The following is a 56263-nucleotide window of genomic DNA, read 5'->3' as shown; positions in this document are numbered from 1 at the left end:
TCCGCTCACCCCCAGGCACAGCTCGAAGCGCAGCGCCGGGTCGTCGCGCAGGAGGCGGACGGTCCTCAGCAGGTGCTCGCGGTCGACCTGGAAGGTGAGTTCGCCGCGGTCGACCACGGTCTTCTCGATCACCTCGGCCGGGTCCAGGCCCTGCTCCTCCAGGGCGCCCTCCAGCTCGTCGGCGACCTCGTCGAACCAACCGCCGTACGGGCGTTCGCTCGGACCGGGCAGCACGATCGGGGCCGCCAGACCGCCGAACCCGGAGGTGTCGCCGCTGCCCTTCGCGCCGAACATGCCCTGGCGGCGGCCGACCACCTCGACCGGGATCTCGCGGACCGGCTGCTCGCGGCGGGTCTCGGGTACCTGCTCGTTCATCGCAGCTCCCCCCGCATCTCGCTGATCGGGGTGGCCTGCAGGGCGAGCGCCTCGCCGAGCTCCTCGGCCCTGCGACGGTTCACGCCCAGCGGCTCGTGCTGGATCTTGTCGTGCAGCTTCAGGATCGCGTCCATCAGCATCTCCGGACGGGGCGGACACCCGGGCAGGTAGATGTCCACCGGGACGATGTGGTCGACGCCCTGCACGATCGCGTAGTTGTTGAACATCCCGCCGGAGGAGGCGCAGACGCCCATCGAGATCACCCACTTGGGGTTGGGCATCTGGTCGTACACCTGGCGCAGCACCGGTGCCATCTTCTGGCTCACCCGGCCCGCCACGATCATCAGATCGGCCTGCCGGGGGGAGCCCCGGAAGACCTCCATGCCGAACCGGGCCAGGTCGTAGCGGCCGGCCCCGGTGGTCATCATCTCGATCGCACAGCAGGCCAGACCGAAGGTGGCCGGGAAGAGTGACGCCTTGCGCACCCAGCCGGCGGCCGTCTCCACGGTCGTGAGCAGAAAGCCGCTCGGCAGCTTCTCCTCGATTCCCATCAGATCCCTCTCAATGCCCTCAAGTCCTCTGGTATGTCCGGCCCGTTCGGGCTTGTCCGCTCGTTCACAAGGGCGGCGGCCACCCCGCGCTCAGTCCGCTCAGTCCCGCTCCGGGAGTCGGTCGGCCCCGCCGGGCTCAGTCCCACTCCAGGCCGCCACGGCGCCAGACGTAGGCGTACGCGACGAAGACGGTGGCGATGAAGAGCAGCATCTCGACCAAGCCGAAGATCCCCAGGGCGTCGAAGGTCACCGCCCAGGGGTAGAGGAAGACGATCTCGATGTCGAAGACGATGAAGAGCATCGCCGTCAGGTAGTACTTGATCGGGAACCGACCGCCGCCCACGGGCTGCGGGGTCGGCTCGATGCCGCACTCGTACGCCTCCAACTTGGCCCGGTTGTAGCGCTTGGGGCCGGTGAGTGAGGCCATCACGACGGAGCCGACCGCGAACGCCGCCGCGATGGCACCGAGTACGAGGATCGGCGCGTAGGCATTCATAGCCCCCGCTCCCTCCGTCCAGTCGTCCTTGACTGCAGATCGGAACCGGCGGGTCACGCTCAGGTGAACCCGCCTTCCGGTTCCCGGGATCCACCTCATGTGAGGCAGTTCACAAAGCCTGGAACGAGCGCATCCTATGCCCGTCGGCTTGTGATCTGCGACACGCAGTTCACCGCGATCTTTGTGATCTACGACACCATGTGAATGGTGGCGAATGTGAACATGCCCAGATTTGTCAACGCAAAGGAGTCAAATGATCACAACCAGTCGCATTTACTTGTGAAGCGGCTGGTCAGGGGCGTGTTCCTATATCAACTATGCGTCGAACCAGGCAAATTTCCGGGCGTCATGTTGACGTGTTATTGCAGCTCACTCGCAGGGGTGGCGGGGGCCCGAACGCTCGCTTGACCCTTCGTTCACAAGCGCGCGAGGTCGGCGTCGGACGGGGTTTTCTCTGCTCTGGCACGCGTGCTCGCGGGCACGCCGGAGGAAGGGGAGGGCGGGGTCGGGGCTGGGGGCCCGGTTACCGGTTGCCGGCTGCCTGCTCCCACACCCAGGCCGCGATGCCCACCCGGTTACGGGCACCGAGCTTGCGCTGGATGCTGGCGAGGTGGTTCTTCACCGTTCCCGGTGAGATGAACAGCCCCGCGCCGATCTCGGCGTTGGTCGCCCCGTCCGCCACCTGCTCGGCGATCTCCCGCTCCCGCGCGGTCAGTTCCTCCGTCGGTGCGGCTGTCAGCGACCCCGCCGCTGCCGCGCCCGCGCCCGCGCCCGCGCCCGACCCAGCCTTCGGCTCCGTCCCGGGAAGCGCCATGTGCCGCAGGAGCCGAACGGTGACCTGGGGGCTGATCAACGCGTCCCCGGCCACCGCCGCCCGGATCGCCTCGATCAGCAGCACCGGCCCCGAGCGCTTCAACAGGAACCCGGCCGCACCGTGCCGCAGCGCCGTGTGCACGTATTCGTCCAGGTCAAAGGTGGTCACCACGATCACCTTGCACTGGCCGGACAGTTGCCGGGTGACCTCCAGGCCGTCGAGCTTCGGCATCCGGATGTCCGCGAGCACCACGTCCGGCCGCAGCCTCCTCGCCTCTGCCACCGCCGCGGCACCGTCCGCCGCCTCGGCCACCACCGTCATGTCCGGCTGCGCGTCCAGGATCATCCGGAACGCACTGCGGACGTCCGCCTGGTCGTCCGCGATCAGGATCCGGACCGACCCCGTGCCGCTACCCATCCCTGTACCTCCCCCGTGCCGACCCGTGTCGGCCTCTGTGATCGTTCCGACCCGGACCGCGGTGGCCTGGGCCGGCGCTGTCCAGGCTGCCCCTACGGCCGGGTCACTGCCGCCCGACGGCGACCGCCTCCAGCGGCAGCACCGCCGTCACCCGCCAGCCTTCCCGCTCGTACGGACCGGCTTCCAGCGAGCCGCCGAGTGCCTCCACCCGGGCCGCGAGCCCCGGGAGCCCGCTCCCGCCGCCCCGGCGCGGACGCCCGCCGGGGGCCGGCGCCCCGCCGTCGTTGGTCACGGTCAACTCCAGCCGCCCGCCGCTGCAACGGGCCCGGACCTCGACCGTCCGCGCTGCCGGGGCGTGCCGACGGACGTTGGTCAGGGACTCGACCGCGATCCGGTGGACGGTGCCCTCCACCTCGCGCGGCACCGGCCCCTCCGGCAGCTCCAACCGGACTTCGGCACCACCCGCGGCGGTGAACTGCTCGGCCACCCGGACGAGTTCGGCGAGGCCGGGCTGCGGACTGCGGCCGCCCGCCTCCTCGCTGCGCAGCAGCTGTACGGTCCGGTCCAGCGAGGCCAGGGCCCGCTGCCCGGCCTGCTCTATCCGCTCGAACAGCTCGGCCGACCGCGCCGGGTCGACGGAGGCCAGGTACGCCCCGGCCTGGGCCTGGGCCACCATGCCGCTGACGTCGTGCGCCACGAAGTCGTGCAGGTCGTGGGCCAGTTCGAGGCGCTGGGCACGCCTGGCCTCGGCCACCGCGCGGGCCCGGCCGTCGTCCAGACCCCGCAGGTAGAGCCCGATCAGCACGGTCGGCAGGGACAACATCGATCCGAACCCGAAGAGCGTGAGCGCGTCGACGGGCCCGTCGAACCGGGACGGCCAGAGCGCGACCGCCCCGCACGCCGTCCAGGCCGCCGCCGCGACCCGGGGGCCGTCCCCGGCGCGCAGGCTGAGGACCACCGCCAGCAGCAGGGCCGCCAGTTCGACGAGACCGACCAGCCCGGTCCAGCGGTCCGCCTCCGTCCAGGGGCCGGCGAACCGGACGGCGACCGAGACCCCCGCCGACACCGCGCCGAGCACGGTCGTCACGGCAGCCGGCCCGCGGCGCCCGCGGACCGTCCAGGCCGGCAGCAGCAGGGCCGGGACAACCAGCGACAGGATCTGAGTCATCGTCACCGCCTCTCTTCGACTGCTGTCACATTACGACGCGGTCCGGGCGGTCCGCCTGTGCCGATCGGCATATTTCGCACGCCGGTTGAGCAGCAGGAACAGCCCGATCGGCACTGCCGTGAACCCCTCGCGGACCTCCAGTCTTGAGTCATCGCACCGGCCGAGGGGCCGGACCGGAAGGGAGTCCACGATGTCCAGGCTCATGATCAACGCCCGCACCACCGCCCACCGCCCCCACGCGGTCGGCACGGCTGGTGCGGCCGTCCCGGACGTCCCGCCCGCAGCGCGCTGGGCCGAGCTCGCCGCCAAGGCCGCGGCCCTGAGCACCGTCCCCTCGGGGGTGTGGCGGATCGTCTTCGGCTTCGGCGTCCCGGTCGGCTTCACCGGCGCCACGGCCGCGGCCTACAACGAGCACCAGCCGGGGTGGGGCACCGTCTACTGCGTGGTGCTGAGCGCCCTGACGGAGGCGCTGGCCTTCCTGACCCTCGGCCTGGTCCGGCCCTGGGGGCGGGTGGTTCCGCGGTGGATCCCGCTGATCGGCGGCCGCCGGGTCCGCCCGCTCGCCGCGATCGTCCCGGCGCTGCTGGGCTCGGCGATACTCGCCGTCCTCGGGATGGAAGGGCTGTTCGGCCGCTGGGCCGCGAACCTGGCCGAGCCGGATTCGCCGCGCGGCCTCGCCGCCCTGGTGATGACCGCCGCCTACGCACCCCTGGTGCTCTGGGGCCCGCTGCTGGGCGCGGTCACCGTCGACTACGCCCGGCGGACGCTGTGGCGGCGCCGGTGACCACGACGACGGATCACGCCGGGGTCGGCTCGCGCCCCTGCTCCCCGGCCCCCGCAGCCACAGCCACCTCGGCGCCCGTCCCGTCCCCGTCCCCGGCCGGGCGCGCTACGGGGGCGGTACGACGGCCCCACTCCGTCGCGACCAGCACCAGGGCTCCGCCGAGCAGGGCGAGCGGGCCCATGCGGTTCCCGGCCACGGTGATGCCGAAGACGGCGGCCCACAGCGGCTCGGTGCCGAGCAGCAGGCTCACTCGCGAGGGGGAGGTGGCCCGCACCGCCCACATCTGGACGAAGAAGGCGAACAGCGTGCAGAACAAGGACAGATGCAGCAGCCAGGCCCACTGGCCGGCCCCGTACGAGCGGGCGACGGTCCACGGCGCCGGTCCCACGGACAGCGCGACGACGGCGAACACACCGGTGGCCGTCGCGAGTTGGACCCACGTCACAGCAAGCATGTCGGTGTCGCGGAGCGCCCGGGTGCGGGCCATGGCGAGGACGTACGCGGAGCGGACGAGGGCGGCACCCAGCACCAGCAGGTCACCGAGCGAGGGAGCACGCAGCCCGCCGTCACCGGTGAGCAGGACGACACCGAGGACGGCCAGTCCGGCGGCCGCCAGGAAGGCCCGCGGTGGCGCGGTCCGGCCGAGGGCGCTCTCGCCGAGCGGGGTGAGCACCATCGCGAGGCTGATGATCAGCCCGGCGTTGGTCGCGGAGGTGTGCACGGCGCCGTAGGTCTCCAGCAGGAAGATCCCGCTGAGCACCAGCCCCAGTGCCGCGCCGCCGAGCCACTCGGCACGGCGGAGCCTCCGCAGGGCCCGCCAGGCGACCGCTCCGAGCAGCGGCAGCACCAGCCCGAAGCGCAGGACGAGCATCGCCACGACCGTTCCGGGCTCGGCCACCCGCTGGACGGCGAGGAAGCTCGACCCCCACACCACCGCCACCAGCAGCACCGGAAGATCACGAAGGGCCGTCGAGGACGAGCCCTTGGACAGGGAGGCAGGCATGGCGAGGATCCCTCCGAGCGAACGGAACCGACGGGCGCGAGGACCGTACGGCGTCGGACGGACCCAGGAGCCGGGCGGAAGGCCCGGCGACGAACGGGGGACAGCGTGGAGCGAGGGGGCGCCATCCTCGCGCACCGGACGGCGGATGATCAATGCCGTTCCGGACACCGGATGGTCCGCATTCCCCGGCTGGCCCGGCCGGTCCACGCGGTCCGCACGGTCCGCGCACCGCCCTCGGTCGGCCCGGCCCTTCCCGTCCTCCCGGTCCACTCCGTACGCCCGGCCCCCGCCGGGCGCCGCTCCCCGGCCGGGCGCCCCGCACGGAACGCCCTCGCCGTCAGGCGTCGAGCAGACCGTTCGCCGTGGCGATCGCCTCGATGTCGGCTGGCGTCCCGGACATGATGACGCGGACGTGCTCGGTGACGAGTTCGACCGGCCAGTCCCACCAGGCGGCGCGGAGCAGGCGTTCGATGTCGGCGTCGTCGAAGCGTCGGCGGATCGGCCGGGCCGGGTTGCCGCCGACGACGGTGTAGGGCTCGACGTCGGCGGTGACCACCGCACCGGCCGCGACGATGGCGCCGTCGCCGATCCGGACACCGGGCAGGACGGTGGCCCCGTACCCGAACCAGACGTCGTTGCCGATCACGGTGTCGCCCCGGGTGGGCAGGCCCGTGACGATGTCGAGGGTCCGCTCGGTCCAGCTGCCGCCGAACATGGTGAACGGGAACGTGGAAACGCCGATGTCCGGGTGGGCGGCACCGGCCATCAGGAAGCGGGTCCCGGTGGCGATCGCACAGTACTTGCCGATCACCAGCCGCTCCGGACCGTACGCGTAGAGGACGTTGCGCTCCTCGAAGCGGGTGGCGCCGTCGGGGTCGTCGAAGTAGGTGTACTCGCCGACCTCGATCCGCGGGTCGGTGACGAGCGATCGCAACAGCACGACCCTGTCGTGGCCGGCGAGCGGGTGGAGCACGGTGGGATCGGGGATGGCGGTGGTGGTCACACGGACTCCTCTCGTAATGCGACGCGAGTCGCATTACGATGAGCATCGCACGATCGCCACCCCACAGCAAGCACTAATGCGACTGGAGTCGACTTTGAACGGAGCAAGTCACCACGGGCAGCCGCCCCGCACCCCCACCCCACGCCCGGGCGGCCGCAGCGCACGGGTCCGGGCGGAGGTGGTCGCCGCCACGCTCGCCGAAGTCACCGCGAAGGGCTACGACGGCCTGACCGTCGAGGCGGTCGCCACCCGCTCCGGCGTCCACAAGGCGACCCTCTACCGGAGGTGGGGCGGCGTGGACGGCCTGGTCGCCGACGCCCTGACCGCCTCCGCCGACCAGCCCTGGCCCCTACCCGACACCGGGGACCTGCAGCAGGACCTCCGCCGGATCACCCGGGAGGTGTTCGACGTCTTCACCGACCCCGAGCTGGGCGCCACGCCGACCGCGCTGATCTCCGCCGCCCAGCGCTCCGACGCAGGCGCGGCCGCCCTGCGCGCCTTCTTCGCCGCCCGCCACCGACAGGCCGCCGAGGTAGCCGAACGAGCGGTCGCACGCGGCGAGTTGCCCGCCGGAACGGACGGCGCCGAGGTGGTCCGCGCCGCCACGGCCCCGCTCTACTTCCGCCTGTTCGTCTCGGGCGAACCATTGGACGCCCGCACCGCCGAGCGGGCCGCCGACGCCGCCGCCCTCGCCGGCCGCGCCGGGCTCTTCACCCCCACCGAGAGCGCCACCGCCGCACCGGAGGAAACATCCGCCTCGCAGGAAGCAGCCGCACCAGAAGCAGGACCGGCAACATAGGCAAGACCGGCAAGTCCCGTAACACCGGGAAACATGCGCAACACCGACACCACCAACACCGCACCGCCGACACCACCGACAGCACGGACAGCACCGACACCGCACCGCCGACAGCACCGACCACGGCGAAGTCGGCAGCCCCGGCCGACTCCCCTCCCCCGCAGCTCGCCTGACCGCCCCTCACGGCTCCGGGGCCCGGGGAGTCACGGCCGTCGCGCCCCCTATCGCATCCCCACCCGGCCGTGGATGATGCCTCCATGACAATCCAGCCGTCCACCACCCCCCGGAAGGCCCGTCACGTGAAGCGCACGCACTGGGCGCTGGTCGCCGCCGCCACCGTCCTCCCGCTCGTGGCGAGCACCGGCACCGCCGTCGCGGACACCTCCGCCGCCGCAGCCGCCGGCACCACCGCTGCCTGCACCTACACACCGGCCGTGCCGGCCGACAACTTCAAGGGAATCCCGGTCTTCGACGCCAAGAAGGCGGCCCGGCCCTACCGCGCGACGCTGCGGACCAGCCAGGGCGCGATCACCTTCGAGGCACTGACCGACAAGGCGCCCTGCACCACCTTCTCGTTCCGCTTCCTCGCCGAGCACGACTACTTCGACCGCAGCCACTGCCACCGCCTCACCACCCAGCGGATCTACGTCCTGCAGTGCGGCGACCCGACCGGGACGGGCAGCGGCGGGCCCGGTTACTCCTTCCCGGACGAGAACCTGACCGGCGCCACCTACCCGGCCGGCACGGTGGCCATGGCCAACGCCGGTCCGAACACCAACGGCAGCCAGTTCTTCTTCGTCTGGAAGGACACCAAGCTCTCCCCCGCCTACACCCCGTTCGGCCGGGTCACGGCGGGCCTGGACGTCCTGCAGAAGATCGCCGCCGGCGGCGAGGACGACCAGAACAACCCCGGCGACGGTTTTCCCAACCTGCCCGTGAACATCCGCAACGTGAAGATCGGCACCCGCTGACCGACCGGACCGGGCCGCCCGGACCCTCGAACCCCTGAACCGCCCAGCCTCGGGCCGTTCTCGGCTCGTCCGGGCCGCCCCCGACCCACCGGCCGCCCGCCGCGCCGCTCCCGTACGGTGGCAGCACCAACCACACCACAGGGGAGCAGCACCGCATGGACAGCCGGATCTGGGAGAGCGTCGACCACCTGGTCGCATGGCTGGACGAGCAGAGCACGCAGTCGCCCCGGGAGGAGCGCCTGCTGCGGATCCTCAAGCTCTCCGAGGAGGTCGGCGAGGTCGGCGCCGCCGTGATCGGCGCCACCGGCCAGAACCCGCGCAAGGGGGTGACCCACAGCTGGGAGGACGTCCAGCACGAGCTCTGCGACGTCGTCTTCGCCGCCCTCGTCGCGCTGCGGACGCTCACACCCGACGCGGCCCGGGTCTTCGCCGACCGGCTGGCCTACGTCGAACAGCGCTCCGCCGCCTCCCGGCGCCCGGTCGCCACGGCCCCGGAGGCGGCGCCGGAGCAGCCCACCGACGCCCAGGCCGAGCCCACCGCGTCCCCGGCCGAGCCCACCGGTTCCCGGGAACCCGAGGGCTCCCGGGACCAGCCCGCGGCCTCCCCGGACTAGGCGTTCGGCGCGACCCGGGCGAGCCCGTTGATGACGCGGTCCATCGCGTCGCCGCCCTGCGGGTCGGTCAGGTTGGCGAGCAGCTTGAGGGTGAAGCGCATCAGCATCGGGTGGGTGAGGCCGCGCTGGGTGGCGATCTGCATCACCTTCGGGTTGCCGATGAGCTTCACGAAGGCACGGCCCAGTGTGTAGTAACCGCCGTACACGTCCTTGAGGACGCGCGGGTAGGCCTGGAGGGCGCGCTCCCGGCCGCCGTCGGTGACCCGGGCGAGGGCCTGCACGATGACCCCGGCGGCGATCTGGCCGGATTCCATCGCGTAGGCGATGCCCTCGCCGTTGAACGGGTTGACCATGCCGCCCGCGTCGCCGACGAGCAGCAGACCGCGGGTGTAGTGCGGCTGCCGGTTGAAGGCCATCGGCAGCGCGGCACCGCGGATCGGCTCGGTCATGTTCTCGGGGGTGTAGCCCCACTCCTTCGGCATGTTCGCGCACCAGGCCTTGAGCACCTCGCGCCAGTCCAGCTCGCCGAAGGCCGGTGAGGAGTTGAGGATGCCGAGGCCCACGTTGGAGGTGCCGTCGCCCATGCCGAAGACCCAGCCGTAGCCGGGCAGCAGCTTGCGCTCGCCGGCCCGGGTGTCCCACAGCTCCAGCCACGACTCCAGGTAGTCGTCGTCGTGCCGCGGCGAGGTGAAGTACGTGCGGTAGGCGACGCCCATCGGGCGGTCCTCGCGCCGGTGCAGGCCCATGGCGAGCGAGAGCCGGGTCGAGTTGCCGTCGGCGGCGACCACCAGCGGGGCGCGGAAGGTGACCGGCCGCTTCTCGTCGCCGAGCTTGGCGGTGACGCCGACGATCCGGCCGGTGCGCTCGTCCAGGACCGGCCCGCTGACGTTGCAGCGCTCGTAGAGCCGTGCGCCGGCCTTCTCGGCCTGACGGGCCAGCAGCTCGTCGAAGTCGGCGCGCTTGCGGACCAGGCCGTAGTCCGGGAAGGAGGACAGCTCGGGCCAGTCCAGCTCCAGCCGGACGCCGCCGCCGATGATGCGCAGGCCCTTGTTGTGCAGCCAGCCGTTCTCGGTGGAGACGTCGATGCCCATGTCCACCAGCTGCTTGGTGGCGCGGGGGGTGAGGCCGTCGCCGCAGACCTTCTCGCGCGGGAAGGCGGTCTTCTCCAGCAGCAGCACGTCCAGCCCGGCCTGGGCCAGGTAGTACGCGGTGGTCGAACCGGCCGGGCCCGCGCCGACCACGATGACGTCGGCCGTGCTCTCCACCGGGCTGTCCGGCTTCGTCAGATCGGCTGCGGTCTCGGACACGTGGACACACTCCTGGAGCTGCGGCGGGGGACGGCGGCTTTTGTCTCCGGCAGTCTAGTTCCGCTCACGCCGCCGGAAGCGCCCGCGCCCCCGCCACACCCGCCGCCTCCACACCCGCCGCCTCACCCGCCGGCGGGCACCGAAGCGACGATCCGAAGCGACGGCCCGAAGCCGACGGTCCGAAGCGACGATCCGAAGCCGACGGTCCGACAGTGGCGGACTACGCGGTCTTGTACGCCCGGTGCAGCGCGACGATCCCGCCGGTCAGGTTCCGCCAGGCGACCTTCGACCAGCCGCCCTCCTGCAGCTTGGCGGCCAGCCCGGCCTGGTCCGGCCAGACCCGGATGGACTCGGCGAGGTAGACGTACGCCTCCGGGTTGCTGCTGACGGCCGTGGCGACCGGCGGCAGCGCGCGCATCAGGTACTCGGTGTAGACCGTCCGGAACGGCGTCCAGGTCGGCGTGGAGAACTCGCAGATCACCAGCTTGCCGCCGGGCTTGGTGACCCGCAGCATCTCGCGCAGCGCCGCGTCGGTGTCCTGGACGTTGCGCAGCGCGAAGGAGATCGTCACCGAGTCGAAGGTGTCGTCCGCGAACGGCAGCCGGGTGGCGTCCCCGGCGGTGAGCGCCAGCTCGGGGTGGCGGGCCTTGCCCTCGGTGAGCATGCCGACCGAGAAGTCGCACGGGACGACCTGGGCCCCGGCTTCGACGAAGGGCAGCGAGGAGGTGCCGGTACCGGCACCGAGGTCGAGCACGAGGTCCCCCGGTCCGGCGGCCACCGCCTCGGCCACCGCCCGCCGCCAGGCGCGGGCCTGGCCGAGGGAGAGCACGTCGTTGGTGCGGTCGTACTTGGCCGCGACGTCGTCGAACATGGCGGCGACTTCGTGCGGCTGCTTGTCCAGAGAGGCTCGGGTCACGCCCCCATTGTTCACCCTCGCACGGACACCCCGACCAACGGGGCGCACCGACGGGCCGTACCGACGGGTCACCCCGCCCGGCGCGGCGCCCTCAGTGCTGCCCGCGCCGCCCGCCCGCACGCCGCTTCCGCCGGGAGCGCTTGCCGTGCGTGATCGCGGGCATCCCGTCCGCCAGTGCCTCCGTCGCCAGGGCGAGGTTGGCGGCCAGCCGCCCCTGCCCGGCGCGGATCGCGACGGCCTTCCGGTGCCGCCAGATGCGCAGCACGCAGACCGCGAAGAGCACCACGGCGACCGGCACGCTGAACCGGGCGAGGCCCACCCCGACCGGCTGCGGGTAGGTGTCGCCGCAGATCCGCACCGCGCCCGCGTCGTCGGCCGCGTGCTCCAGGCAGATCGAGTCACCGACCTTGGCGCCGTCGGCGAGCGGCAGCGCGGCCGCGGTGTGCGACTGCCCGCCCACCCGGTAGCTGACGGCGCTGTAGGTGCCGCCGCCGGTGGGGAGCTGGGTGACGACGCCCTCGACTCTCACCGGGTGCGCCTCGATCCGGTCGGCCTGGTCGGCCTGACGCCAACCGAGCAGGCACATGCCGACGGCCAGCACGGCGCTGAGCACGGCGGCGAGGTACCAACCACGGCCCAACCGCGGGGCGCGCGGCGGGGGAACGATCGCGGTTCGCATGGTTCCTGTCCTGGCTTGCCTTCGGGACCGGGGACGCGGCCCCGCCACCCGCGGGCACGGGCGGTGGTGTGGTGAGGGTACGGAGTGAGCTGTCCGGGATCGTATCCGCTGGCGGGCCCTCAGGTCACGGCGAAGGGACAATCACCCCCGGCCACCGGCACCGGAGTTCGAGTGCACACGAAGGAAGTCCCGTGCACGGCAAGGGAATCGGTCTACTGACGAGTACGTCACACCGGCGCTGCCGATCCCGGCCCGTCCGACGCCGTTCGTCCACCGTTCGTCCGCCGCTCCCCGGCCGGTCCGCACCGGCCCGCACCGGCCCGCAGCGGCCCCGCTCAGCGCCGGCGGTACACCAACCGCCCGCCCAGCACCGTGGCCAGGCACCCGCCCGCCGCCGGCTCGGCGAGCCCGTCCCCCGCGGCCGCGAACACCGCGAAGTCGGCCCGGTCGCCGACCGCCACCCGCCCGTGCACGGCCTGCGCGAAGGGCAGCACGGCGAGCGGGTCCAACGGCCCCGCACCCTCCTCCCCCGAAGCCCCCGCCGAGACCGGCGAGCCCGAAGCCCCAGCCAGCCCCACCAGCCCCGACCGCGCCACCGCCGTCCGCACCGACGCCCGTTCGAACGGCCCGGCCACCGCCGTCACCCCGAACCCGAGCATCCGCTGCAGCCCGCGCCGCGCACTCGCCCCGCACCGCGTCTCGTCCGTTGATCCGGCGAGCCCGTCCGCCACCGGCTCGACGCCGATCTCCTCCCGCGGATCCGGGTGGTACGCCCGCTCCAGCAGCCAGTGCCCGTAGGGGTTGCGCAGCCCGGGCGCGAGCACCGCCGAGCCCCAGTCCCGCACCCGCGCGCCCGGGTGCGCCGCCGCCAGCTCCGGGTACGGCCCGACCGCCTCGACGCGCTCGCCACGCACCACCACCGCCCCGTCCGGGAAGGACGGGGCGGTCGGATCGGCCGGGTCGGGCAGCACGAGGGCCGCCCGGTGCAGGGTCAGCACGGTTGCGGGGAGGGCCTCAGTTGTCCAGGATCTTCAGCTCGGGGTGCGCGGTGCCGCCCTCGATCGCCGTGGAGGCGATGTGCGAGGCGACCCGCGGGTCGACCGGGTCGTCGGCCGGGTCCTCCAGCACCCGCAGGTGCTCGTACGTGGTGGAGCGCTGCGCCGGGACGCGGTCGGCGGCCCGGATCAGGTGGATCAGCTCGGTGAGGTTGGAGCGGTGCTTGGCGCCGGCCGCCGAGACGACGTTCTCCTCCAGCATGACCGAGCCGAGGTCGTCCGCGCCGTAGTGCAGCGACAGCTGGCCCGCCTCCTTGCCGGTGGTCAGCCAGGAGCCCTGGATGTGGGCGACGTTGTCGAGGAACAGGCGGGCGATGGCGATCATCCGCAGGTACTCGAAGACGGTCGCCTGGGTCGACCCCTTCAGGTGGTTGTTCTGCGGCTGGTAGGTGTACGGGATGAAGGCCCGGAAGCCGCCGGTGCGGTCCTGCACGTCGCGGATCATCCGCAGGTGCTCGATCCGCTCGGCGTTGGTCTCGCCGGTGCCCATCAGCATGGTGGAGGTGGACTCGACGCCGAGGCCGTGCGCGACCTCCATGATCTCCAGCCAGCGCTCGCCGGACTCCTTCAGCGGGGCGATCGCCTTGCGCGGACGCTCCGGCAGCAGCTCGGCGCCGGCGCCGGCGAAGGAGTCCAGGCCCGCCTTGTTGATCCGGGCGATCGCCTCCTCGATGGAGACGCCCGAGATCCGGGACATGTGCTCGACCTCGGAGGCGCCCAGCGAGTGGATCACCAGCTGCGGGAAGTCGGCCTTGATCGCCGAGAACGCGCGCTCGTAGTACTCCACGCCGTAGTCCGGGTGGTGGCCGCCCTGGAACATGATCTGGGTGCCGCCCAGCTCGACGGTCTCGGCGCAGCGGCGCAGGATCTCGTCGAGCTCGCGGGACCAGCCCTTGTCGCTCTTCGGTGGCACGTAGAACGCGCAGAACTTGCACGCCGTCACGCAGACGTTGGTGTAGTTGATGTTCCGCTCGATGATGTACGTCGCGATGTGCTCGGTACCGGCGTAGCGGCGGCGGCGCACCGCGTCGGCGGCGGAGCCGAGCGCGTGCAGCGGCGCGGAGCGGTAGAGCTCCAGCGCCTCCTCCGGAGTGATCCGGCCGCCGGCGGCGGCCCGGTCGAGCACGGCCTGCAGGTCGGTGCTGGACGCATCGAGGGTGGTCGCTGCGAGCTCGGTCACCTGGCGGCCTTCTCTCTCTCAAGTGCTACTCGGGTACGGCCGAACCAGCCTACGCCAGGCCTTTCGGGCACTTTCAGCCCGCCGCCCCGTTCACCCGGCGCATCGTCCCGGTCGGGTTCCCACCCGGCGGATCCGCGGAGGTGAACCGGATCGTCCCGTCGGCCTGCAGGGTGAGCGTTTCGGCGTTGGCGCCGCCGGTGCAGGCGCCGGGCAGCGAGGAGCGGACCAGCCGGGACCGGAACACCAGCCGGGTGTCGGAGACGGAGGTGAGCGTCCAGCTGCCCTCGCAGCTGATCGGGATCAGTCCGGTGACGGCGTTGCGGCTGGTGGTGGTCTCCTGACCGATCGCCGCCGGACGGACGGTCAGCGTGGTGGTGCCGCCTGGCAGGCCCTTGTCGGTGACCATGTCCCCGCTCCAGGTGCCCAGGAACGCGGCCGGCACCGCGTTGGGGCCGCCCGTCGAGGGCGCCGCGCCGGTCAGGGAGGCCGCGGGCGTCGCGGGGTTCGAGGCCGTGGCGGAGGCGGACGGGGCCGCTGACGGGAGCGCTGACGGCGAGTCCGTCCCGCCCGGGCCGGTGGACGGGACCGGCAGCGGTCCTGCGGCCGGGGCCACCGGATCGTCGTCCCGGTGCGACCACTCGTACAGCCCGTACCCGGAGCCCCCGAGCGCCGCGGCCACCAGCACCGCCACCGCCGCGAGCCCGGCCGGCCGCCGCCACCACGACGTACCGGCCGTGCCCGGCGCCTCACGCTCCCCCGATCCCGACCCCGAACCCGCCCGCGGCCCCGACCTCGAACCCGACCCCGCCGTCGGCGCCCCCGGCAGCCGGTCGCCCCTGGGCACGTAGGTCGGCGTCGGCATCGCCACCGACCCGGCCCCGGCCTCGGCCCCGCCCGCCGCCCCGGACTCGTCCTCCAGGTCCAGCAGCTCCACCGCGCTGCGCCCCACCCCCGCCGCCAGCTCCGGCGGCAGGAAGCCCCACAGCCGGGCGGCGCCCTGGCGGTCCGGGTCCAGCCGGGCGGCGAGGTGCTGCGGGGTGGGCCGGGCGGCCGGGTCCTTGGCCAGGCAGTCGAGGACGACCGCCCGCAGCCGCTCGGGCAGTCCGGCGACGTCGGGCTCCTCGTGCAGCACCCGGTAGAGCAGGACGGCCGCGCTGACCCCCTCCCCGAAGGGGTGCACTCCGGTGGCGGCGTAGGCCAGTACGGCGCCGAGCGCGAAGACGTCCCCGGCCGGCCCGACGGGCTGCCCGGCCGCCTGTTCGGGTGACATGAAGCCCGGCGAACCGACCACATGACCCGAACGGGTGAAGCCGCTGGTCGCGTCCAGTGCCCTGGCGATGCCGAAGTCGATCAGCCGCGGCCCGTCCAGGGTCAGCAGCACGTTGGACGGTTTGACGTCGCGGTGCACCAGGTCGAGCCCGTGCACGTGGGCGAGCGCCCCGGCGAGCCCGACGCCGAGGGCGCGGACGGCCGGTTCGGGCAGCGGCCCGTACTGCTGGACGGCGGCGGTGAGCGAGGGCCCGGCCACGTAGCCGGTGGCGACCCAGGGCCGCTCGCCCTCGGTGTCGGCGTCCAGGACCGGCGCGGTCCAGGTGCCGCCGACCCGCCGGGCGGCGGCCACCTCGTGCCGGAACCGGGCGCGGAACTCGGCGTCGTCCGCCAGCTCCGGGCGCACCACCTTCACGGCGACGGTGCGTCCGCCGGCCGTCCGGCCGAGGTAGACCCGGCCCATCCCGCCCGAGCCGAGCCGCCGCAGCAGCCGGTAGGCGCCCACCTGACGCGGGTCGTCCGACCCCAGTGCCCGCATGGCCCCGCACGCTCCCCTCGCACCGGCTCGCGCGGCACCGGGCGGGTTTGCCCGGCCGCGAAAGCCGCTTCCGGAGCGCCTCCCGCGGGCCACCCGCCGGACGCGCCTCGGGGCAGACCGTACCGGGCCGGGCCGTGCCGGATCAGCCCCGACGACGCGATCGGTGCGAAGGGTTCACGGACCGACCGGCAGCGCGGCCGGCTCCAGCAACCGCACCGCCACGTCCGGCGCGAAGCCGCTGTCGTGCGCGACCCGCCGGGCGAACTCGGCGACCCCGGCCAGCTGCCGCTCGCCGAGCGAGAAGTCGAGCGCCTCGCTGAAGTAGCGCTCCAGCACGTCCGCCCCGAAGGCCTCCCAGCGGGCGGCCTGCTCGGCGACCTTGGCGGCCTCCACCAGCGAGAGGTCGCGGGACTCCAGGAAGGCGCGGTGCACGGCCGCGGTCAGCTCCGGGCAGCGCTCGGCGAACTCGCGGCGCACGGCCCAGACCGCGAAGACGAACGGCAGGCCGGTCCACTCCTTCCACATCTCGCCGAGGTCGTGGACGGTCAGCCCGAGGTCGGCGGCCTGCCCGAGGTAGGCGCGCAGCGCCGGGTCGCCGATCAGGACGGCGGCGTCGGCCTCGGCGAGCATCGCGCTGAGGTCCGGCGGGCAGCTGAAGTAGTCGGGGCGCACGCCCTCGCGCTCCTCCAGGAGCAGCCGGGCGAGCCGGACCGAGGTGCGGCTGGTGGAGCCGAGGGCGACGCGGCGGCCGTCGAGGTCGGCGAGCGGCACCTTGCTCACGATCAGGCAGGACATCACCGGGCCGTCGCTGCCGACCGCGATGTCGGGCAGGACGAGCAGGTCGTCGGCGTTGCGCAGGTACTCCACGCAGGTGATCGGACCGATGTCCAGGGCACCCTCGACGAGCCGGTCGCTCAGCTTCTCCGGGGTGTCCTTGGTGAGGTCCAGATCGAGCAGATTGCCCGTCCTGGCGAGCCCCCAGTAGAGGGGAACGCAGTTCAGGAACTGAATATGGCCGACCCTGGGCCTGAGCGGGGGGTTCTCTCCGACCGGGGTGTTCTGGGGCTCCCGCGTTTGCGCGTCCGGTGTTTGTGCGTCCGGTGCTGCCACTGCGCCGCTCCCTTGCTGTTCGTGCGCCTCCCCGCAGCGTATGCCCGCCGTTCACAGCGGCTCGCACCGGCCACCCGACACGCCCTCACACGCCCCCAACGCCCCTTTCTGCGCCCGCTCCCGGCCTTACGACACGCGCCTTCCGCGCCGCAAGCGACCTCTGGTCGTCACAGCGGCCGCATGCTAGCGTTGCCCTCAGTTGCAGTTTGATTCCCCTTGCAGTACTTGAAGCCTGCGGAGCATGTAACCGCGGGCTTTTTGTAGTTTTTCAGCAATATCGAAAAACTTCGGACTCGTCCGGAGGCAGGGCGATCAGCGCAGCGGACCGGGGGCCACACGGTGTGGTCCCCGACACGCCTCGCAAGGAGAACGGCATGGCCACGGGAACCGTCAAGTGGTTCAACGCTGAGAAGGGCTTCGGCTTCATCGCCCAGGAGGGCGGCGGCCCGGACGTCTTCGTTCACTACTCCGCCATCAACGCGAACGGCTTCCGTTCGCTGGAGGAGAACCAGGCGGTCACCTTCGACGTCACCCAGGGCCCGAAGGGTCCGCAGGCGGAGAACGTCACCGCCGTCTGACCATCCTCTGATGATCTGATCGCTCGGGACCCCGACGGGTCCACCGGCGGCTCCCGACAGCCGTCACCATGAGCACAAGAGCAGTACCCAAGGGGGCCCGCCCGTCGGCGGGCCCCCTGCCTTTTCGAGCGGGGCTCGAAGAGGAGCGGAGAACGCGGAAGGGCCCTCCCCCGGTGATGGGGGAGGGCCCTTCCGCGTAGGTCGACGCGGGTCGGGGTCGACGCGGGTCGGGGTCGCCGGGATCAGGCGGCGGCAGGGCTCGCGACGGCACCCGCGGGGGCGCCCGCCGGGGCGTCCTCGCCGTACAGGTCGCCCGAGGGGTTGTTGTACGCGGCCACGTCGAGGATCTTCTCCCGCGCGGCCACCACGACCGGCACCAGGACCTGACCGGCGACGTTGGTCGCGGTGCGCATCATGTCCAGGATCGGGTCGATGGCGAGCAGCAGGCCGACGCCCTCCAGCGGCAGGCCCAGGGTGGACAGGGTGAGCGTCAGCATGACGATCGCACCGGTGAGGCCCGCGGTGGCGGCCGAGCCGACCACCGAGACGAAGGCGATCAGGATGTAGTCCTTGATGCCGAGGTCGATGTTGTAGACCTGGGCGACGAAGATCGCGGCGATCGCCGGGTAGATCGCGGCGCAGCCGTCCATCTTGGTGGTGGCGCCGAACGGCACCGAGAAGGAGGCGTACTCGCTCGGGACGCCGAGGCGCTCGGTGACGCGACGGGTGACCGGCAGGGTGCCGACCGAGGATCGCGAGACGAAGGCCAGCTGGATCGCGGGCCAGGCGCCCTTGAAGAAGTGCAGCGGGTTGAGGCCGGCGGCGAAGCGCAGCAGCAGCGAGTAGACGACGAACAGGACCAGCGCGCAGCCGACGTAGATGTCGAGGGTCAGCGTGGCGAAGGGCTTGAGCAGGTCCCAGCCGTACTTGGCGACGGACTTGCCGATCAGGCCGAGGGTGCCGAGCGGGGAGAGCCGGATGACCCACCACAGCGCGGTCTGGGTCAGCTCCAGCACGGACTCGCTGAGCTTGAGGACCGGCTCGGCCTTGGCGCCGAGCTTGATGACCGCCGCGCCGACCACGACCGCCATGAAGACGATCTGCAGCACGTTCACCTTGGCGAAGGCGTCGACGATGTTGGTCGGGAAGATCCCGGTCAGGAAGTCGATCCAGGTGCCCTTGGAGTCGAGCGCCTTGAGGCCCTCGGTCTTCAGGTTGGTGCCCCGGCCGGGGTTGGTCAGCAGGCCCAGGCCCAGGCCGATGCCGACCGCGATCAGCGAGGTGACCATGAACCAGAGCAGCGTGCGGGTGGCGAGTCGGGCCGCGTTGGTGACGTTGCGCAGGTTGGCGACGCTCACCACGATCGCGGTGAACACCAGCGGCGGCACGGCCAGCTTGAGCAGCTGGACGAAGATCTTGCCGATCGTCTCCAGGGTGGTGGCCAGCCAGGAGATGTCGGCGGCGCGGGCCAGGTAGCCGAGACCGACGCCGAGCACCAGGCCGGCGACGATCTGCACCCAGAACGGTGTCTTGCGGATACGGGCGAGCACGGACGGCGACGAGGTCGCCTCGGGCGCTGTGGACATGGGGGTGCGACTCCGGGGGAGGGCGTGGCTGAACGGTGAGGTGTGGGGCGGAGCGGGCGGCACGGCGCGGGGCCGGACGGAAGGGGTCGGGGCCCCCGGTCAGGGGCGTGCCGCCGACGTACAGCTCAGGGCAGTACAGCGCATGGCGCGACAACGGCGCGGGCTGTCCACAGCACCGGTCAGAGCGCACGGGCGGGCGGCGCCGGGCAGGAGGCCCGGTCCGTGCGTCCGCAGTGCGTCTGAGGCTGACATGGCCGATACGTTAGCAGTAAAGGTTTGAGATGTTCAAAGTACTTGTTTGAGATCGTCCGAAACCCCTCCCTGCCTTGCTGTCGAGGTCCGGACACGAACGACGCTGACGCCCCATCAGTCCGGACCGACGGTCCGATTGACCGGCAAGCAGTTATACGTATAACCTTGACGGCGTCCCCGCCCCCGCCTGCCCAGACCGGAGAAGACGCCGATGGGCTACCTCGCCCTGCTCCGCGCCCCGCACGTGACCCGCCTGCTCCTCGGCACCCTGCTCGGCCGCCTGCCCGCCGGCATGACCGCCCTGGTGATCGCCCTCGCCCTGCGCGAGGCCGGCGCGCCGTACGGGCGGATCGGGCTGGCCACCGCCGCGTACGCGATCTCGGCGGCCGTCGGCGGGCCGGTGCTCGGCCGGATCGTGGACCGCACCGGGCAGCCGCGCATCCTGCTCGCCTCGGCCGTGGTGGCCGGCGGCGGATACGCCCTGCTCGCCCTCGCCCCCGGCTCCGCGCTCGCCGCACCGGTCGGCGCCGCGGTCGCCGGCCTCGCCATGCCCCCGCTGGAGCCCTGCCTGCGCTCGCTCTGGCCGGACGTCGTCGAGGCCGAGCAGCTCGACACCGCCTACGCCTTCGACTCCGCCTCCCAGCAGATCCTCTACGTCGCCGGGCCGCTGGCCGTCGCCGGGATCGCCGGCCTGTTCAGCCCGGTCGTCGCGCTCTGGGTGGCCGCCGGACTGGGCCTGGCCGGCGCCCTGATCGTGGCCACCACCGCACCCGCCAGGGCCTGGCGCGCCCCGGTCCGCGAGCACTCCGCCGGACTGCTCGGACCGCTGCGCTCCCCCGGCCTGGTGCTGCTGCTGGTCGGGCTGGCCGGGGCCGGCTGGGCCGTCGGCGCGCAGAACGTGCTGTTCATCGCCTACGCCGAACGCCACACCGGCGCGCTGCCGGGCGGCGCGGGCACCCTGCTGGCGCTGGCGGCGCTCGGCGGACTGCTCGGCGCGCTCGCCTACGGCGCGGTCAAGTGGCGGCACACCACCGCCACCCGCACCTGGGTGATGGCGCTCGCGATGGCCGCCAGCTACCTGCCGCTGATCGCCCTGCCCGGGCCGTACCCGATGGCCGCACTGGCCTTCCTCTCCGGGATCATGCTGGCGCCCCTGCTCGCGGCGGCGTTCGTGCTGGTCGCCGAGCTGGCGCCGACCGGCACCGTCACCGAGGCCTTCGCCTGGCTGGTCACGCTGTTCGCCACCGGCAACTCGCTCGGCTACGCCGTCTCCGGCAGCCTCGCCGAGAGCTCGCTGCAGTCGGTCGCGCTGTGCGCGGCGGGCGGGATCGCCCTCGGCGGGCTGCTGCTGTTCGGCTCCCGGCGCTGGTTCCACCCGGCGCCGGTCGTACCGGGCGCGGCCCGGCCCGTCCCGGTGGGCTGAGCCCACCCCACGAACGACTGCGCCCACCGGTGGTCTGGCCGGTGGGCGCAGTCCTCTCCCCGTCCGGTCCGACCGGGCGAACCTCCGGGACCGGGGCGCTACGCCGAGGCCGTGGAGGCCCGCAGCACCAGCGAGGTGGCCAGCGGCGCGACCGGCTCCACCCGCTCCCCGCGCAACAGGCCCGCCAGTGCGGCGGCGCCCGCCCGGCCCAGCTCCTCGCCGGGCAGGTCGACGGTGGTCAGCGGCGGGGCGAGCAGCGCGGCCACCGGGACGTTGTCCATGCCGACCACGGACACGTCCTCCGGCACCCGCAGCCCCAGCTCGGCGGCGGCCTGGTAGACCCCGGAGGCGACCACGTCGTCGTCGCAGATCACCGCGCGCGGCCGGTCCGACCGCGCCAGCAGCCGGTCCGCCACGGTCCGCGCGGCCCGGTGCCCCTCGTTCAGGCTCACGCCCAACTCCACGACGTCCAGGCCGAGTTCCCGCACCGCCCGCTCGAAGGCGGCCTGTCGCACCCGGAAGGTGTACGCGGAGTGGGTGGAGCGCAGCCGGCCGATCCGGCGGTGGCCGAGCGCGGCCAGGTGCTCGACGGCGGCGCGCATCCCGCCGGCCACGTCGAGCTCGACGGTCGGGCGGGTGCGGTCGGTGCCCGGGTCGGCGTCCAGGAAGACGGCGGGGGTGTCGGCGGGCAGCTCACCGAGCTGGCTGTCGTCCGGGGAGCAGATCAGCAGGCCGTCGAAGCGCCCGGCGGTGGCGGCCTCGGCGAGGGTGGCGCTGCCCCAGCCGGAACTCACCACGACGGCCAGGCCGTTGCGGCCGGCCTCCTGGTGGACGCCGTCCAGCACCCGGCCGAAGAACGGGCCCTGGAGGTTCGGCACGGCGAGCAGGATCATCCCGCTGCGGCCCAGCCGCAGCTGCCGGCCGGCCGCCTGCGGACGGTAGCCGAGGCTGCGGGCGGCCTCCCGGACCCGTTGCCGGGTGGCCTCGGAAACCCGCCGCCCGGCCTCGGCACCGGAGAAGACCAGCGACACGGTGGCCTGGGAGACCCCGGCGAGCCGGGCCACGTCCCGCCCGGTGGGCCGGCGCACGGGGGCCGGCCAGGTCCCGAGCTCGTTCTCGGCGGACGACGAGTCGGGCGACGAACCGGACGACAAGTCGGACGACGACTTGGGCGACGAGCCGGACGGCTGCGCGGACGGCTCGGACTGCAGCTCGACCGGCTGCTCGGACGGCACGGGATCCGGGGTGGCGGGCACGGCGGCTGCGGCGGCGGCTCGGCGGTCGGGGGTGGGGCCGGGGTCAGTTCTGCCCGGCGGTCGCCGCGCGGGCGGCGTCGTCGGCGGCGTCCTCCTCGGCGTTCTGCGCGGCGATCCGGTCGGCGGTACGGCTGCGGATCCCGGTGACCTTGCCGCTGATCTGGGCGGACATCTCGTCACGCTGCTTGCTCAGCAGGGCGTAGCTGAGCGGCGCGGAGGCGATCGCGGCCAGCAGGAAGAGGAAGATCACGCCCGCCTCGCCGCTGACCGGAATGATCTGGAAGTGCCCGAGCAGCAGGGCCACCAGCAGGCACCCGAGGAAGATGCTGACCCGCATGGAGGTGTAGCGGAGCGTGGCGTGCGACTTTCCCGGGCCGTTGCTGCTCACTGGAACACATCCTTCTCGTTGTGCGGGGCGGGCCGGCGGGGCGGCCGGCGGGGTCGGGGCGGTCCTCCAGTCAAGCATGCCTGACGCCCGGCGCGGCCGGGGCCCCTCCTGCCCGGTGCCGGACGGGAGGGCGGGCCGCCCGCCGCGGCCGGCCGCCGCCGCCGCCCGGGGACCGGGATCAGCGCAGATCGAGCCACATCGTGATGTCGTCGCGGTCGTCCCCGGGGGCGACCCGGATCGCGGCCGGCACCCGACCGACCTCGCGGTAGCCGCTGCGGGCGTAGAACTGCTCCAGTCCCAGGCCGCCGCGCGCGGTGAGCCGCAGCGACTGCAGGCCCCACTCCCTGGCGACCCGCTCGGCCTCGGCGAGCAACTCGGCGCCGTGGCCCCGGCCCTGGCAGTCGGGGTGCACCATGACCCGCTTGAGCATCCGCCAGTGCTCCATCGGGCCGAAGCGCATCGACGCGAAGAACAGCACGCCCACCAGCCGGCCGGTGTCGGCGTCGTGCGCGGCCAGCAGCCGGTCCGGACCGTCCGGGCCGACCCCGTCGAACTGGTGGTCGGCGGTGTCCCACACCTCCTCCTCGGTGACCGGCGCCACGAAGCCGACCGCGCCGCCGGCGTTGGTCACGTCGGTCCAGAGGCGGACGATCTCCGTCCGCAGGTCGGGGTCGAGCTTGGGATCCAGCGTGAAGGTGAGCGCCATGGAGCGGAGCCTAGACCTCCGCGGTGACAGCCTTCCCGCCGACACCGGCAGCCCCGCCGGCACCGCCAGCCCTGGCAGCACCTGCAGCACCGCCGGCACCGGTCGTGCCCGGCCGGTCGGTCCGCCCGGTCCGCAGCGCCAGGCAGAGCCCGACCGCGACCGCGCACAGCCCGCCGGCGCCGTACCAGGTCAGGTCGTAGTTGCCGAGCGCGTCGCGGGCCAGGCCCGCCAGCCCGGCGACGACGGCCGCACCGATCTGGTGGGCGGCCAGGACCCAGCCGAAGACGATCGGGGCGTCCTCGCCGAAGTGCCGGCGGCACAGCGCGACGGTCGGCGGCACGGTGGCGACCCAGTCCAGGCCGTAGAAGACCACGAAGGCCAGGATCGGCGGGTGCAGCGAGCCGGCCAGCAGCTGCGGCAGCAGGAGCAGGGAGAGGCCGCGCAGCCCGTAGTAGACCGTCAGCAGCACCCGGGAGTCGAGCCGGTCGGTGAGCCAGCCGCTGAAGACGGTGCCGACCACGTCGAAGACGCCGATCAGGGCGAGCAGGCTCGCCGCGGTGGTGACCGGCATGCCGTGGTCGTGCGCGGCCGGGATGAAGTGGGTGCCGACCAGGCCGGCGGTGGTGGCGCCGCAGATCGCGAAGGAGCCGGCCAGCAGCCAGAAGGCCCGGGTGCGGGCGGCGGAGCGCAGCACCCGCAGCGAGCGGGCCAGCGCGCGGGTGTCACCGACGGGCGGGGCCGGCGGCTCCTCGGTGGCGCCGTAAGGGAGCAGGCCGACGTCGGCGGGCCGCTCGCGCATCAGCAGCAGGACCGGGACGGCGACGGCACTGGCGGCGAGCGAGACCACGACCACGGCCGAGCGCCAGCCGTGCTGTTCGACCAGCCAGGCGCCGACCGGCAGGAAGACCAGGTTCCCGGCCGCGCCGGCGGCGGTCAGCACGCCGGTGACCAGGCCCTGGCGCGCCCGGAACCAGCGACCGGTGATGGTGGTGGCGAAGGCGCCGGCCATCGAGCCGCTGCCGAGGCCGACCAGCACGCCCCAGCAGAGCACCAGTTGCCAGGGCTCGCGCATCAGCATGGTGAGCCCGGAGCCGACCGAGATGGTCAGCAGCGCGCAGACCACCACGAGGCGCACCCCGAACCGGTCCATCAGGGCGGCGGCGAACGGGGCGGTGAGGCCGTAGAGGGTCAGGTTGACGGAGGTGGCGCTGGAGATGGTCCCGAGCGACCAGCCGAACTCGTTGTGCAGGGCGTCCATCATCAGGCTCGGGGTGGAGCGGAAGCCGGCCGAGCCGAGCAGGACGAGCAGGGAGACGCCGGCCACCACCCAGGCGTAGTGCACCCGGGGGCGCCCGGCCTGCGCGGCCCGTTCGGGGCCGGCCGGCCGTGCGGCAGCCGGATCGGGAACGGTCGGGCCGGAATCGGCCGGGTCGGACATGGTCGGACCGGAGTCGGCCGGGCCGGGAACGCTCGGACCGGAGTCGGCCGGATCGGGGAGGGGCGTGGTGGGGGCGAGGGCGCTGCGTTCGGTCACGCGACGAGTGTTCCGGGCCGCCGCGCCCCGGACGAGTGGCCTGAATGACAGCTTTCGCAAGGATCGGGCCACGACCCGGCGTACGCTGTCCCGGACCCACCGACAGCCGAGGGGACCTCATGGCGCACCTGGTCGCGGTACTCGCCCTGGAGGGCGTGATCGCCTTCGAACTCGGCATCCCGGCCCGCATCTTCGGCGGCGCCAAGGACCCGGCCGGACGGCCCTTCTACGAGGTGGCCACCTGCACCCTGGACGGGCGGCCGGTCGCCACCAGCGCCGACTTCCGGGTCGCCGTCGACCACGGTCCCGAGCTCCTGGAACGGGCCGACACGGTGGTGATCCCGGCCTCCGCCGACTCCAGCCCGGCGGTCGCCGACGCCTGCTTCACCCCCGCACTGGCCGCCGCGCTGGCCCGGATCCGGCCCGGCACCCGGCTGATGTCGATCTGCACCGGCTCGTTCATCCTGGCCGCCGCCGGCTTGCTGGACGGCCGCCCGGCCACCACCCACTGGCGCTACACCGACCGCTTCGCCCGGCTGTTCCCCGCGGTGCGGCTCGACCCGGACGTGCTCTACACCGACGACGGCGACATCCTCACCTCCGGCGGGGTCGCCGCCGGGGTGGACCTCTGCCTGCACGTGGTGCGCCGCGACCACGGCAGCGCGGTGGCCAACGCGGTGGCCCGCAACTGCCTGGTGCCGCCGTGGCGCGAGGGCGGCCAGAAGCAGTACGTGGAAGCCCCGAGCCCGGTGGACGCCGGCGACCACGGCACCACCGCGGTGCGCGCCTGGGCGCTGGAGCACCTGGACCGGCCGCTCACCCTGCGCCTCCTCGCCGACCGGGCGGGCATGAGCGTACGGACCTTCACCCGGCGGTTCCGCGAGGAGACCGGCGCCAGCCCCGGCCAGTGGATCACCACCCAGCGCACCGAGCGCGCCCGCCAGCTGCTGGAACGCACCGATCTGACGATCGACCAGGTCGCCCGGGAATCCGGTTTCGGCACCGCCGCCTCGTTGCGGCTGCAACTGCGCGGCCGCCTCGACGTGGCGCCCAGCGCCTACCGGCGCACCTTCCGCGCCGCCCCCCGGTAGTCCGCGGGCAGGCCCGCCCGGCGGACTCGTCGACGGATCCGCCGACGACAGCACGGGCAAGGCACGGGCAACGCACGGGCAAGGTCCCGGAACCGGCCCCGGTGGTGGCCGGATTCCGCCGCTCCACGGAGACGCAGTGGATGGCGGCAGGCCGCGCGCACCCCGAGCACGGCACGGCGCACCGCCATCCAACCGCGACGCGCGGGCCCTGAACCCGCGCCGCGGCCTCCGCACTCGCCGAGGAACGGTCCGCGACCGGCAGTCCGCGGCCCCCCTCGCTGACACGATCCCCCTGGACAGCGGCACCGCGGCGGTGGACGGACGAACCCCTCGGCGTCCCCTCGCGTCGGAGAGCCGCACCCAAGCGTGATCAGTCGGATACGTCACGTCAATGGGTAGTCGGAAATTCGGAATGGTTGCGTCACCTTTCGGCCGGTGATCGCCACGGCGCCGCGGCCACCGGGAAAGCCGCTATTGCGCCAAAGCCGCCCAGTCCACGTCGGCCAGCGGATCGGCCGGCCGGGCGTCGGCACCGATCTCGCACCAGACCCGCTTGCCCGAGCCGTCCGGGTACCAGCCCCAGCGCTCGCAGAGCAGCTCGACCAGCTCCAGGCCGCGCCCGTTGGTCGCATCCTCGTCGGCCCCGGCGTGCCGCGGGGCGGGGGCGGCCTGGCTCGCGTCGGCGACCTCCACCCGCAGCGGGGCGACCGACCCGCTCGCCTCCCGCGGCTCCTCCTCGGTCATCGGCAGGCAGAGCCGCAGTACCGCCGGGCAGCCGGTGTGCACCACGGCGTTGGTCACCAGCTCCGAGACCACCAGCACCACCGTCTCGGCCATCGGCGCGTCCGGGTCCACCCCGTGGTTCAGCAGCCGCGAGCGCACCCACCGACGGGCCCGGCCGACCTCGGCGGGGTCCGCCTGCACCGCAAGCTGTACCTGAAGAACCTGCACCGCTCCACCACCCGCACTCGCAGTTCGGCCTAAGTCCCGATCGGGCCGGATCGACCGGCCGGCGGGCCCTCGCACTCCGCCCGGCGCCACCCGGGCCGCACCCGGGCGACCGCCCGGTCCGTCCACCCGCGCCCACTCGTCCGCGCCGACTCGTCGGTCGCGCACCGGCCGCGACACGAATACGCCTCAGGATGAGCGGGCCGACGGACCGCAGCAAGCGCTTCGGGCATATTCCGGCGATCGGGGGACAGGGCAGTGCATACTGTCCCGCTCACTCTCACGAGCCTCGTACCGGCGCTCGTCCGGCCCGGGCCGAACCGCCGGTCCCAGCGGGCGCGTCCGGCTGCTCGCGCGGATCCGGCGCGGGTCGTCGGCCACGCCCTGGTCCGGAACCTACCGCCGGACACCCCCGGTGCCCCGCCCGCCACTCGCGAACCACCCGTGCGACATATGTCCAGCAGGTCTCGAACAGCGGCATCGGCGGACGGTCCCACGAACGGACCGTCGCACCATGTGACCATCCCCGCCCGATCGACGGTCCACGCCCGGCCGACGGTCCACCCGGGCCGACGGTCCACGGCGATCCGGCGAACCGGCGATCCGCGAGGACCGGTTCCGTTCTTGCCGGATTCCGTCCACTGCGGACCGGCCGCAAGATACCGTTGGGTAAGCCAGCGACCCCGGGCAGGAGGGTGGTTCCCGATGGCCACCCCGGAGCGGCCCCCGCGCTGGGACGAGCAGCTGCAACGCCGCCTCGCGCGCGGCGAGGAGACGGCGCTCGGCGAACTCTACGACCAGCTCGCGCCGATGGTGCACGGTCTGGCCGGACGGATACTGGCCGACCAGGCCGCCGCCGCCCAGCTGACCCGGGAGATCTTCGCCCACGTCTGGGAGCACCCCGAGGACTTCGACCCCGCCGAGGGCACCCTGCGCTCCTGGCTCGGCGCCCTCACCCACCGCCGCGCCGTCGAACGGCTGCGGGCGCGGCGGGCCGCCGAGCACGGACCGGGCGGCGACCTCCGGGGCGCCGAGGCGGAGATCCGCGCCGTGGCCACCGCCGCGCGCATCCAGTACGTGGTCGACTCCCTGCCCCAACCCCTGCGTGAGACCATCGCGGTGACGTACTACGACGGCCGCACCTACCGGGAGACGGCCCGGCTGCTCGGCATCAGCGAGCAGGCCGCCAAGCAGCGGATGCGGCTCGGACTGGAGCTGCTGGCCACCGAACTGGCCGAGGAGCGCGCCCGCCAGGACGAAGCCGGGGACGGGGAGACGTGAGCAGCACTGAGGAGCAGCACGACGCCCTGCGCTCGCTGCTCGGCGCCTGGGCCCTCGGTGCCTGTCCGACCCGCGACGCCGCCGACCTGGAACAGCACCTGCGCGGCTGCCCGGAGTGCGCCGAGGAGGGTGCCCGACTGCGCGACGCGGCCGGCTGGCTCTCCCTGGACGAGCCGCTGGACCAGCCCGGCTCGCTGCGCCAGCAGGTGCTCGACTGGTGCCTGGCCCGCCGACCGGCCGAACTGCCCGTCCCCGCCTGGGGCATGCCGTACACCGCGGAGACCGCCAAGCTCGACGCGCTGCTGCGCGACCTCGGCCCGGAGGAGTGGCAGGAGGTGGCCGAACTGCCGTGGCACGGCGGCACCGAGCGGCTGCGCCCGGCCGAGGTGCTCTCCCGACTGACCGCGGTGGACGGCTTCCTGGCGCTCGCCCTCGGCCTGCCCGACCCGGTGCCCGCCGCCCCGGGCGCCCCCGCACCGGGCGCCGCCGCCGCGGCCACCGGACGACGGGTGCCGCCGCAGGACCCGGCCGGGCCGCCCGCGGCGCCGCGCGTCCCGCCGCAGGGCGGCCGGTACGCCGCGATCACCGCGCGCACCGCCCGGCTGCTCGGCGACCAGGGCGCCCTGCCCCCGCAGTCGGTGCGCTCCCGGTGGCGGCGGCAGACCCACGACCTGGTGCGCAGCGCCGCGCTCGCCCCGCAGGGCAACACCCCGGTCGACTACGGCTGCGCGGTGCTGCCGCTGCGCGACGCCTTCGTGGACCGCGCCCTGGAGTGCTACGTGCACGGCGAGGACGTGGCCCGCGCGGTCGCCTACCCGTACGACCCGCCAGCGCCGCAGCACCTGCGGCAGATGGTGGAGTTGGTGGTCCGGCTGCTCCCCCGGGCGCTGGCCGGCCTGCGCGCCGCCCGTCCCGAGCACGCCGGGGCGCCGGCCGCGCGGGACGGCGGGCACCCGGCCGCCCGTCGGCTGCGGCTGGTGGTCGACGGCCCGGCGAGCGGCGAGTGGCTGGTCCCGTTGGACCCCGCCGACGGCACGGGCGGCAGCGGCAGCCCGGACGCGGGGCCGCCCGGCGGGGAGCCGGTGGCGTCGATGGTGCTGGACGGCCTGGAGCTCTGCCTGCTGGCCGCCGCGCACCGTGACCCGGACCGGCTGCCGGTCGGCGAGCACGGTGACCGGGCCGCGGTGCGCGAGGTGCTGCACGCGCTCCCGCTGCTGTCCCGGCCCTGAGGCTCAGGCGAAGACGACGGTACGGGCGCCGTCGAGCAGGACCCGGTGCTCGCTGTGCCACTTCACCGCGCGGGCCAGCGCCTGGCACTCGACGTCCCGGCCGAGCGCGACCAGCTGGTCCGGGCTGACGTCGTGGGTGACCCGGGCCACCTCCTGCTCGATGATCGGGCCCTCGTCCAGGTCGGCCGTGACGTAGTGCGCGGTGGCGCCGATCAGCTTCACCCCGCGGGCGTGCGCCTGGTGGTACGGCTTGGCGCCCTTGAAGCTCGGCAGGAAGGAGTGGTGGATGTTGATCACGCGGCCGGACAGCTCGGTGCACAGCTGGTCGGAGAGCACCTGCATGTAGCGGGCCAGCACGACCAGTTCGACCTGCTCCTCGGCGACCAGGTCGAGCAGCCGCTGCTCGGCCTGCTCCTTGGTGTCCTTGGTGACCGGGATGTGGTGGAACGGGATCCCGTAGCCCTCGGTCAGGTCCTGCAGGTCGGTGTGGTTGGAGACCACCGCGACGATCTCCACCGGCAGCGCGCCGATCCGGGTGCGGTACAGCAGGTCGTTCAGGCAGTGCCCGAACTTGCTGACCATGAGGATGATCCGCATCCGCTCCTCGGTCGGGTGGAGCTGCCAGTCCATCCCGAAGGAGGCGCCGATCGCGGCGAAGCTGGCCCGCAGCTTGTCGGCGGTGACCGGCTCGGGGGCGGAGAAGTGCACCCGCATGAAGAAGAGTCCGCTGTCGGCGTCCCCGAACTGCTGGCTGTCGATGATGTTGCAGCCGGTCATGAAGAGGTAGCTGGAGACAGCGTGGACGATGCCCTGCTTGTCGGGGCAGGACAGCGTGAGGACGTACTGGGCGCCGGCCGGCTGCTGTTCCACGTGGGGGTATCCCGTTCTGAGTTCGTGGCGTGCGGTGGACGGTCCAGCGTGTCACATCCTGGACAGCCGCCGCCCCGCTGCCCGTACTGCGGGACGGCTCCGTCCGACCGGGGCCGCCGCCCCCGCGGGTCAGACCTGGGTGAGGATGCGCAGCACGTCCAGCGACTTGGGCGCCGCGTCCGGGTCGTCCCCGTCGCCCACGGCCAGCAGCACGTGCGCCTCGCGGGCGGCCCGGACGGTCTCCGGCCACCCGGGGTGGCCGAGGTAGGCGGAGGCCGGGGCGTCCGCACCCACCTCGTGCAGCATCTGCACCGCGCGCAGCACCGCGACGTCGACCAGCGCGGCCTCGGCCGGATCCCGGAAGATCGTGCCCACGTACTTCTCGGCGGACCAGCGGTCCAGCCAGGTGTCCTCGACCAGCCGGTAGACGGCGTCGGTCACGTCCCCGTAGCCCTCCCGGCCGGCCAGCCAGGCCTCCTGCTGGAAACCGGGGTCGGACAGCATGTGCAGCGCCGAGCGCAGTCGGGCTCGCCAGCGCCACCAGGGCAGGTCGTTGAGCGGCATGCCGCCCATGGTGCTGGAGCGGTGCCCCGGACGAGAAGGGTTTCGGGCGGACCGGTGCGAAGAATCTGTGCTGGCGGACATGGTCAACGATCGTACGTTCCTCGTCCGTTCGTACTCCACTCCGGAATCTACACGCGTACTCCACCGGATTTCAGCCTTCGTTTTCCGATCGTTCACACTTCGGCCCTCTCGGCTTGTGGCACCGGGGCTTGGCTGATTCCGGTGCGCCGGAGTGCGCCCCAGAGAGGGAAGACCGATGACCAGCCGAAGGGACTCGTTCCAGGCCCGTCCGCCGATCGGGCGGCGCCGCCGCCGACGTCCGATCGCCGCCGCCGCGACAGCTGCGGCGCTGCTCCCCGCCCTCTTCTCGGCCTCCGCGTGCGGCGGACCGGCCGATGCCTCCAGCGGCGGCGGCGGCGAGCTGACCGTGATGACGTGGGCCCCGTCCGGGACCGGCTCCGCCGACCGGCCGGGCATGACCGCGCTCGCCTCCGCGATCGGCCAGGACGTCAACATCAAGGGCGGGCTGAACGGCCGCCGGCTGCGGGTGATCACCTGCAACGAGCACAACTCCGTCGACGGCGCCCGCGCCTGCGCCCAGCAGGCGGTGGACGCCAAGGTCGTCGCCGTGATCGGCTCCTACAGCCAGTGGGGCGAGGCCTTCATGCCGGTGCTGGAGCGCGCCGGCATCCCGCTGATCGGCGGGTACGGGCTCTCCCAGCCGGAGTTCTCCAGCCCGCTGTCCTACCCGGTGGACGGCGGCATGCCGGCCCTGATCGCGGGCAGCGGCCGCCAGCTGGTGGACGCCGGGTGCAAGAGCGTGGCCCTGGTCCGCCCGGACACCCCGGCCGGCGACAACCTGATCGGCTACCTGGGCACCGCGCTGCGGCCCGCCGGGCTGCGGTTACTGGACGTCAAGGCGCCCGAGCAGTCCTCCGACTACACCCAGGTCGCCCGCAAGGCGATCGGCAAGGACGAGCCGGGCAACTGCATCACCAGCGCGCTGACCGCCGAGCCGACCGGCAACCTGCTGGACTCCTACCGGCGGCTGAACCCGAAGAACACCCGGATCGCCTCGGTGATCGGCAGCGTGCAGCAGTCGGTGGTCGACTCCACCGGCGGCGACTCCGGACCGCTCAGCGGCGCCTACGTCACCAGCTGGTACCCGCCGGAGTCGGCGAAGATCTGGGACGGGCTGCGCGCGGTGGTGCGCGCGGACACCACCGGCGGCAGCACCATCGACGTCTCCGACCCCGGGGTGCAGACCACCTGGGTCGCGTACGAGGTGTTCCGGACGGTGGCGCAGAAGCTGTCGGAGGCCGGCAAGCCGGTCACCCCGAAGTCGATCACCGGGCTGCTGGACGCCGGCGAGGGCATCGACACCGGGATCACCCCGCCGCTGAACTGGGGCACCACGAGCATGCTGCCCAGCACGGCGTCGCCCCGGCTGGTGAACACCTGGGTCACGTACCAGGTGGTCAGGAACGGGCGGATGACCCTGCAGCAGCCGGGCTTCGTGGACGTCCGCTGGGTGCTCGCCGGGGGCCGTCCGCCGGCGTGACGCGCGACGGGGCGGGCCGACCCCGGCCCGCCTCCACCCGTCGCCCGCCCGCGCCCGTCGGCCGCCCGGGCCCGTCGGCCCCGGCTACAGGTCGCCGTCGCTGCGCGACGGCAGGCCGGTCTGGCCGGCGATCGTGTTCCAGAGCGTGGAGGCCTGCTTCTTCGCGTTGGTCGCGGTGCCGCTGGCCTGGACGGCGTTCTTGTAGTGCTGGTTGTCCTGCTTCTTCGCGTCGCAGGAGGCCTGCGCGTCCTGCGCCCACGCCGCGTACTCGTCGTCGGCCTGGGCCGAGGCGGCCCAGGCCGCGTTCAGCTGCTCGACCAGCTGCTGGCCGCCGGGCAGCTTGTCCGTCTTCAGCTGGCCCAGCTTGGTCTGCAGCTCGCGGCGCTTGCCGGCCGCGGCGGTGAGGGCCTGCTGGGAGTCGGGCAGCTTGTCGCACTTCTGCACCGAGGCGACCGCGGAGACCACCGAGCTGCGGCTGTCGCTCGCGGTGCCCAGCAGGTCCGACAGCGGCTGCGCCTGCGCCTTGACGTCCGGGTCGACGGCGGTGCCGGAGCCGCTCGCGCTCGCCGTGGCGGGGGCCGTGCCGGCGGTGGTCGCGGCCACCGGGGTGGCCTTCCCGCCGCCCTTGGTGTCATCGCCGCCGCTCATCAGGACGGCGACCAGGATGCCGGCCGCCGCGCAGCCCGCCACCACCCCGCCGATGATCAGCTTGTTGGACGGGCGACCGCCGCGGACGGACCCGCCGCCCTGGGTCGCGTCGAAGCCCTGCCCGCGGTCCGGGGCGTAGCCCTGGTTGTAGTCCTGCGCCGGGTAGGCCGGCTGGGGGTGCGCGACGGGGCTCGCGACCGGCGGGTACCCGTAGCCGGGCGCGGACTGCTGCTGCGGGAAGCCAGGCTGGGTCTGCGGCGCGGGGTAGCCGCCCCCCTGCGGATCACCGACCGGGTACGGCGGCAGGTACTGGGTCTCCGGGGCCGGGTCGCCCTGCGGGACGCCGTACCCGGGCTGCGGCGCACCCCACGGCGCGCCCGGCGCGGGCATCGCCTGGCCCGGCATGGACTGGCCGGGCATGGACTGGCCCGGCATCGGCTGGCCCGGCATGGGCTGGGCGGGCACGGCCTGGGTCGGCAGCGCGTGCGCGCCCTCGCCGAGGTACTCCGGCTGCCCGGACGGCTGCCCCACCGGCGGCACCGCCGAGTGCCCCTGCGGCTGTCCCGGCTGACCCTGGAACTGCGGCTGACCCTGGAACTGCGGCTGGCCCGGCTGGCCCTGCGGCTGGCCGGGCTCGGGGCGGAACAGGTCGTCCAGGTTGAAATCACCCGAGTTGGGGTACGAGCGGCGCTGACTCAACGCGATTCCTCACCTGTGCAGGACCGCGCGCTGACGGCGGACCACATCTCGTCGGTTCTTGGGAGCATCACAGTTCCTTGGACGTCGCGCCCACGCTACCGGTTCGCCTCACCGGGTGACCACGTGGGCGGGACATCCGTCACGCTCCCTGCACAGACGGTACGGGTCCGCCGCTGGTCAGGCCGCCTCCGCGTCCGCTCTGGCGTGGAACTCCCGGACCACCCGCTGCTCCCGGTAGGGCTCCAGCCGGCGCCGGAACTCGTCCAGGTACTCCACGCCCCGGTTGGAGCGCAGCCCGCTCAGCAGCCGGACGGCCTGGGTGCCCGTCTCGCAGGCGCGTTCCAGGTCCCGCTGCTGCAGCTGGGCGGTGGCCAGCAGCACCAGGTCCACCGCGCGGCGCCGGACGCGGGTCGGCGGGTGCAGGTCGAGCGCCCGGCGGGCGTAGTGCTCGGCCTGGCCGGCCTGCTCCAGGTCCCGGTGGCAGTGGGCCAGCTCGTCCGCGAGGTAGGCGTCGTCGAAGTGGACGATCCAGTCCGGGTCGTCCTCCGGGCGGCGCTTCTCCATCATCTCCAGCGCTCTGGCCGACACCGCCTCGCAGGAGCGGGCGTCGCCGAGCAGGGCGTGGCCGCGGGCCTCGGCGGCGTAGAACATCGCCATCGCCGTCGGGGTGGCCACCGACCGGGCGCCCTCCTGTGCGGCCCGGGCGAGTTGGGCGATCTCCCGAGGGTTGCCGAGGGTGGCCGCCAGGTGGCTCATCGAGGCGGCCAGCACGTAGCCGCCGTAGCCGCGGTCGTCGGCCGCCTGGGCGAGCCGGAGCGCCTGGATGTAGTAGCGCTGGGCCAGCCCCGGCTGCCCGGTGTCCACCGCCATGTAGCCGGCCAGCTCGGTCAACCGGGCCACCGCGGCGAAGAGTTGGCGGCCGGTCTCCTCCCGGTAGGCGCCGCCGAGCAGGCCGGAGACCACCGAGTTGAGGTAGTGCACCACCACCGGGCGCACGTGCCCGCTGCCGAAGCGGTGGTCCAGGTCGACCAGCATCGCGGTGGTCGCCTTGATCGCGGCCACGTCGGTCGGGCCGACCCGGGGACCGCCGGCGCGCGCCACCACCGGGTCCGGCGGGGTGATCAGCCAGTCCCGGCTGGGCTCCACCAGCGCGGAGGCGGCGACCGTCGCCCCGGTGAGGAAGTCCCGCCGGCCGACGTCGCTGCGCCAGAGCTCGCAGACCTGCTCCAGGGCGGCGCCCAGCGTCGGGGCGAACTGCAGCCCGATGCCCGAGCTGAGGTTCTTGCCGTCCGCCATGCCGATCTCCTCGACCGACACGCTACGGCCGAGCTTGCGGCCCAGGGCCTCGGCGATCACCGCCGGGGCCTGCCCGCGCGGCTGCTGACCGCGCAGCCAGCGGGCGACGGAGGTCTTGTCGTACCGCAGGTCCAGACCGTGCTCGGCACCGCAGAGGTTGACCCTCCGGGCCAGGCCGGCGTTGGAGCAGCTGGCCTCCTGGATCAGTTGCTGCAGACGCTCGTTGGGCTGTCGTGCGACGAGTGGTCTCGCGGCCATTGGGCTTCGCCTCCCCACACCCTCCGGTCCCGGCCGGCGGGCGACGATTCTGCTGATCTGTTGCCGACTGTCCGACCGTCCAAGGAATCTGACACCAGGTTAGCGATCAGCAACGCCAGCGGGATACCCACGGTGACGATCCGCACCCCCCTTGCGCCCTGGGAAATGCTCCCGTGCGCCCCCGCTGCGCCCGCCTTCGGCCGCCCCAACTCGGTCGAGTAACCGGAACGGGTGACATTGCCGGGATGCACCCAACCGGGCACCTCCGGGCCGTAACCAGGCTCACACACGGTAGTTGAGCAGCGTGTGGAAGACATCCCCGACGCCTCCGGCCAGGACGAGAACGCCGGCCTGCCCCCGCTGCTCATCGAAGCCGTCGGCTACGCCGAGAACCGCCACTGGGAGGTCGCTCCGGGCGCCTGGCTGATCGACGGCGACGGGCCCGCCCGCTGCTCCTGCGGCGACCTGCGCTGCACGCTGCCGGGCGCCCACCCGCTGGACGCGGACTGGGCCCGCAAGGCGAGCGCGGGGCCGGGGGCGGTGCGGCGCTGGTGGACCGAGCGACCCCAGGCCTCGATCCTGCTGCCGACCGGGCGCTCCTTCGACGTCCTGGACGTGCCGGAGACGGCCGGCTGCCTGGCGCTGGCCCGGATGGAGCGGATGGACCTCCAGCTCGGCCCGGTGGCGGTGCTGCCCGCCGCGCCCGGGCGGATCGGCCGCCGGCTGCACTTCCTGGTGCTGCCCGGGGTCGCGGCCAAGCTCCCGGAGATGCTCCGCAAGCTCGGCTGGCCGCCCGGCCGGCTGGACCTGGTCGCCCGCGGCGAGGGGGACTGGACGGTCGCCCCGCCGTCCCGGATCGGCTCCACCGGGTACGCCCAGTGGGCCCGCTCCCCCTCCGCGCTCAACCGCTGGCTGCCCGACGCCGCCGAGCTGATCAGCCCGCTCGCGTACGCCTGCGGACGCGAGGCGCCCGCCCACCGCGCCGCCCCGGCCGCCCAGCCGGCGGCGGTGGGCTGAGCGGGGCCTCCCCCGCCGGTTCACCCTCCCCTGCACGGCCGCCCTACGCCGATCGGGCGAGGGCGTGCACTGCGCGACACCACGCGCGCCAGTGACGGGCCTTGCCTCCCACCGGAGGCGGGGCCCGTCATACGCATGTCCGGATAAGGCTTCCGTCTACCCGCTGGTCAACCGCAGAAGCCCCTCGTACGAGTGACAGCGCTCAAGGATTGCCATGATCGGCCGAGGGGAGGAATTGCGGTGAGGGGGCGCCGGAGGGTCGCTCGGACGGGGAAGCCGGGCGAGGCGCCGGAGGGGAGCCGGGAGGGAGCAGGGAGGGACGGGAGGGAGCGGAGGGGACGGGAGGGAACAGGGAGGGACGGGGAGGACGAGCAGGGCCCGCTGCACGGAACGCAGCGGGCCCTGGTCGTCGTACCGAACGGTGGGGCATCGGGCCGGGCGGTGGAGCCCCGGTCCGGGCGGTGGAACCTCAGGCCTGGGCGACGAAGACGTGCTGGGCGATGTCCTTGCCCAGCTCCGCCGCGTTCTCGCCGCTGCCGACCAGCACGCCGCCGACCACGCCCGCGTTCACCTTGACCGTGGAGCCCGGCCGGACGCCCGCCCGGCGCAGCGTGCTCATCAGCGCACTGTCGGTCTGGATCGGCTCGCCGATCCGGCGGACCACGACGTCGGCACCGGTGTCGCCCGGCTTGACGCTGTCCAGCGGGACGAGACCGGCGTCGAAGCCCTCGCCCTCGGCCTTGGCGTCACCCAGCTCGTCCAGGCCCGGAATGGGGTTGCCGTACGGGGACTGGGTCGGGTGGCCGAGCATGGCGAGCACCTTGCGCTCGACCGTCTCGCTCATCACGTGCTCCCAGCGGCAGGCCTCCTCGTGCACCTGCTCCCACTCCAGCCCGATCACGTCGACGAGCAGGCACTCGGCGATGCGGTGCTTGCGCATGACGCGCACCGCCAGCCGCCGGCCCTCCTCGGTGAGTTCGAGGTGACGGTCCCCGGCGACCTGCAGCAGACCGTCGCGCTCCATCCGGCCGACCGTCTGGCTGACCGTGGGCCCGCTCTGTTCCAGGCGCTCCGCGATCCGGGCGCGCATCGGGACGATGCCCTCCTCCTCCAGCTCCAGGATGGTGCGAAGGTACATCTCAGTGGTGTCGATCAGCCCAGACATCGCCGCTGGCTCCGTTCTTCGGTGTCCTCATCGCCAATTCTGACCTACCGGGGCGACAACCGGGGCCGCTCGGGGGCTTCCGGTACGGCATTTCGTTCCTGTTGACAGCGGGACCGCCGGGACGCGACCGTGCTCGCCGTAGCTTTCTCCACCGGCGGTCTGGACCACCCGGACCGCCCCACCCGGCCGGCTCCCTCACCGGCAGAGAGCGGAGGCACCAGATGAACGACCTGGTCGGCAGGTACTTCGACGCCGCGATCGCCCACCTCCAGCGGGTCCGCGAGGAGGAGGCCGACACCATCGAGGCCGCCGCCGCGCTGCTGGCGGAGGCGATGGCCGAGGGCCGCCGGGTCTTCACCTTCGGCGCCGGACATTCCTCGCTGCCGGCCCAGGACGTGGTCTACCGGGCGGGCGGCCTCGTCCCGGTGAACCTGCTGAACGTGCCCGGGACGGCCGGGGTGACGGTGATGCCCGCTCCGCTGTCGAGCGCCCTGGAGCGGGTCCCCGGGCTGGCCACCGCGACCCTCGACCTGACCCCGGCGACCACCGGCGACCTGCTGTTCGTGATCTCGCTGTCCGGCCGCCAGGTCATGCCGGTCGAGCTGGCCCGGTACGCCCGGGACCGCGGACTGAAGGTGGTCGGGGTGACCTCGCTGGCCTACCCGCAGGAGGTGCCCTCGGCGCACCCGTCCGGCACCTACCTGAAGGACCACTGCGACGTGGTGCTGGACAGCAAGATCGCGGTCGGCGACGGCGAGCTGACCCACCCGGGCGCCGAGACCACCTTCGGCCCCGTCTCCACGATCGTGACCAGCGCGCTGATGCAGGCCGTGGTCGCCTCGGCGGTGGGCCGCCTCGCCGACCGGGCCGCCGCCGGGGAGGCCCCCGCCCCGCCGCTGTTCCGCTCCGGCAACGTCCCGGGCGGCACCGAGTGGAACGCCCGACAGATGGCCGACAACGCCGAACGGGTCCTCTACACCTACTGACCCGTCCCCGCCCGTACGCCCGCCGACCCGCCTGCGCCCGTACACCCACCGACCCACCCCCGCCCGGCGGGCCGCCGCACCCCGCACGCTGGGTGGCGGCATGAACACGCGGAGTACCGGACAAACCACCGGGACTTCCCGGCCATTGCGGGCCGCCCGGGGCGGCGCCAGGCGTACCGGGAACCCGCCCGGGGCAGGAGAGCGGAGCGACCGGAGCGACGGGTGGGGGCCGAACATGGCGTCTGGGGCGGGACGGACCGGGTGGGTGCGTGAGCGGGACCTGCTGCCCGGATTCTTCTGGGCCGCCGACGCGGCCTCGCTGCGCGGGCAGCGCCGTTCCGTGCTGCTCTCCGCCTGGGAGCTGGTCCTGCTGGTGGTCGCCGCCGCGACCGGCTCGGCCGACGGCGAGCCCTGGGCCTGGCCGGCCGCCGTCGCCTACCTCGGCGCGGTCGCGCTGGCGGTGGTGATCAGCCGGCAGAACCCGCAGGGCCTCTGGTACGAGGGCCGGGCGGCCGCCGAGTCGGTGAAGACCCTGGTCTGGAAGTACGCCGTCCGGGCCGACGCCTACCAGCCGCCGCCGCGCGCCCTGCCGGACGCCGAGGGGCTGTACCGCTTCCAGCTCGGCCGGGTGCTCGGCGCCTTCCGGGACGGCCCGGCGGCCGTGCCGGGGAGCGGGGCGGGGAGCGGGGCGGACATCACCGCGGCGATGCGCGACCTGCGCGAGCAGCCGCTGGCGGTGCGCCGCGAGGTGTACCTGGCCGAACGGATCCAGGTGCAGCACGACTGGTACCGCGCCAAGGCCCGCTACTGCGCCCGGACCGGCCACTGGGCCGGGGTGCTGGGCGTGCTGCTGCCCGCGCTCGGGCTGGTGCTCGCCCTGCTGCGGGCGCTCGGCGCGTTCACCTACGACGCGCTGGGCACCGTCTCGGCCGTGGCCGCGTCGGTCACCGCGTGGGCGCAGCTGCGCCAGTACCGGCCGCTGGCCGCCGCGTACGGGCTGGCCGCCGAGGAGCTGGCGCAGATCCAGCGCCAGCTCGCCGAGCTGGACCTGGACTCGCCGGAGGCGGAGGAGATCTGGGCCCGGCTGGCCCGGGACGCCGAGGACGCGATCTCCCGCGAGCACACCACCTGGCAGGCCCGCCGGGAGGTGCGCACCACCACCGACCGGGAGCAGGAGCACGACCGGGAGCAGGACCGGGACGACACCCGGGAGCAGGAGACCGAGCGGGAACACGGAACCGCCCCGGAGCACCGAACCGACCGGGAGCACTGAGGAGGCCGCAGGTGTCGTTACGGATGGTCAAGACCGCGGACGACCGCGCCCTCGCGGTCGAGTCCCTCGGCGACCCGCGCGGCCGGCCGGTGTTCCTGCTGCACGGCATGCCCGGCAGCAGGGTCGGCCCGCACCCGCGCTCCACCGTGCTGTACCGGCTGGGCGTGCGGCTGATCTCGTACGACCGGCCCGGCTACGGCGACTCGACCCGGCTGTTCGGCCGCCGGGTGAGCGCGGCAGCGGCCGACGTGCGGGCCATCGCGGACGAGTTCGGGCTGGAGAGCTTCGCGGTGCTCGGCCGATCCGGCGGCGGCCCGCACGCACTGGCCTGCGCGGCGCTGCTGCCGGAGCGGGTCAGCCGGGTCGCGGTGCTGGTGGGCCTCGCCCCGCGCAACGCGACCGGCCTGGACTGGTACGCCGGGATGACCCCGTCCAACGTCCGGGCCTACCAGGAGGCCGAGCGCGGGCACGGCCGGATCGCCGACGCGATGGAGTTCCGCTCCCGGCAGATCAAGGACGACCCGGTCCGGCTGCTGAACGGGCTGCGCACCGAACTGTCCCCCGCCGACCGGGAGGTGGTGGCCGACAGCGGGCTGCGGCGGATGCTGCAGAGCAACTACCGGGAGGCGTTCCGGCACGGCGCGGACGGCTGGATCGACGACGTGCTGGCCTTCACCGCCGACTGGGGCTTCGAGGTCGGGTCCATCGGTGTCCCGACCTGGCTCTGGCACGGCGCGGACGACCAGTTCTCGCCGGTCGACCACTCCCGTTGGCTGGCCGACCACATCCCGGCCGCGGAGCTGTTCCTCGAACCCGGCGCCGCGCACTTCGGGGCGTTCCGGGTGATGACCACCGCCCTGGCCTGGGCGGCGGGCTAGCCCGGCCCGGTCCGCACCGGGCCGCGTCGAAACCGCACCGGGCCGGGCCGGGCCGCGCCGAAGCCGCTCCGCGTCAGAGCAGCACCGGGCCGAAACCGCACCGCGTCAGGGCCGCACCGGGGTGAGCGGTTCCGCGCCGCCGAGCACCGCGAGGACGTTGTCGACCGCCAGGCCGCCCATCGCCTGCCGGGTCGCGACGGTGGCGCTGCCGAGGTGCGGGGCCAGCACCACGCGCTCCTGGGCGAGCAGCGCGGCCGGGACGACGGGCTCGTGCTCGAAGTTGTCCACGGCGGCGGCGAACAGCGCCCCGGACTCCAGCGCGGCGGCCAGCGCCTCCTCGTCCACCACTCCGGCGGTCATGCTGACCACCACCGCGCCGCGCGGCAGCAGTGCCAGGCGGCGGGCGTCCAGCAGGTGCCGGGTGGCCTCGCCGAGCGGGCAGGTGACGACCAGCACCGTGGAGGTCGCGAGCAGCTCCTCCAGTGACTTCCAGTCGGCGCCCTCGGCCTGCTCGGGCGGCAGTTCGCGGCGGTTGTGGTAGCTGACCGGCATGTCGAAGGCGCGGGCCCGACGGGCCACCGCCTGCCCGATCCGGCCCATGCCGAGCACGCCCAGCGGGGTGCCGGCCAGTTCCAGGCCGAGCAGGAAGTTGGGCGCCCACGTCCAGGGCACGCCGGAGCGCAGCAGCCGCTCGCCCTCGCCGAGCCGGCGGGTGGCGGCCAGCAGCAGCGCCCAGGCCATGTCGGCGGTGGCGGTGGTGAGCACGCCGGGGGTGTGCGTGACCGGCACGCCGCGCTCGGCGCAGGCGGCCAGGTCGATGTTGTGGTAGCCGACCGCGTGGTTGGCGACGATCCGCAGCCCGGGGCCGGCCGCGTCGAGGAACTCGCCGTCCACCCGGTCGTCCAGGGTGGTGAGCACGGCCTGCCGGCCGCGGACGGCGGCGAGCAGCTCGGACCGGTCCATCGCCCGGTCGGAGTCGTGGTGGGTGACGGCGTGGTGGGCGGTCAGCCGTTCGATGACGCCGGGCGCGAGGCGCCGGGTGACCAGGACCGGGGGCGGGGTGTCGACCATGGTTCGGCAGCGTACCCCGCCCCCTGCCGGGACGGCCTCACACCGGCTGCGGCTCCAGGTCGCGGTTGATCCGCTTCCAGCCGCGCGCCGACACCGTGTTGGGGTGTTCCTCGCCGAACTGCCGGATCAGCTCGGCGATCGACCGCGCGCGCAGCTCGGCGGCCTGGGTGTGCCGGCCGGCCGTCCGCAGGGTGACCGCCAGGTTGGCCTCGCAGGCCACCGCGTCCGGGTGCTGCGCCGAGTAGCGCTCGCACAGGCCCTGGTGGGCGGCCCGGCCGAGTTGTTCGGCGAGCGTCAGCTGCCCGTCGTCGCCGTAGGCGTTGGCCAGGTTGATCATCGCGTTGAGGGTGTACGGGTGCTCGGGCCCGACCGAGCGCGTCAGTCCCTCGACGGTGAGCCGGCCGCGTTCGATGGCGCCCTGGACGTCGCCGCTGCCGCGCAGGTAGATGCCGAGGTTGTTGGCGCAGGCCAGGGTGAACGGGTGCTCGTCGCCGAACAGCCGCCGGTGGCCCTCGAAGACGGTGGAGCAGAGGTCGCGGGCGGCCTCCTTGTCGCCGAACGCGCTGTGGTCGGCGGCCAGGTTGAGCGCGCAGGCCAGCGCGTCGGGGGCGTCGGCGCCGTAGCGCTCCAGGTAGCGCTCGTAGGTCTCCTTGGTGATCCGGCGGGCCTCGGCGAGCTGGCCCATCCGGCGCAGCGAGACGGCCAGCGACTTGGCGTTGCGCAGGCTCTCCGGCAGGCCGGGGTCGAGCCCGTCGCCGAAGTCCGCGGTGACCTCCTGGAGCAGCTCCACCGAGCCGCGGTAGTCGCCCAGTTCACGCAGGTCACGGGCGAGGGCGGACTTGGTGATGAGGGTGTAGGGGTGCTTGGGGCCGAGGACGGCGGTGCGCCGGTCGAGGGTCTCCTGGTCGAGTTCGCGGGCGGCTTCGCTCTCGCCGACCAGCCGGTAGTCGATCGCCAGGTTGTTCGCCATGGAGAGCGTGCGCGGGTTGTCGTCGCCGAACAACTCGCGGAACTGGTCGAGGATCTCGCGGTCGAGGTCGAGCGCGGCCTGGAACCGGCCGAGCGCCCGGCGATCGGCGCCGAGGGAGCCGGCCGTCATCAGGGTGTACGGGTGGTGCTCGCCGAGCAGCGCCCGCTGCCGTTCCAGGGTCGCCTCGTCCAGCGCCAGCGCCTCGGCGTAACTTCCCTGGGAGCGGAGAACGTTGGCCAGCTGGAAGCGCAGCAGCAGGGTCTGCCGGTCGTCCTCGCCGAGCTTGCTGGTCCACTCCGCGTCGAGGGCGTGGCCGAGGTCGCGGGCGCGGTCGAGCTCGCCGCGCTTCCACAGGTAGCGGACCCGGTCGATGAGCAGCTGGCGGGTGTCCGCCTCGTCGCAGTTGTGCGCCTTGGAGGGCGACAGGTGCGGCCAGATCTCGTCGAAGGCGGGCCAGTTGGCCGGGTCGTCGGTGTCGCCGAGGACGGGCCGGGCGCCGGTGAGGATGCGGTGCACCTCGTGGACGGCGACCTCCTGCTCGTCGGCGGTCATCCCGGCCCGGATCACCGCCTGGACGAGGCGGTGCACCTGGAAGCTGTTGCTGCCCGCGTCGACCTTCGCCAGCGCGTACCGGCCGATCGCCTGGATCACCTTGCCCAGCATGAACTTGTCGCTGAGGTCGGCGTCGTACTTCACCAGCGCCCTGATCATCTGGTCGCTGTAGAAGAGGTTCATCGAGATCGGCTCGGGTGCGAAGAAGGCGCACAGTTGCAGCAGCCGCACCGCCGCCGGGGACTGCTCGCGCAGCCGTCCGATCGAGACGTTCCAGGTCGCCGCGACCGGGGTCGGGTAGTCGGCGGGGCGGCCGACGGCCAGCGCGCGGGCGGCCTCGGCGTGCAGCTGGGCGACGTAGGTCTCCACCGGGGTGCCGGTGGTGTCCAGCCAGGCGGCGGCCACCTCGACGGCCAGCGGCAGGTCGCCGACCGCCTCGGCGACCCGGTCGGCGTCCGGCCGGGAGAGGCTGCGGGCGCGCCGGCACAGGTGCTCGACGCTCTCGCCGCGGGTGAAGACGTCGACCTCCAGCGCCTCGGCGTGCCCGGTCCAGGCCTGGTTGCGGGAGGTGACCAGGATGTGGCCGGAGCCGCCGGGGAAGAAGCGGCGGATCTCGGCGGGCTCGTCGGCGTTGTCGAAGATCAGCAGCCAGCGCGAGGTGGGCACGCCGCGGCGCAGTGCCTCCCGGGCGGCCTCGGCGGCCTCGGTCACCGAGTCGCCGACCCGCAGGCCCAGCCGGCGGGCGAGTTCGGCGAGCGCCGGGGCGACCAGCTCGGTCTGCTCGGCGTCGATCCACCACACCAGGTCGTAGTCGGACATGAAGCGGTGGGCGTACTCCAGCGCCACCTGGGTCTTGCCGACGCCGCCGAGCCCGTACAGGGTCTGCGGGGTCGGCAGGACGGCCGCCATTCCGCCGCGCAGCTGGTTGCGCAGTTGCTCCAGGACGGCGGAGCGGCCGGTGAAGGAGGGGTTGCGGGGCGGGACGTCCCAGACCGACGGCTTGCTGCCGGGGAAGCGCGGCCCGCCGTTGGGGGCGTCGTCGAGCGGCGCGTCGCCGCGGCCGAGCGCGCGCAGCAGGCTCTGGATCGACTGCGTCTCGTCGCGGCCGACCAGGTCGACGGGGTTGCGGTTGCTGAACGGCGCGGTGAGCCGGACGTCGCCGACCCGGACGGGCAGCAGCTGGCGCCGGGTGCCGGACGGGTCGGAGCTGACCACCGACTCCCACAGCGCCCGGGCCTGCGGGGAGCGCTGGTAGGCGGGCGAGAGCACGGCGACCGTCCGGAAGGCGGAGTCGATGCCGCGTTCGGTCTCCTCGCGCGGGTCGGTGCCGGCGCTGAGGTCGCGGGGCAGCACCCGGAAGCCCGCCCGAGTGAGGACGGACTCGATCCAGTCCGCCCACATCCGGTCCTCGGGGACGTAGGAGAGGTAGAGGTCGGCGGGGACGGACGGGCGGCGGCGGGTGAACGCGTCCACGTAGCGCAGCCGTACCGCCTCGTCCACCGGCGGCAGGCCGGAGACCCGCCCCTCGGTGATCGTGGAGGTCAGCCGCTCGCAGGCGGCCAGCATCGAGGTGGGCGTGCCGGTCTGGTCGCCGAAGGTGGCCAGGATCTCCTCGTAGGCGTAGAACGGCCGGTACGGGATCTCCACCGAGCCCCAGTACTGGGCGAGTTCCTCCCCGCCCAGGCCGGTGGGCAGGCCGTCGAAGCGGACCCGGGCGAGCGCGCGGCCGGCGTCCGCCTTCTCCTTCTCGCCCTCGTCGATGCGCATCGGGACGGGCAGGATGCGGATGCCGCGCTCGCGGTAGCGGTCGTGGATGTGCTGGGCGATCCGGGAGGCGCCGTCGATGGACTGGTCGCTCAGGGTGAAGCAGACCACCAGGTCGTCGGGCATCTGGACGGTGCAGATCTCGGCGATGTCGGACAGGCCGGTGCGGGAGTCGATCAGCACGTAGTCGTAGCGCTTGGCCATGTCGGCCTTGAGGGCGTCGAAGAACTGCCCGCCGTCGAAGCGGTCGTAGAAGATGTCCCAGTCGAGGTGGGTGACGGCCTCGGAGTAGTCCCGGTTGAACTGGCCGGCGGAGAGGAAGTCCAGGCTGCCGCCGGCCGGGAAGTGCGGCCAGGTGAGCGACAGCGCGTGCGGGTGGACCCGAGCGAAGTCCAGGTGCCAGCCCTCGGCGTGCTCGACCGGGCGCAGCGCCTCCTCGCGGTACTCGGCGATCAGGTCCATCATCCCGGTGGTCCCGGCGAGCGAGGCCGGGTCGAGGAAGGGGTGGAAGAACTTGGCCAGGCCGGGCGCCTCCAGGTCCCAGTCCACGGTGAGCACCCGGAAGCCGTTGGCGGCCAGGATCCAGGCCGTGTTGGCGAGGGCCATGGTGCGGCCGGTGCCGCCCTTGTAGGAGTAGAAGGTGATGATCCGGCCGTTGCGGTCCTGCTCCGCGGCCTGCCTTTCGGCCTCCCGCCGGTCGGCCAGGTCGGCCGCGGTGAGGCCACCGAGGCGGAGGTTCCTGGTGCGGTTCTCGGTCATCGGTTTCCTCGTCCTCCCAGGGGCGCCATCCCGTCATCGGGGTCATCGCCGTCGTCGCGGTACGGGTCGTGCTCGCGGTACGGGTCGTTGCGGTGGCCGGTGCGCTCGCCGGGGCGGTCGCGGTGGCCGGGGTCACGGTGGCCGTCGTCCCGGGCGCCCCGGCCGTTGCCCTGGTTCCGGTCCTCGTCGAAGGGGTCCGGCCCGGATCCGTCCGGTCCGTAGCCGCCTCCCCCGCGCCGGAACGCGTCGCGCAGGCTGGGCCTGGGCGGTGGCGGTTCCTCGGGTTCGGCCCTGGTGCGTCCCTCGAAGGCGTACTTGGCCTTCATCGCGGCGCGGGGCAGTGCGTCGTCGAAGTCCTCCAGCGAGTGCAGCCCGGTCGGGCCGGTGGCGCCGAGGAAGCTGGGGCGGCTCGCGCGCCGGGTGATGCGCAGGGCGTCGTCGCTCAGGTCGCCCAGTTCACCGGCTTGTTCCTCGCACTCCGGGTCGTCGGCGTTCCACGGTTCCAGGACGCTCACCCAGGTGGCGTCCGAGCGGTCGAAGCGCCGCACCAGCTCGCGCCGGTGCGGGTCGCGCAGCGCCCACCGGTCGAGCAGCAGCAGGCCGGGGGCCTCGGCGTTGCCCCCGAGGATCGACTCGACCTCGTCGTCGAACTCGTGCACGGTCGGCTGGAAGCCCAACTGCCGTGCCAGCCGGACGGCGTGCTGGGCGATGGGCGAGCCGACCGGCCGGTACGGGTGCCAGTCGGTGCGCCGCTCGCCGTAGTAGTCGGGGTTGCGGTCGGCCGGCAGCTCGCCCTGGTGGTAGGCGAGGACGGAGATCCGCAGCTGCTTGGTGGGCGCGGTGACGTTGAAGGCGCTGGGCAGGGCGTTGAATTCGAGCCGCCGCCCGATCGGGATCACGGTCTCCTCCGCCACCTGCACGATCCGGGCCGCCAGGCGGTGCACGGCCAGCTCGTACGCGGAGCGGAAGTAGCTGAGCTTCATCAGGGCGTAGAGGCCCTCGGTGGCGTAGTCGGGGCCGAAACTCGCGTGGTTGAACTGGAGTTCACTGGCCACCTTGGGCAGCCGGTAGCGGCTCATCGGCGCCCACAGCACGGGGACGATGCCGCTGGTGCGCTCGGAGTCGAGGTTCGCCGGGTAGACGGGGCGGCGGGTGAAGGCGTGCCACTCCTGCCCGCACGGCACGCTGTTGAAGTACCGGGGGGAGTAGAGCGGGACGAACACCCGGCAGCTCGCCAGCTCGTCGGACAGCCGGTCGGCCCACAACTCGCCCTGGTGCATGGACTCGTCCATGAAGCCCACCGGCACCCCGTCGGGCACGGTGGTCAGTTGGAGCACCGCTTCGCAGAGGTCCCGGTACAGCTGCCGGACCCAGTGGTTGGGGTCGCCGGCGCCACGCGCACCGGCTTTCGGGGTGTGCGCGTAGGAGAGGAAGAAGTACGGCCGGGTGTCGTCCTCGTCCCAGCCCCGGTCAGTCACACGCGCCTCCCCCGGGCCCGTCGGCAACCTGCCTCCCGCAGCCCCCGTGCGGCGGGGCTTCAGTGTAGGAACGACTGACACCCCAATGGAATAGCACAACGACCCGCACGAATTGACATGACCGAAACGATGCTGCTGCCTCCGCTGCAGGAGCAGTACCCTCGCTCCGCTCCTCGGCCCGTCCGCCTCACGCGGTGTAGCGGGCGGCCAGGGCCCGTACCGTGGCGGCGATGCGGTCGCGGAGTTCGGCCGGTTCCAGTACCTCGACGTCGGTGCCGAGCCGCAGGAACTCGCCGTGCGCGTGGTCGACCGACTCGATGGGCACCCGGGCCTCCGTCCGGCCTCCCCCGGCCGCGGGTGCCACGCCGAGGCGGCGGGCGCCCTCCGGGGTGAGCCGGACCAGCGCCTCCCCGGTGTGCAGCCGCGCCCGGAAGTCGTCCAGGTAGTCCGCCCAGTACGCGCCCAGGTCGAACCCGTCCGGTACGACGAACTCCTCGTCCTGCTCCCGGAGTCCGATGATCTGATCGACCCGGTACGTCCGCAGCCCGGCCGACCCGGCCGCGACCAGGTACCAGCGCCCGGCCTTCAGCACCAGCCCGTACGGCTCCACCCGTCGCTCGACCTCCTCCGGCGCCCGCCAGCGCCGGTACCGCAGGACCACCGCCCGTCGCGCCCACACCGCGGCGGCGACACCGGCCAGGTGCGGGGTGTCGTCCGCGTCGCCGTACCAGCCCGGGGCGTCGAGCAGGAAGCGCTCCTGGATCCGCCCGGCCTGCTCGCGCAGTCCGGCCGGCAGGGCGGCCCGCAGCTTGAGCTGGGCGGCGGCGAGCGCCCCGCCGAGGCCCAGCTCGGCGGCGGCACCCGGGAGCGCGGCGAGGAAGGCGGCCTGCGCCTCGTCCGCGGTCAGCCCGGTCAGGCGCGTCCGGTAGCCGTCCACCAGCCGGTAGCCACCTGCGTGCCCGGCGTCGCCGTAGAGCGGGATGCCGGCCGCGGCGAGCGCCTGGACGTCCCGGTAGACCGTGCGGACGGAGACCTCCAGCTCCCCCGCCAGCTGCTCGGCCGTCATCCGGCCGCGGTTCTGCAGCAGCAGGAGCAGGGTGACCAGCCGACTCGCGCGCATGGCGCCAGTATCCACTGACGGGGGATGTCAGGGGACCACCCCTAACCTGCGGCGCATGACCATCGTCGAGCTCCGCCAGTACACCCTGCACCCCGGCGCGCGGGAAACCCTGATCGAGCTGTTCGAGCGCGAGTTCGTGACCGGGCAGCAGGCGGTCGGCATCACCGTCGGCGGCCGCTTCCGCGACCTGGACGCCCCGGACCGCTTCGTCTGGCTGCGCGCCTTCCCCTCGATGCCCGAGCGCCGTCGCGCACTGGAGGCGTTCTACGGCGGCCCGGTCTGGCAGGCGCACCGCGACGCGGCCAACGCCACCATGGTCGACAGCGACGACGTCCTGCTGCTGCGCGGCCCCGGCTTCACCCCGCCGCCGGGCACCCGCGAGGTGCTCGCCACCATCTGCCGCCTCGGCGCTCGCCGTCCCGATGTCGAGGTCGAGGTCGATGCCGGCGCCACCGCTGCCACTGCCGCTGCCTTCGAGGCCTATGCCGAAGGGAATCTGAGCTCGCATCACGCGCTGCACCGCACCGAGCACGCCGAGAACGACTTCCCCCGGCTGCCCGTGCGCACCGGCGAGGACGTCCGCCTCTGGTTCGGCCCCGCCGCACCGGCGCCCTGGCCCCTCCAGCGGCTGCGACTGGAGCCCGTGACGCCGTAACAGCGGCCCGCAGAGCGTTCACCCTCATCCCATTGCAACGCAAGGGGTGAGGGTCGTTGCGTTAAGCCTGCGCCCAGCGCAACGATTTCTCCGCTTTCACCTGCAGCGATGGCCATTTGAAGCAACGAAGCTGTTGCCTGACCTTTGAACGCAACGTAGCTTTTCCATCGTCAGAAACACCGACGAACACCGGAGAGCACGATGCAGACCTTCGACACCCCCGCCGCGATCACCGCCGTCCTGAACGTCCCGGCCGGCCGGGTCCAGCTGATCGCCGCCGACCGCCCCGACACCACCGTCGAGGTCCGCCCCGCCGACCCCGGCAGGAACCGCGACGTCCGGACCGCCGAGCAGACCACCGTGACCTACACCGACGGCGTCCTGAGCATCCGGGTGCCCGAGGCCGGGAACCAGCTCCTCGGCCCCGGTTCGGTGGAGGTCACCGTCCAGCTGCCGGCCGGCTCCGACGTCGAGGCCGAGGCCGCCTCCGCCGAACTGCGCGTCGTCGGCCGCCTCGGCGCCCTCGCCTTCGACGGCGCCCACCGCCGGATCAAGATCGACGAGGCCGCGAGCGTGCGCCTCACCGCCGTCGACGGCGACGTGGAGATCGGCCGCCTCACCGGCCCCGCCGAGATCAGCACCGCCCGCGGCGACATCCGCATCACCGAAGCCCACCGCGGCACCCTCGCACTCAGCACCCAACTCGGCGACATCACCGTCGACACCGCCCCCGGCACCTCCGCCGCCCTGGACGCCGCCACCGGCCACGGCCGCATCACCAACGCCCTGCGCAACGACGGCACCACCACCCTCGACATCCGCGCCACCACCGCCCAGGGCGACATCACCGCCCGCAGCCTCTGACCCCCTCCCCCGTCCCCCCTCCGTCCCCAGCGGCCACAGGAAGGCACCCCATGAGCACCGAGACGACCGCCCGCCCGTCCGCCTGGAGCGGCACGGTCCCCGTCGACGACACCACCCTCGCCGTCACCGACACCGGCGGCCCCGGCACCCCGGTCGTCTACCTCAACGGCTCCTACGCCGACCGGTCGCACTGGAAGCGCGTCATCGCCGAACTCGGCGACGGCTACCGGCACATCACCTTCGACGAGCGCGCCCGCGGAAAGTCGGGGACGTCCTGCGACTACTCCTTCGAGTCCTCGGTCCGCAGCCTCGACGCCGTCCTCGCCGCGCGGGGAGTCGAGAAGGCCGTCCTGGTCGGCTGGTCCTACGGCGCCATGCTCGCCGTCCACTGGGCCGCCCGGAACCCGGACCGGGTGCTGGGGGCGGTGTCCGTGGACGGCGCGATGACACACGAGTGGCTCGACGAGGCCACGAAGGCCCGGATCCGCAAGCTCTTCCGCCGTTTGAGCCCGCTGTTCCCGATCTGCCGCCGGCTCGGCATGGCCGCCCGGATGAGCGCCGCCCAGCACGCCGAGATCAACATCGAGCTCAACGAACTCTGCGCGCCCGCCGCCCTCGACCCGGTCTTCGACCGCATCACCGTGCCGACCCGCTATGTGCTGGCCACCGGCGGCAACCTGGGCGGCGACGCCGAGGTGATGGAACGGCTCCGCGCCGGCCTCGGCGCCGTGCTCGCCCGCAACCCGAACATCACGGTCAGCGCGAAGGTCCCGAGCAACCACTCCAAGATCCTGCGCCGGGACTTCCGGGCCGTCGCCGCCGCGGTCCGCGAACTCGCCTGACGGTGCCGGAATCCGTCACGGCATCATCGGCCGCCCCACCCGTTACTCCCTACCCCTACTCCCTGCCCCGCGCCCCGGCGTTCCGGGGGCGCGGGGAGGCGGGCTGCGGTCGGGCCTCCGGAGGCAGCCGCGTCAGGGGGACGTTCCCTTCGGGCAGCGGCGAGTCCGAGAAGTAGCCGATCCGCTGCGGTGCACCGCCCGGGCTCCCCGCAGGTGCCAGCGCCAGTGCCGCACCGACGGCTGCGATCGCCACGACCGCCTTCAGATCCCGCGCCACTGTTTCCTCGACCTCCAGAGACACACCGAGCACGCAGAGCGATGCCAGTTATACCCTGCGCGCTCGGGCGCCCGCGCCCCCGCCAGCGCGGGCTCAGGTACGGGGCCCCGTGCGGGTGCGGGTGCGGCGCAGGATCCGCTCCGCGAGGTCGACGGACTCCCGGACCGGGATCAGGCGGCAGTCCGCGCCCCCGATGCGCGCGGTGGTGATTCCGCGGGCGGCCTGCAGCACCTCCTCGCCGAGAGCGCCGAAGTGGAGGTCGTCCAGGTCGGGTGCCTCGAAGGCGGTCCACCCGTGCTCCCCCACGCAGCGGTACTGGCGGACGGCGACGTCGGGCATCCGCAGGTCGGCCAGGTGGAAGGCGGTGAAACGGTTCATCGGTACGCCGATCATCAGCACCCGGGCGTCCAGGTCGTAGAGCCGGCCCAGCGGGGAGTCGAAGCCCAGGTGGCACTCGTCCGGGTGACTGCCGGTGATCTCCTGCGCTCGACGGCCCACCGCCGCCCAGGAGGTCTGCGGGTGGCGACTGCGGCACGCGCCCCGGTACGTCCGGATCGCCTCCGACAGCCTTCCCATGGTGGGTGACGCAGGGGTGGCGGCCGGGTCGAACCTCGGCATCCCGGCCAGGTAGTCGTCCACTTCCGCCGGGGAGAGACCGGCGGTGGCGGACTGGTGGATGCGCGAGGTGGCGGAGTTCTCGGGGGTGGCCGTGTAGGCGACCAGGGTGCCCTCGGGGCCCAGCACGTCCAGCAGGGCGTCGATCACGCCCGCGGCCCCGCCCGGCACCGGGCCGAGCGCGCGCAGGGACGCCTGGACGTGCAGCACCGTGCCCGCGCGGACCCCGAGGTCGGCGAACTCGCGCGAGAGCGGGCGGATATGAGGACGGACGGCCGGCGTGACGGATGCGGCGACGGGTGGCCGGACGGGGTCTGCGACGGCGACGCTGCCGGTTCGCGGTTCGGTGAGGATGACGGTTCCCCGGGGTTGAGTGCCCCGGGGTGAGGGAGGTCCCGGGGCAGGGCGGAGTGGGAGGTCAGACTCCGGCCCGTTCCCGTCGCGCCCGGTCGGCCGCGTGCTCGGCGGCGGCGGGCAGCGGCAGGGCGAGCCAGGGTGACACGGTGGCACGCATGCCGTCGGCGAAGCGCAAGCCGGTCCCGGTCAGGGCGCCGGACTCGGCCAGCCGCTCCACGGCCTCGGCGGTGTACCGCCGCCAGAGCGCGAACTGTGCGCGCGCCCGGTCGGCGGCCTCGCCCGGCAGCCCGTCGTACGCCAGGGTTCGGGTGCCCCAGTACTCGGTGACGGCCAGGTGGGCGTAGGTGCCTTGGAGGAGCCCTTCGAGCGGCCGGGGGTCGGGCCGCCAGGGGGCGAAGTACAGCGCCGTGTCGGCGCGGTCGTACAGGTCCATCAGGTCGAGCACCGCGCCGAGTTTGACGTGCTGGAACTCGTGCGCGAGCAGCAGTGCGAGCGTCGGCGCGGTGGCCGGCCGGGCGATGCCGACCGCGCCGTACGCCTGCCGGGCCGCCGAGCTGACGTCCCGGCCCGCCGGGCCCGGCCGCAACGGGGTGACCGTCGTCAGTCCGGTCCGGATGCCCTCGGCGTACCCGGGCAGGTCCCGCCCGAGCAGCTCCCAGGCCTCGCGCAACGCGCCCGTCCAGTCGAGCAGTTCGCCGTCCGGCAGCCGGTCCGCCACCGGGTGGTCGTGGCAGTCGCGCAGCGGGTCGGCGTCCTCCAGGGCGACCGTCCAGCCGCCGGCCAGCCGGACCCGCCGCAGCGGCTCGTCCAGGGCCGTGCGCACCGTGCCGTCGCCGGCCCGCACCTCGAAGCCGTCCGCGCACCCGGTGACCACCGCCTCGCCGTCGGGCAGGGCGATCCGCCCGAGCGTCGGCAGGTGCAGCCACCCGCCGCGCACCGGCACCGCGACCGCGTCCCCCCGTCCGGCCCGGACCGCGGCGGCCGCGGCCAGCGAGGCCAGCGGGCCGAGCCCGACCGCCAGGTCCCCGGCGAGCCGTCGGGCCGCCCAGGCTCGGGCGTACGGGTGCGCGAGGACGGCGTCGACGGCGGCGGGGGCCTCGACGTCCAGCTCCGAGAGCAGGGCCCACGCCTCGGGCCGCCCCTGTCCGGAGGCGTCCCAGGCGGCGGCCAGCATCGCCCGGGTGAGGGCGAGTTGGGAGCGTCCGAGCGCGGCCACCGTCTCCGCGCCGCCGTAGCCCCGCGCGAGTTCGTCGAGTTGCGACGACGTGAGCGCACCGGGCAGCAGCTCGGGTTCGGGGGCGGGCTGCTGCCCGCCCTGGGGCGGCACGGCAGCCGAACCGGCGCTCCCCGCAAGACCGTTGATGAACGTCATGAGATCACCGCAGTAGACGGAGGGATGGTCGAAGCTGCCTCCTCCATCGTCGCTCCGGAATCGGTGGGCGTACAGCCCGCCTCCGCAGGAGCGCACCACGGAGCAGGCTCGGCAGGCCTCGCTCAGTCCGGCCAGGCCGGACTGGCGGGCGGCGATGCCGGGGTGGCGGGCCAGGTCGTCGAGGCTGTGCGCGAAGACGTTCAGCCCGGTGGCGGGCGCGCCGTCGTACGCGGTCTTCAGGCTGTCGGCCTGCTCGAAGGTGCCGTCCGTCTCCAGGACGGCCAGGTCCGAGGGCTCCAGCCCGAGCGACTCGGTGAGGCTGGAGAACCCGCGCAGGGTCCGGTGCACGGATTCGAAGGTCCGGACCGCGAAGGGCCGCCCGTCCGCTTCCCACAGCCGGTGGACGGTCAGCAGCCAGTCGGCGTACGGGGTGGCGCCCAGGGCGGCGGGGCGCTTGGGCCGCTCGTCCCAGGTGGCGTGCGGGAGCAGGAAGTCGACGGCGGGTGGACGGAGTTCGGCCAGGGCGCGGTACACCGCCACCGGGTCGTTCTCGACGTCCATCGTGCAGAGCAGCCCGGCGAAGAGGTGCCGGAACTCGGGCTCGTTGAGCAGCGCGACCGCCCGCAGCACCTGCGGATGGCTGCTGCGCCCGTCGGCGAAGCGCCGGTGGCGGTCGTTGGCGGCCTTGTCGCCGTCCAGCGAGATGCCGACCTTGAGGTCCAGTTCCGCGAACAGCGTGCAGAAGGCGCGGTTCAGCAGCACACCGTTGGTGTGGATGCGCAGGTCGAGCGCACAGCCGGGCGGAAGCGCCGCCCGGAACGCCTCGGCGGCGCGGCGCAAGCGGTCCGGGCCGGCGAGCAGGGGTTCTCCCCCGTGCAGGACGACCCGGACGGCGGGCAGCCGGTGGGCGGCCGCGTGCTCGCCGATGCGTTCGGCGGCCTTGGCCAGGATCCCGTCCGCGATGACCTTCGGGCGGGAGCTCCAGCTGCGGTCCGCGTGCTCGTAGACGTAGCAATGGTCACAAGCGAGATCACATCTGCTATGGATCTTGACCACGAACTGCGTCAGGGGCAGCGGAGTTGACGTCGTCATGGAACTTTTCGGAGATCCGTTCGGATCGATCGGCTCGGTTGGTCCTGCCCGGCGGTACGGGCCGGGTCAGATCGAGGAGTTGAAGGCCGCGACCGGCACGAGGCCGGATTCCGCGCCGGGGAGTGCGCGCTGGAGGCGGGAGGCGAGTTCCTCTGCCCCGAGGGCGGCGAGATCGGCGAGGGACGGGCGTTCCGGCGTCTCCTGAGTGTCAGTGAGCTTGCCGGCCGGCCTGGTGCTGGTTACCGGAGTCATATTCGTTTCCTTAGGCGCGGTTAGGACCTGCCGAGGGTGGGTAAGCCCACCCAGTTGCGACCCAATGTAGTGCCCGCGGAGGCTCCGCGCGGCACGTTGTCGACTCACATTGGACTCACGTCGGGCCCGCCAGGCGGCCGACGTCGTACAACGGGCTCGGAGCCCCGAGTTTTTCACCCGGACAGCGGTCGCGCACTTCGCCCTGGCGCGCGCCGAAGCGCACCGCCGGGGTAAGCACCCGGGTAAGCGTTCGAGTCCTCCGGTTGATTCCCCCCACCCGCGGACGCCGGCCGGAGCACCGACCTCAGGCCCGCCGACCGGCACCGCCACCCAGTTCCCGCACGGAACGCACCAGCTCCTCGGTGAACTCCCGCCCGTGCAACGTCAGTTCACCACAGTGCAGCAGCGTGTCCGCAGCCGCCAGACTGTGCCCCCGCCACCGCACGAACTCCCGCTCCGCCCGGCCCGCATCCGCGCCCGCGGCAGCCTCCGCACACCAGAAGTCCGCGACCCCCAGGTGCGCGTACGTGCCCTGCAGCAGCGCCCCGGCCGGCCGCAGGTCGGGCCGCCAGGGGGCGTGGTAGACGGCCGGACCGTTGGGGCGGTGCAGCGGCACCAGGTCCAGCAGGGCGCCGAGTTGGACGTGCAGGAACTCGTGGACCAATGCCAGTGCCAGCAGCACCGGCTCCTCCGGCAACGAGGCCGCCACCGCCCCGTACGCCCGGCGGGCCGCGGCACTGACCGCCTCCCCGCCGGGGGCGGGAGAGAGCGGGACGATCGTGGTGACGCAGGCCGCGACCGCCTCCGCGTGCCGCCGGTGGCGGCGCACCAGGATCCGCCAGGCGCCGGCCAACCTCTCCTCCCAACAGGCGAGTTCCGCGTCGGTCAGCGGCCCGGCCGGCGGGCGGCCGTAGTCCACCCGGCGCGGCCCGACGTGATCGACCGACGGCGCCCAGCGCAACCCGTCACACTCCAGCACCAGCCTCCGGCCGACGTCGGCCCGGAGGAAGTCCCCCAACTCGCCCGGCCCGCCCGACGAACCCTCCGCACCCGCCGCCACACCGCGCAGACAGTCGGCCGCCCAGGCATCCAACTCCGGCCGCAGCAACACCTCTTCCCACCCCGCCCGGTCCTCGCGCTGCAGCGCCCGCACCCGCGCGTACGCCTCGCGATAGCCCTCGTGGTCCGGCACAGCCCGACGCAGCGCGAGCAGCAGCAGCGCCCGCTTGCTCAACTGCCCCGCACGCAACAGCCGGACGGCCTCCGGCCCACCGCGAGCGCCCGCGATCGCCAGGAACGTCGCCCGGTCCACACCGTGCCGGGGCAGCCCGTCCGCCCCGCGCGCACCCGGCACCCAGGCCGCCACCGCCTCGTCCGTGCCCGCCACCACTCCTCCTCCTCCGCCGCACCGCCCCCATCCGCTCGCAGTCTCCCCCCGCCACGCCGGACAATCCGGCCAACGGACACGCATGACCCGAACGGACGAACCCACCCCGCCGCACCCACCCCCGAAGCCGCCCCCAGCGCGAGTGCTCCCCCTCCCCCAGCCCCCCACCCCTCCCCAGCGAGAGCGCTCCCCTCCTCCCTCCCCCGCGAGAGGGACGCGCTGCGGGGACGGACGGGGGCGGCGCAGGGGGTGGCCCGGAGAGGGGCGTTGCGGGTGATTTTCAGACTGCCAACGGCGCCC

General features: G+C 73.7%; 50 protein-coding genes (1 of these 50 cut by a window edge). 17 read left to right on the top strand and 33 right to left on the bottom strand.

Annotated elements, in window-relative coordinates:
* From ABT048_RS31385 to ABT048_RS31365, 5 genes are all read right to left on the bottom strand, one after another.
* Nucleotides 1-375 carry the 5' portion of an NADH-quinone oxidoreductase subunit C gene (locus ABT048_RS31385; protein WP_350524937.1) on the bottom strand. It extends 339 nt beyond the left edge of the window, so 375 of the gene's 714 nt are visible here — the first part of the coding sequence; its start codon is at nucleotides 373-375; its stop codon lies off the left edge, out of view.
* A complete protein-coding gene (locus ABT048_RS31380) occupies nucleotides 372-926 on the bottom strand; it encodes a NuoB/complex I 20 kDa subunit family protein (RefSeq protein ID WP_350524936.1) in 555 nt (184 codons plus the stop codon). The genes ABT048_RS31385 and ABT048_RS31380 overlap by 4 nt, the downstream gene beginning before the upstream one ends.
* Nucleotides 927-1062: 136 nt before the next feature.
* Nucleotides 1063-1422 carry an NADH-quinone oxidoreductase subunit A gene (locus tag ABT048_RS31375; protein WP_030060100.1) on the bottom strand — a complete coding sequence of 120 codons (360 nt, stop codon included), beginning with the start codon at nucleotides 1420-1422 and terminating at the stop codon, nucleotides 1063-1065.
* 523 nt (nucleotides 1423-1945) lie between these two features.
* Nucleotides 1946-2653, bottom strand: a complete 708-nt coding sequence (locus ABT048_RS31370; RefSeq protein WP_350524935.1) for a response regulator — start codon at nucleotides 2651-2653, stop codon at nucleotides 1946-1948.
* Between the two features lie 103 nt (nucleotides 2654-2756).
* Nucleotides 2757-3821 carry a sensor histidine kinase gene (locus tag ABT048_RS31365; protein WP_350524934.1) on the bottom strand — a complete coding sequence of 355 codons (1065 nt, stop codon included), beginning with the start codon at nucleotides 3819-3821 and terminating at the stop codon, nucleotides 2757-2759.
* A gap of 190 nt (nucleotides 3822-4011) precedes the next feature.
* On the opposite strand from ABT048_RS31365, the gene ABT048_RS31360 reads away from it, so the two are divergent.
* The gene (locus tag ABT048_RS31360; protein ID WP_350524933.1) at nucleotides 4012-4605 is read left to right on the top strand and encodes a hypothetical protein; all 594 of its coding nucleotides are present in this window, start codon (nucleotides 4012-4014) and stop codon (nucleotides 4603-4605) included.
* 13 nt (nucleotides 4606-4618) lie between these two features.
* On the opposite strand, the gene ABT048_RS31355 is transcribed toward ABT048_RS31360, so the two are convergent.
* Both ABT048_RS31355 and ABT048_RS31350 read right to left on the bottom strand, forming a co-directional pair.
* Entirely contained in the window at nucleotides 4619-5608 is a 990-nt protein-coding gene (locus ABT048_RS31355) for a DMT family transporter (protein ID WP_350524932.1), read from the bottom strand.
* Between the two features lie 337 nt (nucleotides 5609-5945).
* Nucleotides 5946-6611: a CatB-related O-acetyltransferase gene (locus ABT048_RS31350; protein ID WP_350524931.1), complete on the bottom strand. Its 666-nt coding sequence runs from the start codon at nucleotides 6609-6611 to the stop codon at nucleotides 5946-5948.
* Between the two features lie 94 nt (nucleotides 6612-6705).
* Here ABT048_RS31350 and ABT048_RS31345 point away from each other — a divergent pair, with 94 nt between their 5' ends.
* The 3 genes from ABT048_RS31345 to ABT048_RS31335 all read left to right on the top strand — a co-directional run bounded on the left by ABT048_RS31345 (nucleotide 6706) and on the right by ABT048_RS31335 (nucleotide 8995).
* On the top strand, nucleotides 6706-7410 hold the full coding sequence (locus tag ABT048_RS31345; RefSeq protein WP_350524930.1) for a TetR/AcrR family transcriptional regulator: 705 nt from the start codon (nucleotides 6706-6708) through the stop codon (nucleotides 7408-7410).
* A 257-nt stretch (nucleotides 7411-7667) separates the two neighbouring features.
* On the top strand, nucleotides 7668-8381 hold the full coding sequence (locus ABT048_RS31340) for a peptidylprolyl isomerase (protein WP_350524929.1): 714 nt from the start codon (nucleotides 7668-7670) through the stop codon (nucleotides 8379-8381).
* Nucleotides 8382-8536: 155 nt separating this feature from the next.
* Complete coding sequence (locus tag ABT048_RS31335) at nucleotides 8537-8995, top strand: MazG-like family protein (protein ID WP_502894098.1); 459 nt, start codon at nucleotides 8537-8539, stop codon at nucleotides 8993-8995.
* On the opposite strand, the gene ABT048_RS31330 is transcribed toward ABT048_RS31335, so the two are convergent.
* The 7 genes from ABT048_RS31330 to ABT048_RS31300 all read right to left on the bottom strand — a co-directional run bounded on the left by ABT048_RS31330 (nucleotide 8992) and on the right by ABT048_RS31300 (nucleotide 16950).
* Nucleotides 8992-10302: a geranylgeranyl reductase family protein gene (locus ABT048_RS31330; protein ID WP_350524928.1), complete on the bottom strand. Its 1311-nt coding sequence runs from the start codon at nucleotides 10300-10302 to the stop codon at nucleotides 8992-8994. The genes ABT048_RS31335 and ABT048_RS31330 overlap by 4 nt on opposite strands.
* A 220-nt stretch (nucleotides 10303-10522) precedes the next feature.
* Nucleotides 10523-11218 (bottom strand): demethylmenaquinone methyltransferase, encoded by a 696-nt coding sequence (locus ABT048_RS31325; RefSeq protein ID WP_350524927.1) that lies wholly within the window; start codon nucleotides 11216-11218, stop codon nucleotides 10523-10525.
* A 91-nt stretch (nucleotides 11219-11309) separates the two neighbouring features.
* A complete protein-coding gene (locus ABT048_RS31320; RefSeq protein WP_350524926.1) occupies nucleotides 11310-11897 on the bottom strand; it encodes a hypothetical protein in 588 nt (195 codons plus the stop codon).
* A gap of 335 nt (nucleotides 11898-12232) precedes the next feature.
* Nucleotides 12233-12895: an amidohydrolase family protein gene (locus ABT048_RS31315; protein WP_350524925.1), complete on the bottom strand. Its 663-nt coding sequence runs from the start codon at nucleotides 12893-12895 to the stop codon at nucleotides 12233-12235.
* A gap of 16 nt (nucleotides 12896-12911) precedes the next feature.
* Nucleotides 12912-14132, bottom strand: a complete 1221-nt coding sequence (mqnC, locus tag ABT048_RS31310; RefSeq protein ID WP_350524924.1) for a cyclic dehypoxanthinyl futalosine synthase — start codon at nucleotides 14130-14132, stop codon at nucleotides 12912-12914.
* A gap of 73 nt (nucleotides 14133-14205) precedes the next feature.
* The gene (locus ABT048_RS31305; RefSeq protein ID WP_350524923.1) at nucleotides 14206-15939 is read right to left on the bottom strand and encodes a serine/threonine-protein kinase; all 1734 of its coding nucleotides are present in this window, start codon (nucleotides 15937-15939) and stop codon (nucleotides 14206-14208) included.
* Between the two features lie 174 nt (nucleotides 15940-16113).
* Nucleotides 16114-16950: a menaquinone biosynthetic enzyme MqnA/MqnD family protein gene (locus ABT048_RS31300; RefSeq protein WP_350524965.1), complete on the bottom strand. Its 837-nt coding sequence runs from the start codon at nucleotides 16948-16950 to the stop codon at nucleotides 16114-16116.
* Nucleotides 16951-17423: 473 nt separating this feature from the next.
* Between ABT048_RS31300 and ABT048_RS31295 the strand changes: the two genes are divergently transcribed.
* Nucleotides 17424-17627 (top strand): cold-shock protein, encoded by a 204-nt coding sequence (locus ABT048_RS31295; protein WP_045692393.1) that lies wholly within the window; start codon nucleotides 17424-17426, stop codon nucleotides 17625-17627.
* Between the two features lie 242 nt (nucleotides 17628-17869).
* Here ABT048_RS31295 and ABT048_RS31290 read toward each other — a convergent pair whose 3' ends face one another.
* Nucleotides 17870-19213, bottom strand: coding sequence for a dicarboxylate/amino acid:cation symporter (locus tag ABT048_RS31290; protein ID WP_350524922.1), 1344 nt, complete (start codon nucleotides 19211-19213; stop codon nucleotides 17870-17872).
* A 463-nt stretch (nucleotides 19214-19676) separates the two neighbouring features.
* Here ABT048_RS31290 and ABT048_RS31285 point away from each other — a divergent pair, with 463 nt between their 5' ends.
* Nucleotides 19677-20888 carry an MFS transporter gene (locus ABT048_RS31285; RefSeq protein ID WP_350524921.1) on the top strand — a complete coding sequence of 404 codons (1212 nt, stop codon included), beginning with the start codon at nucleotides 19677-19679 and terminating at the stop codon, nucleotides 20886-20888.
* A gap of 98 nt (nucleotides 20889-20986) precedes the next feature.
* Here ABT048_RS31285 and ABT048_RS31280 read toward each other — a convergent pair whose 3' ends face one another.
* The 4 genes from ABT048_RS31280 to ABT048_RS31265 form a co-directional block, all read right to left on the bottom strand.
* The gene (locus tag ABT048_RS31280) at nucleotides 20987-22123 is read right to left on the bottom strand and encodes a LacI family DNA-binding transcriptional regulator (RefSeq protein WP_350524920.1); all 1137 of its coding nucleotides are present in this window, start codon (nucleotides 22121-22123) and stop codon (nucleotides 20987-20989) included.
* Between the two features lie 64 nt (nucleotides 22124-22187).
* Nucleotides 22188-22532: a DUF4229 domain-containing protein gene (locus ABT048_RS31275; protein WP_350524919.1), complete on the bottom strand. Its 345-nt coding sequence runs from the start codon at nucleotides 22530-22532 to the stop codon at nucleotides 22188-22190.
* 178 nt (nucleotides 22533-22710) lie between these two features.
* Nucleotides 22711-23238, bottom strand: a complete 528-nt coding sequence (locus ABT048_RS31270) for a GNAT family N-acetyltransferase (protein ID WP_350524918.1) — start codon at nucleotides 23236-23238, stop codon at nucleotides 22711-22713.
* A 10-nt stretch (nucleotides 23239-23248) separates the two neighbouring features.
* Nucleotides 23249-24676: an MFS transporter gene (locus ABT048_RS31265; RefSeq protein WP_350524964.1), complete on the bottom strand. Its 1428-nt coding sequence runs from the start codon at nucleotides 24674-24676 to the stop codon at nucleotides 23249-23251.
* A 215-nt stretch (nucleotides 24677-24891) separates the two neighbouring features.
* On the opposite strand from ABT048_RS31265, the gene ABT048_RS31260 reads away from it, so the two are divergent.
* Nucleotides 24892-25863 carry a GlxA family transcriptional regulator gene (locus tag ABT048_RS31260; RefSeq protein ID WP_350524917.1) on the top strand — a complete coding sequence of 324 codons (972 nt, stop codon included), beginning with the start codon at nucleotides 24892-24894 and terminating at the stop codon, nucleotides 25861-25863.
* A 471-nt stretch (nucleotides 25864-26334) separates the two neighbouring features.
* On the opposite strand, the gene ABT048_RS31255 is transcribed toward ABT048_RS31260, so the two are convergent.
* Nucleotides 26335-26814 carry an ATP-binding protein gene (locus ABT048_RS31255; RefSeq protein WP_350524916.1) on the bottom strand — a complete coding sequence of 160 codons (480 nt, stop codon included), beginning with the start codon at nucleotides 26812-26814 and terminating at the stop codon, nucleotides 26335-26337.
* A gap of 702 nt (nucleotides 26815-27516) precedes the next feature.
* Here ABT048_RS31255 and ABT048_RS31250 point away from each other — a divergent pair.
* Both ABT048_RS31250 and ABT048_RS31245 read left to right on the top strand, forming a co-directional pair.
* A complete protein-coding gene (locus tag ABT048_RS31250; RefSeq protein ID WP_350524915.1) occupies nucleotides 27517-28092 on the top strand; it encodes a sigma-70 family RNA polymerase sigma factor in 576 nt (191 codons plus the stop codon).
* Nucleotides 28089-29321, top strand: a complete 1233-nt coding sequence (locus tag ABT048_RS31245; RefSeq protein WP_350524914.1) for a zf-HC2 domain-containing protein — start codon at nucleotides 28089-28091, stop codon at nucleotides 29319-29321. The genes ABT048_RS31250 and ABT048_RS31245 overlap by 4 nt, the downstream gene beginning before the upstream one ends.
* Before the next feature lie 3 nt (nucleotides 29322-29324).
* On the opposite strand, the gene purU is transcribed toward ABT048_RS31245, so the two are convergent.
* Both purU and ABT048_RS31235 read right to left on the bottom strand, forming a co-directional pair.
* Nucleotides 29325-30191 carry a formyltetrahydrofolate deformylase gene (gene purU / locus ABT048_RS31240; protein ID WP_350524913.1) on the bottom strand — a complete coding sequence of 289 codons (867 nt, stop codon included), beginning with the start codon at nucleotides 30189-30191 and terminating at the stop codon, nucleotides 29325-29327.
* A gap of 129 nt (nucleotides 30192-30320) precedes the next feature.
* On the bottom strand, nucleotides 30321-30755 hold the full coding sequence (locus ABT048_RS31235) for an SCO4402 family protein (protein ID WP_470330439.1): 435 nt from the start codon (nucleotides 30753-30755) through the stop codon (nucleotides 30321-30323).
* Nucleotides 30756-31011: 256 nt separating this feature from the next.
* On the opposite strand from ABT048_RS31235, the gene ABT048_RS31230 reads away from it, so the two are divergent.
* Nucleotides 31012-32316 carry an ABC transporter substrate-binding protein gene (locus tag ABT048_RS31230; RefSeq protein WP_350524911.1) on the top strand — a complete coding sequence of 435 codons (1305 nt, stop codon included), beginning with the start codon at nucleotides 31012-31014 and terminating at the stop codon, nucleotides 32314-32316.
* 84 nt (nucleotides 32317-32400) lie between these two features.
* Here ABT048_RS31230 and ABT048_RS31225 read toward each other — a convergent pair whose 3' ends face one another.
* Both ABT048_RS31225 and ABT048_RS31220 read right to left on the bottom strand, forming a co-directional pair.
* Nucleotides 32401-33663: a hypothetical protein gene (locus ABT048_RS31225; RefSeq protein ID WP_350524910.1), complete on the bottom strand. Its 1263-nt coding sequence runs from the start codon at nucleotides 33661-33663 to the stop codon at nucleotides 32401-32403.
* A 177-nt stretch (nucleotides 33664-33840) separates the two neighbouring features.
* Nucleotides 33841-35217, bottom strand: coding sequence for an NsdA family TPR-like regulatory protein (locus ABT048_RS31220; protein WP_350524909.1), 1377 nt, complete (start codon nucleotides 35215-35217; stop codon nucleotides 33841-33843).
* A 315-nt stretch (nucleotides 35218-35532) separates the two neighbouring features.
* On the opposite strand from ABT048_RS31220, the gene ABT048_RS31215 reads away from it, so the two are divergent.
* The gene (locus ABT048_RS31215) at nucleotides 35533-36234 is read left to right on the top strand and encodes a bifunctional DNA primase/polymerase (RefSeq protein WP_350524963.1); all 702 of its coding nucleotides are present in this window, start codon (nucleotides 35533-35535) and stop codon (nucleotides 36232-36234) included.
* Nucleotides 36235-36703: 469 nt separating this feature from the next.
* On the opposite strand, the gene ABT048_RS31210 is transcribed toward ABT048_RS31215, so the two are convergent.
* Nucleotides 36704-37399: an iron-dependent transcriptional repressor DtxR gene (locus tag ABT048_RS31210; RefSeq protein WP_350524908.1), complete on the bottom strand. Its 696-nt coding sequence runs from the start codon at nucleotides 37397-37399 to the stop codon at nucleotides 36704-36706.
* A 221-nt stretch (nucleotides 37400-37620) separates the two neighbouring features.
* On the opposite strand from ABT048_RS31210, the gene ABT048_RS31205 reads away from it, so the two are divergent.
* The 3 genes from ABT048_RS31205 (at nucleotide 37621) to ABT048_RS31195 (ending at nucleotide 40536) form a co-directional block, all read left to right on the top strand.
* Entirely contained in the window at nucleotides 37621-38385 is a 765-nt protein-coding gene (locus ABT048_RS31205) for a sugar isomerase domain-containing protein (protein ID WP_350524907.1), read from the top strand.
* 265 nt (nucleotides 38386-38650) lie between these two features.
* Nucleotides 38651-39658 carry a DUF4231 domain-containing protein gene (locus ABT048_RS31200; protein WP_350524906.1) on the top strand — a complete coding sequence of 336 codons (1008 nt, stop codon included), beginning with the start codon at nucleotides 38651-38653 and terminating at the stop codon, nucleotides 39656-39658.
* 11 nt (nucleotides 39659-39669) lie between these two features.
* On the top strand, nucleotides 39670-40536 hold the full coding sequence (locus tag ABT048_RS31195) for an alpha/beta fold hydrolase (RefSeq protein WP_396552242.1): 867 nt from the start codon (nucleotides 39670-39672) through the stop codon (nucleotides 40534-40536).
* 105 nt (nucleotides 40537-40641) lie between these two features.
* Here ABT048_RS31195 and ABT048_RS31190 read toward each other — a convergent pair whose 3' ends face one another.
* The 4 genes from ABT048_RS31190 to ABT048_RS31175 form a co-directional block, all read right to left on the bottom strand.
* Nucleotides 40642-41607 (bottom strand): 2-hydroxyacid dehydrogenase, encoded by a 966-nt coding sequence (locus ABT048_RS31190; protein ID WP_350524905.1) that lies wholly within the window; start codon nucleotides 41605-41607, stop codon nucleotides 40642-40644.
* A 37-nt stretch (nucleotides 41608-41644) separates the two neighbouring features.
* The gene (gene fxsT / locus ABT048_RS31185; RefSeq protein WP_402807499.1) at nucleotides 41645-45652 is read right to left on the bottom strand and encodes an FxSxx-COOH system tetratricopeptide repeat protein; all 4008 of its coding nucleotides are present in this window, start codon (nucleotides 45650-45652) and stop codon (nucleotides 41645-41647) included.
* Nucleotides 45649-47130, bottom strand: a complete 1482-nt coding sequence (locus ABT048_RS31180; protein WP_350524904.1) for a TIR-like protein FxsC — start codon at nucleotides 47128-47130, stop codon at nucleotides 45649-45651. The genes fxsT and ABT048_RS31180 overlap by 4 nt, the downstream gene beginning before the upstream one ends.
* Nucleotides 47131-47317: 187 nt before the next feature.
* Nucleotides 47318-48250: a helix-turn-helix transcriptional regulator gene (locus ABT048_RS31175; protein WP_350524903.1), complete on the bottom strand. Its 933-nt coding sequence runs from the start codon at nucleotides 48248-48250 to the stop codon at nucleotides 47318-47320.
* A gap of 55 nt (nucleotides 48251-48305) precedes the next feature.
* Here ABT048_RS31175 and ABT048_RS31170 point away from each other — a divergent pair, with 55 nt between their 5' ends.
* The 3 genes from ABT048_RS31170 (at nucleotide 48306) to ABT048_RS31160 (ending at nucleotide 50611) form a co-directional block, all read left to right on the top strand.
* A complete protein-coding gene (locus tag ABT048_RS31170; protein WP_350524902.1) occupies nucleotides 48306-48905 on the top strand; it encodes an NIPSNAP family protein in 600 nt (199 codons plus the stop codon).
* A gap of 201 nt (nucleotides 48906-49106) precedes the next feature.
* Complete coding sequence (locus tag ABT048_RS31165; protein WP_350524901.1) at nucleotides 49107-49769, top strand: DUF4097 family beta strand repeat-containing protein; 663 nt, start codon at nucleotides 49107-49109, stop codon at nucleotides 49767-49769.
* A 50-nt stretch (nucleotides 49770-49819) separates the two neighbouring features.
* A complete protein-coding gene (locus ABT048_RS31160; protein WP_350524900.1) occupies nucleotides 49820-50611 on the top strand; it encodes an alpha/beta fold hydrolase in 792 nt (263 codons plus the stop codon).
* Between the two features lie 370 nt (nucleotides 50612-50981).
* Here the strand turns inward: ABT048_RS31160 and ABT048_RS31155 are convergent, their stop codons facing one another.
* The 4 genes from ABT048_RS31155 to ABT048_RS31140 form a co-directional block, all read right to left on the bottom strand.
* Nucleotides 50982-51713 carry an AAC(3) family N-acetyltransferase gene (locus ABT048_RS31155; protein ID WP_350524899.1) on the bottom strand — a complete coding sequence of 244 codons (732 nt, stop codon included), beginning with the start codon at nucleotides 51711-51713 and terminating at the stop codon, nucleotides 50982-50984.
* Nucleotides 51714-51921: 208 nt separating this feature from the next.
* The gene (locus ABT048_RS31150; protein WP_350524898.1) at nucleotides 51922-54324 is read right to left on the bottom strand and encodes an FxsB family cyclophane-forming radical SAM/SPASM peptide maturase; all 2403 of its coding nucleotides are present in this window, start codon (nucleotides 54322-54324) and stop codon (nucleotides 51922-51924) included.
* 66 nt (nucleotides 54325-54390) lie between these two features.
* Nucleotides 54391-54576, bottom strand: coding sequence for an FxSxx-COOH-like cyclophane-containing RiPP peptide (locus ABT048_RS31145; RefSeq protein WP_350524897.1), 186 nt, complete (start codon nucleotides 54574-54576; stop codon nucleotides 54391-54393).
* 304 nt (nucleotides 54577-54880) lie between these two features.
* On the bottom strand, nucleotides 54881-55963 hold the full coding sequence (locus ABT048_RS31140; protein WP_350524896.1) for an aKG-HExxH-type peptide beta-hydroxylase: 1083 nt from the start codon (nucleotides 55961-55963) through the stop codon (nucleotides 54881-54883).
* Nucleotides 55964-56263: the final 300 nt, after the last annotated feature.

The sequence above is a fragment of the Kitasatospora sp. NPDC096140 genome (assembly GCF_040303045.1).
GTDB lineage: Bacteria > Actinomycetota > Actinomycetes > Streptomycetales > Streptomycetaceae > Kitasatospora.
Note: the sequence above shows the minus strand (reverse complement) of the source record. Positions and strands in the feature narration are given on the sequence as shown.

Excerpts from the sequence above, each read along its gene's own strand:
- ABT048_RS31360 (WP_350524933.1), top strand. The coding sequence starts at position 4,012 with ATGTCCAGGCTCATGATCAACGCCCGCACCACCGCCCACCGCCCCCAC.
- ABT048_RS31370 (WP_350524935.1), bottom strand. The coding sequence starts at position 2,653 with ATGGGTAGCGGCACGGGGTCGGTCCGGATCCTGATCGCGGACGACCAG.
- ABT048_RS31295 (WP_045692393.1), top strand. The coding sequence starts at position 17,424 with ATGGCCACGGGAACCGTCAAGTGGTTCAACGCTGAGAAGGGCTTCGGC.
- fxsT (WP_402807499.1), bottom strand. The coding sequence starts at position 45,652 with ATGACCGAGAACCGCACCAGGAACCTCCGCCTCGGTGGCCTCACCGCG.
- ABT048_RS31250 (WP_350524915.1), top strand. The coding sequence starts at position 27,517 with ATGGCCACCCCGGAGCGGCCCCCGCGCTGGGACGAGCAGCTGCAACGC.
- ABT048_RS31265 (WP_350524964.1), bottom strand. The coding sequence starts at position 24,676 with ATGTCCGACCCGGCCGATTCCGGCCCGACCGTTCCCGATCCGGCTGCC.
- ABT048_RS31375 (WP_030060100.1), bottom strand. The coding sequence starts at position 1,422 with ATGAATGCCTACGCGCCGATCCTCGTACTCGGTGCCATCGCGGCGGCG.
- ABT048_RS31230 (WP_350524911.1), top strand. The coding sequence starts at position 31,012 with ATGACCAGCCGAAGGGACTCGTTCCAGGCCCGTCCGCCGATCGGGCGG.
- ABT048_RS31165 (WP_350524901.1), top strand. The coding sequence starts at position 49,107 with ATGCAGACCTTCGACACCCCCGCCGCGATCACCGCCGTCCTGAACGTC.
- ABT048_RS31355 (WP_350524932.1), bottom strand. The coding sequence starts at position 5,608 with ATGCCTGCCTCCCTGTCCAAGGGCTCGTCCTCGACGGCCCTTCGTGAT.
- ABT048_RS31145 (WP_350524897.1), bottom strand. The coding sequence starts at position 54,576 with ATGACTCCGGTAACCAGCACCAGGCCGGCCGGCAAGCTCACTGACACT.
- ABT048_RS31380 (WP_350524936.1), bottom strand. The coding sequence starts at position 926 with ATGGGAATCGAGGAGAAGCTGCCGAGCGGCTTTCTGCTCACGACCGTG.
- ABT048_RS31220 (WP_350524909.1), bottom strand. The coding sequence starts at position 35,217 with ATGGCCGCGAGACCACTCGTCGCACGACAGCCCAACGAGCGTCTGCAG.
- ABT048_RS31205 (WP_350524907.1), top strand. The coding sequence starts at position 37,621 with ATGAACGACCTGGTCGGCAGGTACTTCGACGCCGCGATCGCCCACCTC.
- ABT048_RS31335 (WP_502894098.1), top strand. The coding sequence starts at position 8,537 with ATGGACAGCCGGATCTGGGAGAGCGTCGACCACCTGGTCGCATGGCTG.
- ABT048_RS31285 (WP_350524921.1), top strand. The coding sequence starts at position 19,677 with ATGGGCTACCTCGCCCTGCTCCGCGCCCCGCACGTGACCCGCCTGCTC.
- ABT048_RS31235 (WP_470330439.1), bottom strand. The coding sequence starts at position 30,755 with ATGCCGCTCAACGACCTGCCCTGGTGGCGCTGGCGAGCCCGACTGCGC.
- ABT048_RS31175 (WP_350524903.1), bottom strand. The coding sequence starts at position 48,250 with ATGCGCGCGAGTCGGCTGGTCACCCTGCTCCTGCTGCTGCAGAACCGC.
- ABT048_RS31290 (WP_350524922.1), bottom strand. The coding sequence starts at position 19,213 with ATGTCCACAGCGCCCGAGGCGACCTCGTCGCCGTCCGTGCTCGCCCGT.
- ABT048_RS31320 (WP_350524926.1), bottom strand. The coding sequence starts at position 11,897 with ATGCGAACCGCGATCGTTCCCCCGCCGCGCGCCCCGCGGTTGGGCCGT.
- ABT048_RS31365 (WP_350524934.1), bottom strand. The coding sequence starts at position 3,821 with ATGACTCAGATCCTGTCGCTGGTTGTCCCGGCCCTGCTGCTGCCGGCC.
- ABT048_RS31340 (WP_350524929.1), top strand. The coding sequence starts at position 7,668 with ATGACAATCCAGCCGTCCACCACCCCCCGGAAGGCCCGTCACGTGAAG.
- ABT048_RS31260 (WP_350524917.1), top strand. The coding sequence starts at position 24,892 with ATGGCGCACCTGGTCGCGGTACTCGCCCTGGAGGGCGTGATCGCCTTC.
- ABT048_RS31305 (WP_350524923.1), bottom strand. The coding sequence starts at position 15,939 with ATGCGGGCACTGGGGTCGGACGACCCGCGTCAGGTGGGCGCCTACCGG.
- ABT048_RS31190 (WP_350524905.1), bottom strand. The coding sequence starts at position 41,607 with ATGGTCGACACCCCGCCCCCGGTCCTGGTCACCCGGCGCCTCGCGCCC.
- ABT048_RS31210 (WP_350524908.1), bottom strand. The coding sequence starts at position 37,399 with ATGTCTGGGCTGATCGACACCACTGAGATGTACCTTCGCACCATCCTG.
- ABT048_RS31270 (WP_350524918.1), bottom strand. The coding sequence starts at position 23,238 with ATGGCGCTCACCTTCACGCTGGATCCCAAGCTCGACCCCGACCTGCGG.
- ABT048_RS31170 (WP_350524902.1), top strand. The coding sequence starts at position 48,306 with ATGACCATCGTCGAGCTCCGCCAGTACACCCTGCACCCCGGCGCGCGG.
- ABT048_RS31160 (WP_350524900.1), top strand. The coding sequence starts at position 49,820 with ATGAGCACCGAGACGACCGCCCGCCCGTCCGCCTGGAGCGGCACGGTC.
- ABT048_RS31150 (WP_350524898.1), bottom strand. The coding sequence starts at position 54,324 with ATGACGACGTCAACTCCGCTGCCCCTGACGCAGTTCGTGGTCAAGATC.